The sequence below is a fragment of the Streptomyces globisporus genome, from assembly GCF_003501885.1.
Taxonomy (GTDB): Bacteria; Actinomycetota; Actinomycetes; order Streptomycetales; family Streptomycetaceae; genus Streptomyces; species Streptomyces globisporus_D.
On record NZ_QWFA01000033.1, the window covers coordinates 1 to 50,357 of the forward strand.

37 protein-coding genes and 3 pseudogenes are annotated in these 50,357 nt (G+C 72.5%); 25 read left to right on the forward strand and 15 right to left on the reverse strand.

Going from position 1 to position 50,357, the window contains the following annotated elements; translation table 11 throughout:
- Positions 1-304 precede the first annotated feature (304 nt).
- Both D3105_RS08090 and D3105_RS08095 read right to left on the reverse strand, forming a co-directional pair.
- Positions 305-775, reverse strand: a complete 471-nt coding sequence (locus D3105_RS08090) for a PaaI family thioesterase (protein ID WP_118901508.1) — start codon at positions 773-775, stop codon at positions 305-307.
- A gap of 92 nt (positions 776-867) precedes the next feature.
- Positions 868-3,162, reverse strand: coding sequence for an FdhF/YdeP family oxidoreductase (locus D3105_RS08095; protein ID WP_118901593.1), 2,295 nt, complete (start codon positions 3,160-3,162; stop codon positions 868-870).
- Between the two features lie 133 nt (positions 3,163-3,295).
- Between D3105_RS08095 and polA the strand changes: the two genes are divergently transcribed.
- Positions 3,296-6,007: a DNA polymerase I gene (polA, locus tag D3105_RS08100; RefSeq protein ID WP_118901511.1), complete on the forward strand. Its 2,712-nt coding sequence runs from the start codon at positions 3,296-3,298 to the stop codon at positions 6,005-6,007.
- A gap of 71 nt (positions 6,008-6,078) precedes the next feature.
- Here the strand turns inward: polA and D3105_RS08105 are convergent, their stop codons facing one another.
- Positions 6,079-6,948, reverse strand: coding sequence for a DUF4184 family protein (locus D3105_RS08105; RefSeq protein WP_118901514.1), 870 nt, complete (start codon positions 6,946-6,948; stop codon positions 6,079-6,081).
- A gap of 188 nt (positions 6,949-7,136) precedes the next feature.
- Between D3105_RS08105 and D3105_RS08110 the strand changes: the two genes are divergently transcribed.
- From D3105_RS08110 to D3105_RS08120, 3 genes are all read left to right on the forward strand, one after another.
- Positions 7,137-8,912: a lytic murein transglycosylase gene (locus D3105_RS08110; RefSeq protein WP_118901517.1), complete on the forward strand. Its 1,776-nt coding sequence runs from the start codon at positions 7,137-7,139 to the stop codon at positions 8,910-8,912.
- 158 nt (positions 8,913-9,070) lie between these two features.
- Positions 9,071-9,208, forward strand: coding sequence for an SPW_0924 family protein (locus D3105_RS08115; RefSeq protein ID WP_118901520.1), 138 nt, complete (start codon positions 9,071-9,073; stop codon positions 9,206-9,208).
- 27 nt (positions 9,209-9,235) lie between these two features.
- Positions 9,236-10,201, forward strand: a complete 966-nt coding sequence (locus D3105_RS08120; RefSeq protein WP_118901522.1) for a DUF3068 domain-containing protein — start codon at positions 9,236-9,238, stop codon at positions 10,199-10,201.
- Here the strand turns inward: D3105_RS08120 and hrpB are convergent.
- Entirely contained in the window at positions 10,188-12,779 is a 2,592-nt protein-coding gene (gene hrpB / locus D3105_RS08125; RefSeq protein WP_118901605.1) for an ATP-dependent helicase HrpB, read from the reverse strand. The two genes, D3105_RS08120 and hrpB, sit on opposite strands and share 14 nt — an antisense overlap.
- A gap of 38 nt (positions 12,780-12,817) precedes the next feature.
- A complete protein-coding gene (locus D3105_RS08130; protein ID WP_118901525.1) occupies positions 12,818-13,666 on the reverse strand; it encodes a class I SAM-dependent methyltransferase in 849 nt (282 codons plus the stop codon).
- 408 nt (positions 13,667-14,074) lie between these two features.
- Here D3105_RS08130 and rpsA point away from each other — a divergent pair, with 408 nt between their 5' ends.
- A complete protein-coding gene (gene rpsA, locus D3105_RS08135; protein WP_003969826.1) occupies positions 14,075-15,592 on the forward strand; it encodes a 30S ribosomal protein S1 in 1,518 nt (505 codons plus the stop codon).
- 101 nt (positions 15,593-15,693) lie between these two features.
- Here rpsA and D3105_RS08140 read toward each other — a convergent pair whose 3' ends face one another.
- Positions 15,694-16,653: a right-handed parallel beta-helix repeat-containing protein gene (locus D3105_RS08140; protein ID WP_118901528.1), complete on the reverse strand. Its 960-nt coding sequence runs from the start codon at positions 16,651-16,653 to the stop codon at positions 15,694-15,696.
- Between the two features lie 277 nt (positions 16,654-16,930).
- Here D3105_RS08140 and D3105_RS08145 point away from each other — a divergent pair, with 277 nt between their 5' ends.
- The 3 genes from D3105_RS08145 (at position 16,931) to D3105_RS08155 (ending at position 19,008) form a co-directional block, all read left to right on the forward strand.
- A complete protein-coding gene (locus tag D3105_RS08145) occupies positions 16,931-17,869 on the forward strand; it encodes a PAC2 family protein (RefSeq protein WP_010061217.1) in 939 nt (312 codons plus the stop codon).
- Positions 17,870-17,900: 31 nt separating this feature from the next.
- Positions 17,901-18,506 carry a dephospho-CoA kinase gene (coaE, locus tag D3105_RS08150; protein WP_118901531.1) on the forward strand — a complete coding sequence of 202 codons (606 nt, stop codon included), beginning with the start codon at positions 17,901-17,903 and terminating at the stop codon, positions 18,504-18,506.
- 133 nt (positions 18,507-18,639) lie between these two features.
- Positions 18,640-19,008, forward strand: coding sequence for a tetratricopeptide repeat protein (locus D3105_RS08155; protein ID WP_006123722.1), 369 nt, complete (start codon positions 18,640-18,642; stop codon positions 19,006-19,008).
- A 52-nt stretch (positions 19,009-19,060) separates the two neighbouring features.
- Here D3105_RS08155 and D3105_RS08160 read toward each other — a convergent pair whose 3' ends face one another.
- A complete protein-coding gene (locus D3105_RS08160) occupies positions 19,061-20,248 on the reverse strand; it encodes a helix-turn-helix domain-containing protein (RefSeq protein ID WP_118901534.1) in 1,188 nt (395 codons plus the stop codon).
- A gap of 124 nt (positions 20,249-20,372) precedes the next feature.
- On the opposite strand from D3105_RS08160, the gene D3105_RS08165 reads away from it, so the two are divergent.
- The 4 genes from D3105_RS08165 to D3105_RS08180 all read left to right on the forward strand — a co-directional run bounded on the left by D3105_RS08165 (position 20,373) and on the right by D3105_RS08180 (position 27,531).
- The gene (locus D3105_RS08165; protein ID WP_118901537.1) at positions 20,373-20,969 is read left to right on the forward strand and encodes a toll/interleukin-1 receptor domain-containing protein; all 597 of its coding nucleotides are present in this window, start codon (positions 20,373-20,375) and stop codon (positions 20,967-20,969) included.
- A gap of 142 nt (positions 20,970-21,111) precedes the next feature.
- Entirely contained in the window at positions 21,112-23,190 is a 2,079-nt protein-coding gene (locus tag D3105_RS08170; protein ID WP_240646841.1) for a PQQ-binding-like beta-propeller repeat protein, read from the forward strand.
- A gap of 19 nt (positions 23,191-23,209) precedes the next feature.
- The gene (locus tag D3105_RS08175) at positions 23,210-23,641 is read left to right on the forward strand and encodes a hypothetical protein (RefSeq protein WP_118901544.1); all 432 of its coding nucleotides are present in this window, start codon (positions 23,210-23,212) and stop codon (positions 23,639-23,641) included.
- The gene (locus D3105_RS08180; protein ID WP_123947571.1) at positions 23,638-27,531 is read left to right on the forward strand and encodes a hypothetical protein; all 3,894 of its coding nucleotides are present in this window, start codon (positions 23,638-23,640) and stop codon (positions 27,529-27,531) included. The genes D3105_RS08175 and D3105_RS08180 overlap by 4 nt, the downstream gene beginning before the upstream one ends.
- Here the strand turns inward: D3105_RS08180 and D3105_RS08185 are convergent.
- On the reverse strand, positions 27,528-27,890 hold the full coding sequence (locus tag D3105_RS08185) for a DUF6343 family protein (RefSeq protein ID WP_107410972.1): 363 nt from the start codon (positions 27,888-27,890) through the stop codon (positions 27,528-27,530). The two genes, D3105_RS08180 and D3105_RS08185, sit on opposite strands and share 4 nt — an antisense overlap.
- 103 nt (positions 27,891-27,993) lie before the next feature.
- Between D3105_RS08185 and D3105_RS08190 the strand changes: the two genes are divergently transcribed.
- Positions 27,994-28,692 carry a class I SAM-dependent methyltransferase gene (locus D3105_RS08190; RefSeq protein WP_118901550.1) on the forward strand — a complete coding sequence of 233 codons (699 nt, stop codon included), beginning with the start codon at positions 27,994-27,996 and terminating at the stop codon, positions 28,690-28,692.
- 25 nt (positions 28,693-28,717) lie between these two features.
- Here D3105_RS08190 and D3105_RS08195 read toward each other — a convergent pair whose 3' ends face one another.
- Complete coding sequence (locus D3105_RS08195) at positions 28,718-29,074, reverse strand: hypothetical protein (RefSeq protein ID WP_118901553.1); 357 nt, start codon at positions 29,072-29,074, stop codon at positions 28,718-28,720.
- 387 nt (positions 29,075-29,461) lie between these two features.
- Between D3105_RS08195 and D3105_RS08200 the strand changes: the two genes are divergently transcribed.
- The 6 genes and pseudogenes from D3105_RS08200 to D3105_RS08220 all read left to right on the forward strand — a co-directional run bounded on the left by D3105_RS08200 (position 29,462) and on the right by D3105_RS08220 (position 37,908).
- A complete protein-coding gene (locus D3105_RS08200; protein ID WP_118901608.1) occupies positions 29,462-32,482 on the forward strand; it encodes a DEAD/DEAH box helicase in 3,021 nt (1,006 codons plus the stop codon).
- A gap of 8 nt (positions 32,483-32,490) precedes the next feature.
- Positions 32,491-33,846, forward strand: a complete 1,356-nt coding sequence (locus D3105_RS08205; protein WP_425315726.1) for an SWIM zinc finger family protein — start codon at positions 32,491-32,493, stop codon at positions 33,844-33,846.
- Between the two features lie 43 nt (positions 33,847-33,889).
- Complete coding sequence (locus D3105_RS08210) at positions 33,890-34,621, forward strand: hypothetical protein (protein ID WP_030814029.1); 732 nt, start codon at positions 33,890-33,892, stop codon at positions 34,619-34,621.
- A 34-nt stretch (positions 34,622-34,655) separates the two neighbouring features.
- Positions 34,656-34,741: pseudogene (locus tag D3105_RS34490) on the forward strand.
- A 303-nt stretch (positions 34,742-35,044) separates the two neighbouring features.
- Positions 35,045-36,271 (forward strand): AAA family ATPase, encoded by a 1,227-nt coding sequence (locus D3105_RS08215; protein ID WP_118901559.1) that lies wholly within the window; start codon positions 35,045-35,047, stop codon positions 36,269-36,271.
- 95 nt (positions 36,272-36,366) lie between these two features.
- The gene (locus D3105_RS08220; RefSeq protein WP_240646842.1) at positions 36,367-37,908 is read left to right on the forward strand and encodes a VWA domain-containing protein; all 1,542 of its coding nucleotides are present in this window, start codon (positions 36,367-36,369) and stop codon (positions 37,906-37,908) included.
- A gap of 29 nt (positions 37,909-37,937) precedes the next feature.
- Here the strand turns inward: D3105_RS08220 and D3105_RS08225 are convergent, their stop codons facing one another.
- Positions 37,938-39,149: a pyridoxal phosphate-dependent aminotransferase gene (locus D3105_RS08225; protein WP_118901565.1), complete on the reverse strand. Its 1,212-nt coding sequence runs from the start codon at positions 39,147-39,149 to the stop codon at positions 37,938-37,940.
- Between the two features lie 85 nt (positions 39,150-39,234).
- On the opposite strand from D3105_RS08225, the gene D3105_RS08230 reads away from it, so the two are divergent.
- The gene (locus D3105_RS08230) at positions 39,235-39,963 is read left to right on the forward strand and encodes a winged helix-turn-helix transcriptional regulator (protein WP_206272687.1); all 729 of its coding nucleotides are present in this window, start codon (positions 39,235-39,237) and stop codon (positions 39,961-39,963) included.
- A 73-nt stretch (positions 39,964-40,036) separates the two neighbouring features.
- Positions 40,037-40,684 (forward strand): uridine kinase, encoded by a 648-nt coding sequence (locus D3105_RS08235; protein ID WP_118901571.1) that lies wholly within the window; start codon positions 40,037-40,039, stop codon positions 40,682-40,684.
- Positions 40,685-40,743: 59 nt separating this feature from the next.
- Here the strand turns inward: D3105_RS08235 and D3105_RS08240 are convergent, their stop codons facing one another.
- The gene (locus tag D3105_RS08240) at positions 40,744-41,655 is read right to left on the reverse strand and encodes a carbohydrate kinase family protein (RefSeq protein ID WP_118901573.1); all 912 of its coding nucleotides are present in this window, start codon (positions 41,653-41,655) and stop codon (positions 40,744-40,746) included.
- A gap of 29 nt (positions 41,656-41,684) precedes the next feature.
- A pseudogene (locus D3105_RS08245) lies at positions 41,685-42,621 on the reverse strand (pseudouridine-5'-phosphate glycosidase).
- 104 nt (positions 42,622-42,725) lie between these two features.
- Here D3105_RS08245 and D3105_RS08250 point away from each other — a divergent pair.
- Positions 42,726-43,088: a cupin domain-containing protein gene (locus D3105_RS08250; RefSeq protein WP_118901576.1), complete on the forward strand. Its 363-nt coding sequence runs from the start codon at positions 42,726-42,728 to the stop codon at positions 43,086-43,088.
- Positions 43,089-43,168: 80 nt separating this feature from the next.
- On the opposite strand, the pseudogene D3105_RS08255 reads toward D3105_RS08250, so the two are convergent.
- The 3 genes and pseudogenes from D3105_RS08255 to D3105_RS08265 all read right to left on the reverse strand — a co-directional run bounded on the left by D3105_RS08255 (position 43,169) and on the right by D3105_RS08265 (position 45,835).
- Positions 43,169-44,217 (reverse strand): annotated as a pseudogene (locus tag D3105_RS08255) (MFS transporter).
- Between the two features lie 98 nt (positions 44,218-44,315).
- On the reverse strand, positions 44,316-44,873 hold the full coding sequence (locus D3105_RS08260; RefSeq protein ID WP_118901579.1) for a methylated-DNA--[protein]-cysteine S-methyltransferase: 558 nt from the start codon (positions 44,871-44,873) through the stop codon (positions 44,316-44,318).
- A gap of 74 nt (positions 44,874-44,947) precedes the next feature.
- Positions 44,948-45,835, reverse strand: coding sequence for a glycerophosphodiester phosphodiesterase family protein (locus D3105_RS08265; RefSeq protein ID WP_118901582.1), 888 nt, complete (start codon positions 45,833-45,835; stop codon positions 44,948-44,950).
- A 231-nt stretch (positions 45,836-46,066) separates the two neighbouring features.
- On the opposite strand from D3105_RS08265, the gene D3105_RS08270 reads away from it, so the two are divergent.
- The 3 genes from D3105_RS08270 to D3105_RS08280 form a co-directional block, all read left to right on the forward strand.
- The gene (locus D3105_RS08270) at positions 46,067-46,975 is read left to right on the forward strand and encodes an MHYT domain-containing protein (RefSeq protein ID WP_118901585.1); all 909 of its coding nucleotides are present in this window, start codon (positions 46,067-46,069) and stop codon (positions 46,973-46,975) included.
- Positions 46,976-47,014: 39 nt separating this feature from the next.
- The gene (gene uvrB / locus D3105_RS08275; RefSeq protein ID WP_118901588.1) at positions 47,015-49,156 is read left to right on the forward strand and encodes an excinuclease ABC subunit UvrB; all 2,142 of its coding nucleotides are present in this window, start codon (positions 47,015-47,017) and stop codon (positions 49,154-49,156) included.
- Positions 49,157-49,357: 201 nt separating this feature from the next.
- Positions 49,358-50,357: TerD family protein (locus D3105_RS08280; protein ID WP_206272688.1), on the forward strand; the 1,000-nt coding region annotated here is incomplete at its 3' end.

The following is a 50,357-nucleotide window of genomic DNA, read 5'->3' on the forward strand; positions in this document are numbered from 1 at the left end:
GGGGAGGCGGGCCGGGGGCGCGGAGGTGGGGTGCCGGGTTTTTCGTGTATTGCGCAAACGTTACGCAGTGTTACATGTGTGGGATATGTGTGCTGCGCCGACGGGCCGATGTCGCCGTTGAAGCAGGTCATGGAACGGGTGCGGCCGTCAAGGGTGTTGACCGTGCGTTTCCATCAACTTCCGGTAACCGCACCGGATATGCGGATGGCCGGTCCGGAATGCGGTGCGGTCGTGGACGGCGAAACGACCCGCCGGTGGAGGCCGGCGGGCCGTTCGCATGCTGTGACGGGGGTCGGTGGCGGGGTCAGCCCGCTTCGGGCCGGGGGACGTCGCGGAGCAGGCAGGTGAGGCGTGCGGTGCAGACCCGCTTGTCCTGTTCGTCGGTGATGACGATCTCGTACGTGGCGGTGGAGCGGCCCCGGTGTACGGGGGTGGCGACGCCGGTGACGAGGCCGTTGCGGACGCCCCGGTGGTGGGTGCAGTTGAGGTCGACGCCGACGGCGATCTTGTTCGCGCCGCCGTGGAGCATGGAGCCGATGGAGCCGAGGGTCTCGGCGAGGACGGCGGAGGCGCCGCCGTGCAGGAGGCCGTAGGGCTGGGTGTTGCCCTCGACGGGCATGGTGCCGACGACGCGGTCGGCGGCGGCCTCGACGATGGTCACGCCCATGCGCTCGCCGAGGTGGCCGGCGGAGAAGAGGGCGGGCAGGTCGATGCCGAGTGCCGCGTACTCGTCGATGACTTCCTGCGGGAAGAGGGGTGCGGTGTGCTCGCCCATGGATCCTGCTCCGTTCGTCTGCTGCGCTGGTTCGTTGCTGCCTGCACTGTTCTTATCAGACGGCTGAGCGTGCGCTTAGCCAGTGGCGGCTTTCAGTCGCCGCCGGGGGTGCTCCGGGACTCCTCGAAGCGGACGACGACCGACTTGCTGGCCGGGGTGTTGCTGGTGTCGGCCGTGGAGTCGAGGGGGACCAGGACGTTGGTCTCCGGGTAGTAGGCGGCGGCGCAGCCCCGGGCGGTGGGGTAGTGGACGATGCGGAACCCCTCCGCGCGGCGTTCCACGCCGTCCTTCCACTCGCCGACGAGGTCGGTGTACGCGCCGTCGGCGAGGCCGAGGGCGGCGGCGTCCTCGGGGTTGACCATGACGATACGGCGGCCGCCCTTGATGCCCCGGTAGCGGTCGTTCAGGCCGTAGATGGTGGTGTTGTACTGGTCGTGGGAGCGCAGGGTCTGCAACAGCAGTCGGCCGTCGGGGAGTTCGGGGTACTCGACGGGGGCGGCGGTGAAGTTGGCGCGCCCCGTGGCGGTGGGGAAGCGGCGCTCGTCGCGGGGGCCGTGAGGGAGGGCGAAGCCGCCGGGGTGGGCGGCGATGCGGGTGTTGAAGTCCTCGAAGCCGGCGACGACGCGGGAGATGCGGTCGCGGATGGTGGCGTAGTCCCGCTCGAACTCCTCCCACGGGGTACGGGAGCCGGCGCCGAGGACCGCGCGGGCGAGGCGGGCGACGATGGCGGGCTCGGAGAGCAGGTGGGCACTCGCGGGGGTGAGGTTGCCGCGGGAGGCGTGGACCATGCCCATGGAGTCCTCGACGGTGACGAACTGCTTGCCGCCCGCCTGGACGTCCTTGTCGGTGCGGCCCAGCGTCGGGAGGATCAGGGCGCGGGTCCCGGTGACGGCGTGCGACCGGTTGAGCTTGGTCGAGACGTGGACGGTGAGGCGGGCGCGGCGCATCGCGGCCTCGGTGACGGCGGTGTCGGGGGTGGCCGCGACGAAGTTGCCGCCCATCGCGAAGAAGACCTTCGCCTCGCCGTCGCGGAGCGCCTGGATGGAGCGCACCACGTCCATGCCGTGGTGGCGGGGCGAGGTGATGCCGAACTCCTTGTCGAGGGCGTCGAGGAAGGCCGGCGCGGGCCGTTCGAAGATGCCCATGGTGCGGTCGCCCTGGACGTTGGAGTGGCCGCGCACGGGGCAGACCCCGGCGCCCGGGCGGCCGATGTTGCCGCGCAGCAGAAGGAAGTTGACCACCTCGCGGATGGTCGGCACGGAGTGCTTGTGCTGCGTGAGGCCCATGGCCCAGCAGACGATGGTGCGCTCCGATGCGAGGACCAGGGCAAGCGCCTGCTCGATCTCCGCGCGGGTGAGGCCGGTGGCCTTCAGCGTCTCGTCCCAGTCGGCCGCTTCGGCGGCCTTGGCGAACTGCTCGTAACCGTGGGTGTGTTCGGCGACGAACGCGGTGTCGACAGCGCCCTCGGTGGCGAGGATCAGCTTGTTGAGGAGGCGGAAGAGGGCCTGGTCGCCGCCGATGCGGATCTGCAGGAAGAGGTCGTTGAGCGCGGTCCCCTTGAGCATGCCGTGCGGGGTCTGGGGGTTCTTGAACCGCTCCATCCCGGCCTCGGGCAGCGGATTGACCGAGATGATCTTCGCTCCGGACTGCTTGGCCCTCTCCAGGGCGGACAGCATCCGGGGGTGGTTGGTGCCGGGGTTCTGCCCGGCGACGATGATCAGGTCGGCCTGGTGGAGGTCCTCCAGGGAGACACTGCCCTTGCCGATGCCGATGGTCTCGGTGAGCGCCGAGCCGGACGACTCGTGGCACATGTTGGAGCAGTCGGGCAGATTGTTGGTGCCGAACTCGCGGGCGAAGAGCTGGAGGAGGAACGCGGCCTCGTTGCTGGTCCGGCCGGAGGTGTAGAAGAGGGCCTCGTCGGGGGAGCCGAGCGCGGTCAGCTCCTCGGCGATGATCGCGAACGCCCGGTCCCAGGTGATCGCTTCGTACCGGTCGGCGCCCTCGGGGAGGTACACCGGCTGGGTGATCCGGCCCTGCTGGCCCAGCCAGTAGCCGCTGCGCTCCGCGAGGTCGGCGACGGGGTGCGCGGCGAAGAAGCCGGGGGTGACGCGGCGCAGGGTCGCCTCCTCGGCCACCGCCTTGGCGCCGTTCTCGCAGAATTCGGCGGTGTGCCGCTTGTCGCCCTCGGGCCAGGCGCAGCCGGGGCAGTCGAAGCCGTTCTTCTGGTTGACCTTGAGGAGGGTCTGCGCCGTGCGGCGCACGCCCATCTGCTGCCTCGCGATGCGCAGGGAGTGGGCGACGGCGGGCAGCCCGGCGGCGGCGTGCGGGGCCGCTTCGACCTGCGGGGCGTCCTGGACCGGGTCACCGGTCGGCGGCTTGGTGGCCATGATGCTGCTCCCCTTCGAGCGCTCTTCCACGTGGCGGCGTACTCATGTTCATGTCCTCACCATCGATCCTGTCACGGCCCCGCGGAAGTCGTGCCGGTCCGGATTGTCAGTGGTCCGTGGCAGGATCGGGGGCGTGGCTGAGACGGCATCGAAGAAGACGGCAGACAACCGACCGCGCCTGCTCCTCATGGACGGGCACTCCCTGGCGTACCGGGCGTTCTTCGCCCTGCCCGCGGAGAATTTCACGACGGCGGTGGGGCAGCCGACGAACGCCGTGTACGGCTTCATGTCGATGCTGGCGAACACCCTGCGTGACGAGGCGCCGACGCACTTCGCGGTCGCGTTCGACGTGTCCCGCAAGACCTGGCGGGCGAAGGAGTTCCCGGAGTACAAGGCGAACCGCTCCAAGACCCCCGACGAGTTCAAGGGGCAGGTCGAGCTGATCGGCGAGCTGCTGGACGCGATGCACGCGGACCGGTTCGCGGTGGACGGGTTCGAGGCCGACGACGTCATCGCGACGCTGGCGACCCAGGCCGAGGCCGCCGGGTTCGAGGTGCTGATCGTCACCGGCGACCGGGATTCCTTCCAGCTGATCACGGACAACGTGACCGTGCTGTACCCCACCAAGGGGGTCTCCGAGCTGACCCGGTTCACCCCGGAGAAGATCGTCGAGAAGTACGGGCTCACACCGCAGCAGTATCCGGACTTCGCCGCCCTGCGCGGCGACCCGTCGGACAACCTTCCGAGCATTCCCGGTGTCGGCGAGAAGACGGCCGCGAAGTGGATCAACCAGTTCGGTTCGTTCGACGAGCTGATGGAGCGGGCGGAGGAGGTCAAGGGCAAGGCCGGGCAGAACCTCCGGGACCACCTGGACGCGGTGAAGATGAACCGGGTGCTGACCGAGATGGTCCGGGACGTGGAGCTGCCGAAGTCCGCGACCGACCTGGAGCGGGCCCCCTACGACCGTACGGCGGTCACCGGCATCCTTGACATACTGGAGATCCGCAACCCGAGCCTGCGCGAGCGCCTCCTCGCCGTCGACCCCGGCGCGGCCGAGGCAGAGCCGCCCGCGCCCGCCGCCGGGATCGAGCTGGACGGGGCCGTGCTCGGCTCCGGCGAGGTCGCCCCCTGGCTGGAGGCGCACGGCGCGCAGCCGCTCGGCGTCATGACCGTCGACACCTGGTCGCTCGGGGCCGGCACGGTCACCGAGATCGCGCTCGCCGCCGCCGACGGGGCCGCCGCCTGGCTGGACCCGACGCAGCTGGACGAGGCCGACGGGCGGGCGTTCGCCGCCTGGGTCGCGGACCCGGCGCGCCCCAAGGTCCTGCACAACGCGAAGAACGTCATGCGGGTCTTCCCGGAGATGGGCTGGCAGCTCGAAGGCGTCACCATGGACACCGCGCTCGCCGCGTATCTGGTGAAGCCGGGCCGCCGGTCCTTCGCCCTGGACGCGCTGGCCGTGGAGTATCTGGGCCGCGAGCTGGCCCCGGCCGCCGCCTCCGACGGACAGCTGGCCTTCGGCGCGGACGACCGGGCCGAGCAGGACGCCCTGATGGCCCAGGCCCGCGCCGTCCTCGACCTGGGCGACGCGTTCACCACCCGCCTCAAGGAGGTCGGCGCGGCGGAGCTGCTGCACGACATGGAGCTGCCGACCTCCATCCTCCTGGCCCGCCTGGAGCGCCACGGCATCGCCGCGGACCGGGCCCATCTCGAAGGCATGGAGCAGCAGTTCGCCGGGACCGTGCAGCAGGCGGTGAAGGAGGCGCACGCGGCGGTCGGCCGCGAGTTCAACCTCGGATCGCCCAAGCAGCTCCAGGAGATCCTTTTCAACGAGCTGGGTCTGCCGAAGACGAAGAAGACCAAGACGGGATACACGACGGACGCGGACGCGCTGGCGTGGCTGGCCGCGCAGACCGAGCACGAACTGCCGGTCCTGATGCTGCGCCACCGCGAGCAGGCCAAGCTGCGGGTCACCGTCGAGGGCCTGATCAAGACGATCGCCGCCGACGGCCGGATCCACACCACGTTCAACCAGACGGTCGCGGCTACGGGCCGGCTCTCCTCCACCGACCCGAACCTGCAGAACATCCCCGTCCGCACCGACGAGGGCCGCGCGATCCGTCGGGGCTTCGTCGTCGGTGAGGGCTTCGAGACGCTGATGACGGCGGACTACAGCCAGATCGAGCTGCGGGTCATGGCGCACCTCTCCGAGGACGCCGGTCTCATCGAGGCGTTCACCTCCGGCGAGGACCTGCACACCACGGTCGCCTCGCAGGTCTTCGGCGTCGAGAAGGACGCGGTCGACGCGGAGATGCGCCGCAAGATCAAGGCCATGTCCTACGGCCTCGCCTACGGTCTCTCCGCGTTCGGCCTCTCCCAGCAGCTGGGCATCGACCCCGCCGAGGCCCGGGTGCTGATGGACACCTACTTCGAGCGGTTCGGCGGGGTGCGGGACTATCTCCACCGGGTCGTCGAGGAGGCCAGGGCCACCGGCTACACCGAGACGATCCTCGGCCGCCGCCGCTATCTCCCCGACCTCAACAGCGACAACCGCCAGCGCCGCGAGGCCGCCGAGCGCATGGCGCTCAACGCCCCGATCCAGGGCACCGCGGCGGACATCGTGAAGGTCGCGATGCTGCGCGTGGACAAGGCGCTGACCGAAGCCGGGCTGACCTCGCGGATGCTGCTCCAGGTCCACGACGAAATCGTCCTGGAGATCGCGAAGGGCGAGCGGAAGCAGGTGGAGGAGATCCTGCGCCACGAGATGGCGAACGCGGTCGAACTGCGTGCCCCGCTCGACGTCTCGGTCGGCGTCGGCAAGGACTGGGAGTCCGCCGCACACTGAGCCACGGACACAAGGGGCGGGCCCGGAACCACGGTTCCGGGCCCGCCCCTCGTCTCGCGAACCGTCCGCCGCTACCCCCGCCCGGCCGGCGCCCCCGTCCGTGGCTCCTCCGGTACGGACACGGGGCGGCCGGGTCCCCGCGTCCTCCTCCGCACCAGCATCCACCCCCCGTACAGCAGCAGCCCGGCCGCCAGCCCCGCGCCCGCGCCGAAGCACGCCGTCGGGACGATGTCGAGCGGGCTCTCCACCCGGCCGAAGTAGGCGTACCAGCGGGCGCACCGGTGGACGACACCGGCCAGCACGCACACGGCCAGCAGACCGAGCGCACCCCACCGCTCCCGGCGGCCGAGCACCGGCACCTCCACGGGCGCGGGGACGGCCGGGGTCCGGCGCAGCCCGGTGGCGACGAACCAGCCGATGACCACGAGGGCCAGCGCCGAACTCCCGTACTGCACGAACTGGAACACCGGGAAGCCGCCGACGCTCCGGTTCAGGAACGGCAGCAGCTCCGTGCCCCACCGGCTGTGGTGGGTGAACGCGTCCCACACCACATGCGTGGCCGCGCCCAGCGCAGCCGAGGCGGCGAACCACAGCCAGGCGGACGGACCGAAGGAGGCCCGAGTCCACCGCTGCCCCCGGACGAACGCGTGGACGCGGCCCCGTACCCGTAGCGGCAACAGCGCCACCAGCGGCTCCCGCAGCAGCGCCCACACCGCGACCAGGACCGCGGCGATGGCCACGTTCACCGAGACGATCCCGGGGAGGGTGTGCGTGAATGAACCGAACTCCATCGCCCCGGGGACCACCGTGTCCGCGAAGTACGTGATGTCGGGCGCGAACGAACCGGCGACGAGGGCCGAGGGGAACAGCGGCCACCGGGCGGTTCCGTTCCGGCGGATCGCCGGGAGCACAGCGGCGGCATGACTGAGCGTGAACGGCATGGCGGCAAGTATGCGGGACCGCCGGGGCACCCTTTCGTGGCCCACCGGACAACGTGCGCCCGCGAACGTGAAAAAACAGTAAGAAGCGGTCAGTCCTCGGTGCCTGGGCGACACAAGGTGCCGTAGGGTCGCTGGAGTCGTTGCGCTGGGGAGCGCGAGCAGCCTTCGAGGGGGAGGGACCGGAACGTATGGCAGCGCACATTCGCCGACGTCTGCGCAAGGGAGCCACGACCACCGCCGTGGCGGCGGCCGCAGTGGCGGCGCTTGCGGCCTCGCAGGCGCCCGCGGCGACCCTGGCCGACGGATCCACGGGCAGCGGCGACCCGAAGGCGGCGGGCGAGGACACCGCGAGCGGCGAGACCGACGGCGCCGCCACCGGCAACTCGCCCTACTACACGGACCTTCCGCCCCTGGTTACGCCCGACAAGCCCGGTTCGTCCAGCAATCTTCCGGCGGCCGGCAGTGCCGAAGCGGGCATTCCGGCGTCGATCCTGGCCGCGTACAAGCAGGCCGAGCGGACCGTCGCGACCACCGACCCCTCCTGCCGGCTTCCCTGGCAACTCCTCGCGGCCATCGGCAAGGTCGAGTCCGGCCAGGCCCGCGGCGGCCGCGTCGACGCCAACGGCACCGCCAGCCCCCGCATCCTCGGCCCGGCCCTCAACGGGCAGGGCTTCGCGCTGATCAAGGACACCGACGGCGGGGCGTACGACAGCGACGCGGTCCACGACCGCGCGGTCGGCCCGATGCAGTTCATCCCCTCGACCTGGGCCTCCTGGGGCCAGGACGCCAACGGCGACGGCCGCAAGGACCCCAACAACATCTACGACGCGGCCCTCGCCGCCGGCCGCTACCTCTGCGCCAACGACCGCGACCTGGCCATCGCCGCCGACCTCGACAAGGCCGTGCTGAGCTACAACCGGTCGACGGAGTACCTGCGCACGGTCCGCTCCTGGTTCTCCTACTACCAGCGCGGTACGCACGAGATCCCCGACGGCACCGGCACGCTCCCCAGCATCCCGAGCACCCCCACCCCGAGTCCGCGTCCGGGCACCGGTTCCGGCCCGAGCGCGACGCCGAGCCCGAAGCCCTCCCCGTCCAAGCCCGGCGGCAAGCCGAGCCCGGGCCCCTCGAAGCCCGGTGGCGGAGGCTCCACCAGCCCGACGCCGAAGCCGCCGACCCCCAAGCCGACGCCGCCGGCCGAGACCTTCGGCTCCCTGGAGAACGCGGGCACCGGCCCGCTGCGCGCCACGGCGGGCCAGGAGTTCGACGAGCGGGTCTCGGTGCTGGCGCGCAACGCGGTCGGCGCCCCGCTCGCCAAGGTGCCCGTCACCTTCACCGTCACCGGCGACACCGGGACGCTCTTCGCCGGCGGCAAGAAGACCGTGTCGGTACGGACCGGGGCCGACGGCACCGCCACCGCACCGAAGCTCCAGGCCGGCGAGAAGGCCGGGGAGTTCACCGTGACCGCCGTCGCGGGCACCGGCCGGCCGCGCACCCTGACGTACGCGGCGACCGTCACCGCCCGCCAGGCCGACGCGATCGCCCGGACCGACGAGAAGGCGCTCGTCGCCGCCCCCGGCGAGAAGTTCGCGGACGCCGTCACGGTCAAGGCCACCTACAAGGACGCCGCCGCGGCCGGAGTGGCCGTCACCGCCACCATGGTCAAGGACCGCCTGGGCGTCATCGACAACGACAAGGGCCCGTACTTCAAGGACGCGGACGGCAAGCCGGTCCGCACCCTCACCACGCTGACGACGGACGCCGACGGGCAGCTGCGGCTCCCGGAGATCTTCGCCGACGACGACGAGGGCACGTATCTGCTGCGCCTCACCACCGAGGGCGGCGCCTCGGTCGTCATCGAACTCACCGTCAAGGCCCCGGAGGAGACGACCCCGGAGGAGCCGGCGCCGGGCGAGACGAACGCCCCGGAGCCGACTGAGACCCCCGCGGCCACCAAGCCCTGACCCCGCCGCCCCACCGCACCATCACCGCACAGCCCCTCGGCCACCCCGCCGAGGGGCTGTCCGCTCTGTTCTCATCTCGCGCCCCGGTTGCTACGGTTCCCCAGCCCTGACGGCCCATCAGGTCGCCGTCGCCGGACCACCGCCCCGGGAGGCCGAGCATGCGTGCCCTCGTCGCCGCCACCATCGGACTGGCCGCCGCCCTCGCGCTCGTGTTCACCGTCTCCGCCATCGGCTCCCCGGCCGGGGAGACCTCGCCGAAACCCCTGCTGACCACCGTCCCGGGACCGAAGAGATAGCCGCCGCAGAGGGAAGAGGTCACCACCATGCGCCGCCGAGCCGGTCTCCTACTCCTGGCCTTCGCCGTGTTCTTCGCCGCCCTGTCGCCGCTGCTGCGCTGGTACGCCTTCCCGCGCCTGGCCAAGATCCCGCCCAGCCAGTACCAGGAAGTCGTCCTGGAAGCGAAGCCCGCCGTCCTCCTCGACTACTCCACACTCAAGGCGAAGAAGGTCGACAAGGTCACCATCGTCCAGACCCTCAAGGGCAACGTGGAGGAGTCCGAGAAGATCGAACGCAGCGCCGGGCGCGACGTCGTCGTCTGGGACGCGCTCTCCTACATCCAGGGCCCCGACGGCAAGATGGTCTCCGCGATCCCCGAGCGCTACATCTTCGACGCCCACACCCAGGCCCCCGTCAACGCCACCGGCGAGATGGTCGACGGCGACCCGGTCCGCCGCGAGGGCATCGAGTTCAAGTGGCCCTTCCTCACCGAGAAACGGGACTACGAGTACTTCGACGCCCAGACCCGCACCACCGCCCCCATCCACTACCGGGGCACCCGCACCTTCCGCGGCCTGGAGGTCTACTACTTCGAGCAGACCATCCCGTGGACCAAGGTCCCCATGCCGAAGAAGATGCCCATCGAGGGCATCACCGCCGAGCAGATCGCGCAGACCGGCATGACCCGCTGGTACACCACCAAGCGCATGTTCTGGGTCGACCCGGTCACCGGCGCCCCCGTCAACGGCGAGGAGATCCACCGCGAAGAGCTGCGCGACGCCAAGAAGATGGGCATGTCCGAGGACACCGTGACCGCCTTCTCCGGCCATGTGAAGATGCGCGAGGACTACATCGTCGACACCGTCGACCTGGTGAAGTCCCAGCGCGTCCTGGTCCTCCTCCTCACCTCGTACCTGCCCTGGGGCTTCCTGGGACTCGGCATCGGACTGGCCGCGCTCGCCCTGTGGCTGGAGGCGCGCTCGCGGCGGCCGGAGAGCCCTACGAACGCTTGAGCCTCGCCGTGGTGTACCGCGTCGCCGGTACGGTCGCGGGGTCCTCCGGCCACGGATGCTTCGGGTAGCGGCCGCGCAGCTCCGCCCGCACCGCCTTGTAGCCCTCCCGCCAGAACGACGCCAGGTCCGCGGTGACGGCCGCAGGACGCCCGGCGGGGGAGAGCAGGTGCACCAGGACCGGCACCCCGGCCACCCGGGGCGTCTCGGCCAGGCCGAACAACTCCTGGAGCTTGACCGCCAGTACGGGCTGGTCCCCGCCGTACTCGACCCGGATCCGGGACCCGCTCGGCACCTCGATCCGCTCCGGCGCCAGCTCGTCCAGCCGGGCCGCCTCGCCGGTCGCCCAGGGCAGCAGCCGCCGCAGCGCCTGGCCCGCGTCGATCCTGCCCAGATCGGAGCGCCGCCGGGCCCGCGACAGCTCGGGCTCCAGCCACGCGTCCGGGTCCGCCAGCAGCGCCCCGTCCGACACGTCCGGCCACGGCGCCCCCAGCACCCCGTGCAGGAACGCCAGGCGCGACCGCAGCTGCTCGGTGTCCCGGTTCCAGCGCAGCAGCCCGAGCCCCTCGCGCCGCAGCCCGTCCACCAGGGCCCCGCGCACCAGCTCCGGATCGGGCTGCTTCAGCGGCCGTACCGCCAGCTCCACCGCCCCCAGCCGGTCCACGGACCGGGCGGCCACCTCGCCGTCCACCCAGCGGACCTCCTCGCCCCGCACCCGCAGATGCCCGGCGGCCGTCAGCGCGGTGTCCTCGTCGAGCACCGCCGCCAGCCGCACCCGCGCGGACGCCGCGTGGGAGGGCCGGTCCGCGACCGCCACGGCCAGCCAGGGCGAGCGGCGCAGCGGCGACCCCTCCCGCAGCTCCGCGCCCGTGCCCGACGCCATCAGGAACGCCCCGTCGCCCCGGGCTCGCGCCACCCGCTCGGGGAACGCCAGAGCGGCGACGAGCCCGACGACGGCGTCATCGGAGCGACCCGTGCCGGAGCCGGAGCGGTGGCCGGACCCGGTTCCGGAGCCCGTGCCGGTGCTGGTGCCCGGCGCGGCCCCGGAGCTCGCCGATTTCCCGGAGCCGGAGCCCGCGCCGTCCACCTGGCCCGACAGCCGCCGCACCTCCTGCTTCCAGCGCGCCGCGTACCCGTCCCGGCCCCGGCGGGCGGTCCGCAGCGCTGCCGCGAGATCGTCCCCGTACTCCCTGGGCGGCTCCTCGCTCAGCAGCGCCACGACCTCCGCAGCCCGCCGCGCCCCGACCTCCGCCGCCCCGTCCAGCAGGGCCCGCGCCAGCCGGGGGTGCAGCCCGAGCCGGGACATCCGTGCGCCGCGCCCGGTCACCCGGCCGCCGTCGTCCACCGCGCCGATCGCGCCCAGCACCTCCCGGGCCGCGCCCATCGCCCCGGCCGGCGGCGGGTCCAGCAGGGCGAGCGATGAGGCGTCCGGATCACCCCAGCACGCCGCCTGGAGCGCGAACGCCGCGAGGTCGGCCACCTTGATCTCCGGGGCCGGGAAGCGCGCGAGCCGCCCGTCCTCGGCCTGGTCCCAGCACCGGTACACCGCCCCCGGAGCCTCCCGCCCCGCCCGCCCGGCGCGCTGCCGCCCGGCCGCCTGGGAGGCCCGTACGGTCGTCAGCGCGCTCAGCCCCCGGGCATGGTCGGTCCGGGGTTCGCGCGCGAGGCCCGAATCCACGACGACCCGGACGCCCGGCACCGTCAGCGACGACTCCGCCACCGAGGTCGCCAGTACCACCCGGCGTACGCCGGACGACCCGGCCAGCACCGCGTCCTGCACGGCGGCCGGAGCCCGCCCGTGGACCTGGAGCACCTCCGCGTCCACCCCGGCGAGCTGCCCGGCCACGCGGCCGATCTCCCCGACGCCGGGCAGGAAGCAGAGCACGTCCCCCTCCCGCTCCGCCAGCGCCCGCCGCACGGTCGCCGCCACATGCGTCAGCAGCGCCGGATCGACCCTCATCCCGTGCGGCGGCTTCACCGGCCGTACGGGCGGCGCCCAGAGAACCTCCACCGGGTACGAGACGCCCTCGGCCTCGACGACCGTGGCGTCCCCCAGCAGCCGCGCCCAGCCCTCCGCGTCCGTCGTCGCGGACGCCGCCACCAGCCGCAGATCGGGCCGGATCGCCTCCCGTACGTCCAGGAGGAAGGCCGCGACCGTGTCCGCGTCCAGGTGCCGCTCATGGCACTCGTCGATGATCACGACGTCGACCCCGGGCAGCTCCTGGTCGCGCTGGAGCCGCTGGAGCAGCACCCCGGTGGTCACGACCTCCACCACCGTCTCCCGTCCCACCACACGCTCGCCGCGCACCGTGAAGCCGACCCGTTCGCCCGGCCGCTCGCCCAGCAGCCAGGCCATCCGCCGCGCCGCCGCCCGTGCGGCGATCCTGCGCGGCTCGGCGACCAGGACCCGGCGCACCGGCCCGTCCCCGGTCAGCCCGGCCAGCACCAGCGGAACGAGCGTCGTCTTGCCGGTGCCGGGCGGGGCGCACAGGACGGCGACGCCCCGATCGTCGAGCGCGCGCCGGAGGGCGGGCACGGCGGTGCGGACGGGCAGGCGGTCCAGGGCTTCGGTACGGATCACGCCCCCAGTGTCGTACGGGGCGGACGCGGTCCGGACGGTCAGTCCCGCTCGCACACGAAGATCGCCGTGCCCGGGATCAGGTTGCCCCGGAGAGGGGACCAGCCGCCCCACTCCTGGTCGTTCCAGGCGGGCCATTCCGGTTCGACCAGGTCGACCAGCCGGAAACCGCCCGCCACCACGTCCCGGACCCGGTCGCCGAGCGTGCGGTGGTGTTCCACATAGACGGCGTTACCGGCCTCGTCCTGCTCGACGTAGGGGACGCGGTCGAAGTAGGAGGCGGCGACGGAGAGCCCCTCGGGCCCGGGCTCGTCCGGGAACGCCCAGCGGATCGGGTGCGTCACGGAGAACACCCAGCGCCCGCCGGGCCGCAGCACCCGGTGGACCTCGCGGAAGACCCGCACGGGATCGGCGACGAACGGCACCGCCCCGTACGCGGAGCAGGCCAGGTCGAAGGCGGCGTCCCGGAAGGGCAGCCGGCCCGCGTCCGCCTCCACCAGGGGGATTCCCTCACCGATGCGCAGGGCGTGCTGGAGCTGGCGGTGGGAGAGGTCCAGGGCCACCGGGCGGGCGCCCTGGGCGGCCAGCCAGCGCGAGCACTGGGCGGCCCCGGCGCCGATCTCCAGGACGTCGAGGCCCTTGAGGGAGGAGGAGGGCCCCAGCAGGCCCGCCTCGGCCTCGTCGAGCCCCTCCGGGCCCCAGACGAAGCGGTCGTCCCCGAGGAAGCCGCCGTGGTCGTTCTGGTACTCGTCGGCGTTGCGGTCCCACCAGCCGCGGCTGGCCCGGCTGCTCTCGGCCTCGTCCGCCACCCGGCGGGTGGCTTCCGGCTCCGGGGACTCTGCGGGTTCTCCGGGTTCCGAGGAGTAGGTCCCGTGGATCTCTTGGCTCATCGTGCCCGTCGTTGTAGTTTGCCTTCACCCGCCGCGTGCGGTCCGTACCAGGGGCGTGCCCCGGGCGCACGGAGGCGTGCCCGCGGCGCCGTGCCGTAGTGTTCTCGGGCCGATGTGGCCTCGGAGAACACGAGTTGTGCCGGGTTTGGGGCGATGCGCCCCGGGTGTGCGCCTTCGCGCATTGACCCTGTCCGGCTGCCCCCGTATGCTACAAGTTGCGCTGCGAGCCTGCGCGCCTCAGACCTAGCAGGCCGCGCTCGCGTCTGTTGCATGTCCCCTCGGTTGTCGAGGCGTCTCTCCGGAAACGGATTGCGCGCTTTCCAGGCTGTCCGGCTTCTGCAGAGGCGATACGGGCTTTCGGCGTAGCAGTACCTACGACTCTCTGTCCGTACCGGAGCCCTTTCCCACATGACGAGCAGCACCGAGACCACCGCCACCACTCCGCAGGTTGCGGTCAACGACATCGGCGACGCGGACGCGTTCCTCGCGGCGATCGACGAGACGATCAAGTACTTCAACGACGGCGACATCGTTGACGGTGTCATCGTCAAGGTTGACCGGGACGAGGTTCTCCTCGACATCGGTTACAAGACCGAAGGTGTCATCCCGAGCCGCGAGCTCTCGATCAAGCACGACGTCGACCCGAACGAGGTCGTCAAGGTCGGCGACGAGATCGAGGCCCTGGTTCTCCAGAAGGAGGACAAGGAAGGCCGCCTGATCCTCTCGAAGAAGCGCGCTCAGTACGAGCGTGCCTGGGGCACCATCGAGAAGATCAAGGAAGAGGACGGCATCGTCACCGGTACCGTCATCGAGGTCGTCAAGGGTGGTCTCATCCTCGACATCGGCCTCCGCGGCTTCCTCCCGGCGTCGCTCGTCGAGATGCGTCGTGTCCGCGACCTCCAGCCCTACGTGGGCAAGGAGCTCGAGGCGAAGATCATCGAGCTGGACAAGAACCGCAACAACGTGGTCCTGTCCCGCCGTGCCTGGCTCGAGCAGACCCAGTCCGAGGTTCGCCAGACGTTCCTCACCACCCTGCAGAAGGGTCAGGTCCGCTCCGGCGTCGTCTCCTCGATCGTCAACTTCGGTGCCTTCGTGGACCTGGGTGGCGTCGACGGTCTCGTGCACGTCTCCGAGCTGTCCTGGAAGCACATCGACCACCCCTCCGAGGTTGTCGAGGTCGGCCAGGAAGTCACCGTCGAGGTCCTCGACGTCGACATGGACCGCGAGCGCGTCTCCCTGTCGCTCAAGGCGACGCAGGAAGACCCGTGGCAGCAGTTCGCCCGTACGCACCAGATCGGTCAGGTCGTCCCGGGTAAGGTCACCAAGCTCGTTCCGTTCGGTGCGTTCGTCCGCGTCGACGAGGGCATCGAGGGTCTGGTCCACATCTCCGAGCTGGCCGAGCGCCACGTGGAGATCCCGGAGCAGGTCGTCCAGGTCAACGACGAGATCTTCGTCAAGGTCATCGACATCGACCTCGAGCGTCGTCGCATCAGCCTCTCGCTGAAGCAGGCCAACGAGTCCTTCGGTGGCGACCCGGCCTCGGTCGAGTTCGACCCGACGCTGTACGGCATGGCCGCGTCGTACGACGACCAGGGCAACTACATCTACCCCGAGGGCTTCGACCCCGAGACCAACGACTGGCTCGAGGGCTTCGAGGCGCAGCGCGAGGTCTGGGAGACCCAGTACGCCGAGGCGCAGCAGCGCTTCGAGCAGCACCAGGCCCAGGTCATCAAGTCCCGCGAGGCCGACGAGGCCGCTGCGGCCGAGGGCGCTGCTGCCCCGGCCGGCGCTGCTCCGGCCGCCTCCGGCGGCAGCGGTGGCGGTGGCGGTTCGTACTCCTCGGAGTCGGCGGACAACTCCGGCGCCCTGGCGTCGGACGAGGCCCTGGCCGCGCTGCGCGAGAAGCTTGCGGGCGGCCAGAGCTGAGGCTCTGACCCCGGCGGGCTCATCGGCTGCGGTAGAGCTGTAGAGCGGTAGGTGAGGCCCGTCCCCTTCGGGGGGCGGGCCTCACTCGCGTATGCGGACGCCTAGGGGGTGACGGCGATGTTGGTCAGTCCCTTGCCGCCGGTGACGGTGTTGCTCGCGTAGACCGTGGTGCGGCAACTGGAGCTGTTGTTGGTGACGTTGACGGCGAGCTGCTTGTCGCCGGTGGCCCCGGTCAGGTTCGAGGAGTTGTTCCGGAAGACGGTGCCGCAGCCCCAGCCGCTCTGCTGGGTGTGGGTCTCGTAGCCGTTGTTGGTGGTGCGCGACCCCTTGTTGCCCTCGACCAGGACGTTGTTGCCCTTCACGTCGACCCAGGAGTCGTCGTAGTTGGCGCCGGTCAGGCCGTGGCCGTCGAAGGTGTTGCCGATGATCCGGGCGCCGGTCGTGCCTTCCTTGATGTCGACGGACTCGCCGCCGACGTCCGGCCCGATGGTGTTGTTCAGGATCTGCGCGTTGTCGCTGCGGTCGGACAGATCGCCGGCCGAACCGACGTACACGCCCTCACCCATGCCGCGCCCGTTCTGCCCGGTGTCGTGGATCCGGGAGTTCTTCAGGACGCCGTCCCTGCTGGACTTACGGAAGTGGACGCCCTCCATGTCGAGGTCGTGCACGGTCACCGAGTCGATCACGACGCCGTTCGCCGCGTCGGCCATGATGCCCTTCTGCCCGCCCTTGACCGTGACCCCGTGGACCGTCCAGTACGAGGCGCCGTTGAGGTGCAGCCCGTAACCGCCGCCCGCCGTCAGCGCGGCCCTGCTGGAGCCGGTGAGGGTGATCCGCGCGCCCGAGGTGCCGGGCCGGGTGGCCTTGAAGTTGCCGGTGTACGTGCCGTCGGCGAGCCGGATCGTGTCGCCGGGGGAGACCGTGGTGAGCGCCGACTTGAGCTGGGCCGCGGTGCTCACGTCGATGACCGCGGCGTTCGCGGGCCCGGCGCCGACCAGGGTGAGGCCCCCGGCGACCAGGGCGGCGGTGAGCAGGACGGTGAGGGGGGAGCGGGTGCGCATGGGGGGTGCCTTCCCGTCGGAGGAATCCAGATGTTCTCGTACATGAATCCGAGCCGAGTCTCTGAACGCGTTGTCCAGTGACGTTAGGGACGGCGGCGGGGCGCGTCAAGGTCTGGACCAGGATCGGCGGGAGCGACGCCGGACGCGATGAAGCGCTTTCACCCACACCGCAATTGACGTGCCGTGACCCGACCTCGACGGGGAAAGATCGGGGCGCGGGGAATGCGTGTGCGGCCGGTCGTGTTCTTGCCTAGGAACACGAGGAGGAGCGGTAACCGTGCCTGATCCGCAGAGTTTGTACGAATGGGAGCCGAAGGGCCTGGCCGTCGTCGACATGGCGTTGGCGCAGGAGTCGGCCGGCCTGGTCATGCTCTACCACTTCGACGGCTACATCGACGCGGGTGAGACCGGCGAGCAGATCGTCGAGGGCCTGCTGGAGACGCTGCCGCACCAGGTCGTCGCACGCTTCGACCACGACCGGCTCGTCGACTACCGCGCACGGCGCCCCCTGCTCACCTTCCGGCGCGACCGCTGGGCGTCCTTCGAGGCGCCCGCCCTGGAGGTCCGGGTGGTCCAGGACGCTACCGGAGCGCCCTTCCTGCTGCTGTCGGGCCCGGAGCCGGACGTGGAGTGGGAGCGGTTCGCCGCCGCCGTCGAGCAGATCGTCGAGCGCCTCGGCGTCCGGCTCGCGGTGAACTTCCACGGCATCCCCATGGGCGTCCCGCACACCCGTCCCGTCGGCATCACCCCGCACGGCAACCGCACCGACCTGATGCCCGGCCACCGCAGCCCCTTCGACGAGGCCCAGGTGCCCGGATCCGCCGAGGCCCTCGTGGAGTACCGGCTGATGGAGGCCGGCCACGACGTCCTCGGGGTCGCCACCCACGTACCGCACTACGTGGCCCGCTCCGCCTACCCGGACGCGGCGCTCACCGCGCTGGAGGCGATCACCGCGGCGACCGGTCTGGTGCTGCCCGCGCTCGCGCACTCCCTGCGCACCGAGGCCCACCGCACCCAGACCGAGATCGACCGGCAGATCGGCCAGGGCGACGAGGAGCTCGTCTCCCTCGTCGAGGGCCTTGAGCACCAGTACGACGCCGTCGCCGGCTCCGAGACGCGCGGCAATCTCGTAGCCGAGCCGGTCGACCTGCCGTCCGCCGACGAGATCGGCCGCGAGTTCGAGCGGTTCCTCGCCGAGCGGGAGGGCGAGGGCTGACCGCCCGGGACCGGCCCGTAGGCTGCGGCCCATGCTGAAAGTGGGCCTGACCGGCGGCATCGGCGCCGGCAAGAGCGAAGTGTCGCGGCTGCTCGTCTCGTACGGCGCCGTCCTCATCGATTCCGACCTGATCGCCCGCGAGGTAGTCGAGCCCGGAACGCCCGGACTCGCGGCCGTCGTCGAGGAGTTCGGGCCGGACGTCCTGACCGCCGAAGGCACCCTGGACCGCCCGGCGCTCGGTGCGCTCGTCTTCGCCGACGACGGGCGGCGGGCCGCCCTCAACGCGATCGTCCACCCCTTGGTGGGCGCCCGTGCGGCCGAACTGGAGCGGGCGGCTCCCGAGGACGCCGTCGTCGTCCACGACGTCCCCCTCCTCACCGAGAACGGGCTCGCCCCTCTCTACGACCTGGTCGTGGTCGTCGACGCCTCCGCCGAGACCCAGCTCGACCGGCTCGTGACGCTGCGCGGAATGACGGAGTCCGACGCCCGTGCCAGGATGACCGCCCAGGCCACCCGCGAGGAGCGCCGGGCCGTCGCCGACCTGATCGTGGACAACGACGGGCCCCGGGAGGCGCTGGAGGCCCGGGTCCGCGAGGTCTGGGACGAGCTGGCCCGCAGGGCTGCCGCCGCCGGCTGAACGCGGCCGGTGGTAACGCGACCGGCGGGAACGCTCCGGCCGGAATAGCGGAGCCGGGGCGGACGTTGGACACGCGCGAGGAAGCGACGGTGGACCCGCGCGAGGAGACCGCGAGAGAGGAAGGGACGCGACCGTGCCCGAGAGGAACCCGGAGACCGACGTCATCGACTTCCGCGCGGCCGAGCACCTGCTCGACGCCCGGGACCCCCGGGGCGCCGTCAAGCTCCTCGACTCGGTGATCGCCGCCCACCCGGAGAACACCGCCGCCCGGCTGCTCCGGGCCCGCGCCTTCTTCGCCGCCGCCCAACTGCGCCCCGCCGAGCTGGAGTTCGAGCTGGTCCTGGAGCGCGAGCCGGACAACGCGTTCGCCCACTTCGCCCTGGCCCGCACCTTCGAACGCTCCGGCAACCCGGAGCGGGCGACCCGGCACTTCCGCCTGGCCGCGGCGCTGGACCCGAAGCCGGAGTACCTGCGGGCGGCGAAGTTCGACGAGCGGGACTGACGGGGCGGCAGCCCGGAGCCTTCGGACAGCCGCGCGCCCCCACTCCGTACGGTCAGCCGGTCGCGAGGGCGGCTGATGCGTCGATCAGGGCGAGTTGGCCCGGGCCGGCCCTCCGGGACCGGGCCTCCGCCACGAACCGGGCCAGCTCGGCGCGGAGCGTGGCGGAGTCGATGAGCCTGATCGCGGGCAGTGTGGCGTCCATGATCAGGCAGGCGTCGTCGAGGCGGTCGAGGCCGGCCAGGGCTGTCGCCTGCCGCACCGCGAAGCGGGCCCTGGAGTTGCTGTCCGACGGAACGGCCGGTCCGCACGCGGATGCGAAGAGGTCGGCGGCCGGGCCGAAGCGACGGAGGCCGAGCAGGCAGGATGCTTCGAGCAGATGTGAGCTGCCGTTCCGGATGCGCGGGCCCCAGTGCGGTGGGCTGCCGCCGGTGTTCTCGGCGGCGTGGCTCCGGAACCGCTCCAACGCGCCCCGGCAGGCTCCGGCGTCACCGCGGCTTGCATGGCCCAGAGCCGCGCGCCGCGCGGCGTGGGCGCGGATCACCGGGTTGGCCGCCGGGTGCCGGGCCGCCTGATCCGCGAATCCGATCGCCGCGCCGGTGTCGCCGCGGTGCTGGGCGATGAACGCCTTGCGGGTCAGGGCATACGCGGCCACCGTTTCGTCCCCGCCGTCCGCACCCCAGCGGACCGCGAGATTCGTCCAGCGCAAGGCCTCCGCCGAATTTCCCGCCTCCTGCGCCATCCATCCCGTGTACTCGGCGAACTTCGACGCCAGCAACCAGATCTCGGCACGCTGCTCGCCGACGGCGCGCTGACCGGTGTCCGTCAGGATGCGGATGATCGATTTGATCGAAGCGGTGACGAACCTCGGTCCGGTCGATCTGCCGATGCCCTTCAGCTCCCCCAGGACCCGCTCGTACCCGGCGATCACCGGTCCGGAGTCGACGATGCCGTCGTCCCGGGTGTCGCGGCGCCCGGACCCGGCCAGCTCGATCAGTTCCCCGTCGGCACCGAAGGCCGCGTCGCAGGCCGCCGCCACGGCGGGTGAAGGGTTGCGCAGTCCGTTCTCCAGATTGCAGATCTGCCCCTCGGACACATTGGCCCGCCGGGCGACCTCACGCACACTCCAGCCGCGACGTGCCCGGAGCGTGGAGAGGACGACGCCGAAGTCGCCCGGCGGCAGAGGCGTGCTGCTGGAGTTCCCCGCCGAAGCCGTCCCTGCTGTGCGCTCTGCCGCGTCCATACCCGCCAGCGTACGGAGACGTACGGCAGCTATTCAATCCTCGGTGAATAGCTGCCGGGGGATTGCTCCGCCCCTAGGGTGAGCACGATCCTCGCAGTCAACTCCTGGTGAAGAGAGGGTAATTGTGCCGCGCGTCTTCCTCAGCTTTCGTAAACGGGATTCCCGGTGGATGCGGGAGAGCGTCTATCGCGCGCTGTCCGACCGCCTGGGGGCCGAGGAGATCTTCAAGTCGAGCGAGTCGATACCGCCCGGTGCCGATTTCGCCGAGGTACTGGTGAACCAGGCCGCCGCATGCAAGCTCATGTGCGTACTGATCGGACCGGGGTGGCTCGACGCGCGGAGCGAGGACGGTGTGCGGCTCCTGGACCGGGCTCATGACTGGGTCCGTCTGGAGATCGCGACGGCTCTGCGCGCGGGAAACCGCGTGGTCCCGGTGCTCCTGGGCGACGCGACCATGCTGCCCGACGTCTCGGAGCTTCCGGTCGAGATCGCGGAGCTGGGACGCCTGCAGTTCCTCCGGGTCCCGGAGGCCCATCTGCCGGACGGCCTGAAGCAGTTGGGCGACGAGCTGGCGGCTCTCCTGCCCGGTGCCGCAGCCGGCCCGGGGCCGGCTGCGGCACCGACCGCGGAACCCGGCCCGCCCGCGACCATGACGGCCCATGTGTCCGGTGGCGGCAGCGCCTACCAGGCGGCCCGTGACCAGACGATCAACCTGACGTGAGGGGCTGACGATGGACCTTCCAGGAGCCGGGCGGAATCGGCGGATCGGGCCGTACGGGTTGCTCGGAAGAGGGCGCACGGTCGGCGGAAGCGAACTCTTCGCAGCCCGCACGGACGAGGGATTGCTGGTCACGGTCACGGTCGTGGGGCCCGACCTGGCCGCGACCCCGGGGTTCCGGGACCGGTTACGAGCCTCCGTCGAGGCAGCACGGAGACTGACCGGAGCCTTCCTCGTACCCGTGGTGGATGCCGATGCCGACGCCCCGGTTCCCTGGGTGGCGACCCGGTTCACCGCCGGGCTGCCGCTCCGGCACGCGGTGGACCGGCACGGCGCCCTGGCGGAGCCGGCTCTGCGCGTGCTCGCCGACGGCCTCGCCCGAGCGCTGGCCGCCCTCCACGGGTCCGGAACGGTCCACGGTGAGGTGGATCCGGACTCGGTGCTGCTGACCATGGACGGCCCCCGCATCAGCGCCCTGGGGCTGGTGGGAGCCACCGCGAGTCCGCCACCGTCGGCCACGGACGACATGCTCGACCTCGGGTCGACCGTGCTGTACGCCGCTTCCGGAGGTGAGCAGGACACGGATGCCCTGCCCGCGTCGCTGCGCGAGGTCATCGGCGGCTGCCTGTACCCGGAGTCGTCGGACCGCCCCACGGCCGAGCAGCTCGTCGACTACCTGGAGCATCAGGGGCTGCCCGCGCCGGAAGGCGGTTGGCTGCCGCCGGCGGTGACCGCCGACATGGCAGCGGCGGCCGCGGCGGTCGGCTCCGCCCGTGCCGTCCAGGTCCCCGTTCCGCCACGGCCGGTCCGCGCCCCCGGAACAGGTGTCAGCCGCCGGAACGTGCTTCTTGGCATAGCCGGAGGCGCGGCGCTGCTCGGCGGAGGGGCGGCGGCACTCGCGTTCTCCGGCGACTCGGCCCCGCCCCCCGAGGGTCGGGCGGGCGGACTCGGGACCACCGCGCGGCCCACCCGTCCGTCGGGCGCGCGCACCACGTCCGCCCCCTCCCCGTCGCCGTCATCGGCGGACGGGCCGGAACCGGTCGTGCTGGCCGGACCCGACGCCGTCAAGGCCTGGTCACGGACCGGGAAGCGCGCCCCCACCTGTCTGGAAGCCTCCGACAAGGTGGTCATGGTGGTCACGGACAAGGCCACCTCGTTCATGGAGGCCGCGAGCGGGGACCGCGCGTTCGAAGCGCTCAACGCGAGGAAGACCTTCGGTGCGAACTCGAGCCACCACCCCACGGCCTACGCGGACGGAGTGTTCTACCTGTTCTGCGAGACACCGGGGCAGTTCGACCTGCTGGCGGCGTTCGACGCCGCCGACGGGAAGGTGAAGTGGGCGGTCAGCCTCGCCGCGAGCGATCCGGGCGGGGCCAAGATCGTGTCGAACTACGGCAGGCAGTACCTGGCGGCTTCGGGCGGCACCGTCTACGTATGCGGCTTGGTGCGCGACGGCAAGTTCTCGGTCGACGCCCCGAAGACCGGCTACATCAGGGCGTTGTCCGCCACCACCGGGAAGAAGCTGTGGCAGGTGCAGGGCACGGACATCAACAACGTGCTCGTGCCGCCCTCCGGTTCCCGTCTGCTGGCCGCCTCGGCCGTCCCGGCGAAGCAGCCCGGCCGGGTCCAGATGATCGACGCCGCCAGGAAGGGCGCCCGTGGCTGGAAGGTGCCCCTGCGCTATCCCTCGGGCTACTTCAGCAGCGGCTGGCCGTTGACCGGCTACGCGGACGGGAACTTCCTCTTCGCGGGCGGCAAGGGCGACACGCTCTCCGTCGTCGACGCGGCCACCGGAACCGAGAAGTGGCATCAACGCTTCGAGGCGAGGAACGGGGACCGGGTCAGCATGGGAACGCCGTTCTCCAGCCCGGACGGCGCGACCGTCTACGTACCGATCGGCAGCGATTTGGCGGCCCTGTCCATGGCCGATGGCACGCTCCGGTGGGTCGCGACGCTCGACGGCGCCAGTGACACGGGCGGTGCCAACCTCTTCACTGCGTCCCTCGGGCTGGGCGGCAGACACGCGCTCTGTTCGGCCGACACCGTCTTCGCCACGGACAGCGCCAAGACGTTGTGGGCCATCGACGCGGCCACCGGCAGGGCCAGGTGGAAGTACAGCGACCCGAGCCAGCCCGACGTGGGATTCCGGTGGACGGTGGGCGGCGACCGGGTGTTCATCGCCTCCCACCTGACCATGACCGCGATCGCTGCCTACGGGCGCTGAGGAACAGAGAGAAGAGGACATGGAGACGAGTGTGGAGCTCGCCGGGCTGGCAACGGCGGCCGCGGCTCGCCTGATCGACCTGCTGGCGACGGACGGCTGGGACGCGATCAAGGCGTCGGTCCTGTCGCTGTGGCGGACCGCGCACCCGGAGCGCGTCGAGGAGGAACTCGATGACGCCCGAGCCGAGTTGATCCAGGCGGAGCAGGCCGGTGGTGACGCGGAACTGCCCGGGCTGCTGGCCGCCGAATGGCGGGCCCGGATCATCCGCCTCCTGGCCACGCGGCCGGACACCGTGGACGAGCTGCGCGCGTTGCTCGCCGGGGACCTGCGTACCGTCGCGGCTCCGGAGCAGCGGATCACGGGCTCGCTGACGCTGGAAGCGCACGTCTCGGGTGGCGACGCGTTCCAGGCAGGACGGGACATGAACGTCACCAGGGGCGGACAGTCGTGACGGAGGACAGCACCGGCGCCCCGCCCCCCGGCAGGCCGCCCCGCTGGCAGCCGAGGAATCAGCAGGGGAGTGTGACCGGCGGAGGCAGCCTCTACCAGGCGGGCCGGGACCTCCACGTCCGCCACGGCGACGAAGGACGCAGAACCGTGCCCGGCCCGGGCGCCGACCGGGTGCGGTGCCCGTACCCGGGCTTGGCCCCGTTCAGCGCCGAGCACAGACAGTGGTTCCACGGCCGCGAGCGGATGGTCCACCTCGTGTGCGAGAGGATGGACGCCCGCATGCGTGAGGGCGGTCCTCTGGTGCTGATCGGCCCTTCGGGAGCCGGTAAGTCGTCCCTGCTCGCGGCCGGAGTGCTGCCGGCTCTCGACGAGGGCCGGCTTCCGGTGGCGGGATCCAGCACCTGGCCACGGCTGCTGCTCACCCCGACGGCCTCCCCGGCCCTGGCGGTGGCGGCCGCCGCCGGGCTCGACGCCGAGACCGCCCGGCGGACGGTGCCGGAGTGGCGGGCCGATCCCGCACAGTGTGTGGCCGAGCTGCGCGAGCTCACCGCAGCCGAAGAGGCGGTGTCCACCGACCGGACCCGCTCGACGGGGCTGGTCGTCGTGGTCGACCAGTTCGAGGAGGTCTTCACGGCCTGCGGGGACGAGACCGAACGGGAATGGCTCATCGACGTGCTCGACCGTCTCGCCCGGCCCGAAGGCGGTGCGGTCGTGGTTCTGGGGGTACGCGCGGACTTCTACGCCGCGTGTACGGCTCATCCGCAGCTCCGGGCGGCACTCCGGGCCGGACCGGTCCTGCTGGAGCCGATGACGCAGGCCGAACTCAAGGACGCGATCCGGCGCCCCGCCGCCGATGTCGGACTCGACGTCGAGGACGGCCTGGTCGAGGTACTGCTGGCGGACCTGGGCGCGGTGGACGGGCCGGCCGGTACGGGCAGCACGGGCCGGCTGCCCCTGCTCGCCCACGCGCTGCGCGCCACCTGGCAGCAGCGCCACGGACACACACTCACCGTGGACGGATACCGCGTGACCGGCGGCATCCAGGGTGCCATCGCCACCACGGCGAACAGGCTCTACGACACTCTGCCGCCGCCCTGCCACGACGCCGCACGGTGGGTGTTCCTGCGGCTCGTCATCGTCGGGCGGGACGCCGACGACAGCCGCCGCCGCGTCCGGAACGACGAACTGCTGCGTAACGCACCGGACCCGGAGGCCGCCGCCAGAGTCCTGGACGACTTCACCCGCGGCCGGTTGCTGACACGGGACCAGGACACGGTCGTGATGACCCATGAGGTGCTCATCCGTGCCTGGCCCCGGCTACGGGGCTGGATCGAGCATGACCGCAACGGGAACCTCGTACGACAAGAGGTGGAGGAGGCGGCCGCGGCCTGGGAACAGGCCGGCCGGGAGGCCGCCGCGCTGTATCGCGGAAACCGGCTGGCGGCCGCCCTGGCCTGGTCGGAGACGCGCGATACGGAACTCAGCGGCTCCGCACGGGCGTTCCTGGCGGCCGCCCACCGCCACCAGCGGCGTGGGCAGCACCTGCGGCGCGCGGCGGTCGCCACCATCACCGCCCTGGCCGTGGTCGCCTCGATGGCCGCCGTCTTCGCCTTCCGGCAGGAGTCCCAGGCCAGGCAGGCCACCGACGAGGCCGTGGCGGCACTCGACCGGGCGATCAACGCCGCGGTCACCTCCGCGTCCGTACAACTGGCGCCGACCGACCCCTCGCTGTCCGCCCAACTCGCGCTGACTTCCTACCGCATGGACCCGACGGCGGATGCGGCGTCCCGGCTCCTCACGACCGCGAACACGCCCCTGGCCACCCGGCTCCCCGGCCCACCGGACGGGGTACGAACCGTGGCCTACAGCCCCGACGGGCACATGCTGGCGGCCGGGAACCTCCACCAGAACCTCGTCCGGCTGTGGGACGTCTCCGATCCCGGACGCCCGGTCGTGCTGGGCCGGCCCGTTCCGGTGGACCGTTCCGTCACGTCGATCCGGTCGCTCGCGTTCAGCCCGGACGGCCGGGTGCTGGCCATCGGCGGCCACACCAGCGACCACGGCGACGGCGGTTCCGGAGGATTCACCGAACTGTGGAGCCTGAGGAGCCCCAGCCACCCCGTCCTGCTCGGACGGCTGAAGAGTCCCGGCGTCCAGGGCTTCGACGCCGCCACGGTCGTCGAGTCGCTGGCGTTCAGTCCCGACGGCCGGACGCTGGCGGCCGGATGGCATGCGGGCCTGGTCAGTCTGTGGGACGTCACCCGCCCCGACGCCGCCCGCCCCGTGGGGAAGCCGGTGAACCTCCACTGTCCCGATGTCTTCTCCCACCGGATCGCCTTCAGCCCCGCCGGACACACCTTGGCCGGGGCGTGCGACGACGAAGCCGGCACGATCGGCCTGTGGGACCTCACCGACCCGGACCGTCCCGACCGTGGCCGGACCGTGAAGGCCGGGAGCCCCGTGTACGCTCTCGCGTTCAGTCCCGACGGCCGGACCTTGGCTGCCGGGGCGAGGGACAGCGCGCTCCACGTGTGGAAGGGAGCCGACACCGACCGCCCGACCCGCCTGGGCAAGCCCTTGAAAGGCCCCACTCAGCCCTTCCTGTCGGTGGCGTTCAGCCCCGACGGGAGCACCCTCGCGGCGGGCAGCGCCGACCACAGCATCCACCTGTGGAACGTCACCCACCCCAAGACCATCACTCTCCTGGGCCGACCGCTGACCGGCCCCGGTTCCCAGGTCACCGATGTGGTGTTCAGCCCGGACAGCCGGACTCTCGCCGCCGGCAACAGCGACGGCAACGTCGATCTGTGGAGTCTGCCGCCGACCCGGATCATCGGAGCGGGAGGAAACGTGTCGTCCGTGGCGTTCAGCCCGGACGGACGCACCCTGGCCGCGGCGAACCAGAACGCGACCGTCTCCCTGTGGAACACCGCCGACCCCAACAATCCGGTTCCTCGCGGTGAGCCGCTCGCGGGTCGCAAGGAACCGGTCAACGCCGTGGCGTTCAGCCCGGACGGACGCACCCTGGCGGCAGGTGACAGCGGTGGCAACGTCACGCTGTGGAACACCGCCGACCCCAGTCGTCCCGTTCGGCTGTCCGAACCCCTCACCGGCGCGAACGGGCTCATCCTGGCTGTCGCGTTCAGCCCTGACGGCAAAACCCTGGCCGCGGCCGGGGACGACGAGTACGGCAAAATCGTCCTGTGGGACGTCAGCGACCCCGCAAACCCCGTCTCCGCGTCCGGTATTTCCGGCTCGGGCGGGAAGTCCGTCCTGTCGCTGGCCTTCAGCCCCGACGGATCGGTCCTGGCGGCCGGCGGCGACGGAAGCAACGGCACCGTCGGACTGTGGAGCACCGAGCAACCCGGAGCCCGCGTCGGGAAGAAGATCGACCAACCGGCCGCCACCAGCACCTGGGTGGCGTTCAGCCCGGACGGCCGTACCCTCGCCACCGGGAACAGCCGCGGCGTCGTCACCCTCTGGGACTCCACCGACCCCCACCACCTCAAGAAGCGCAGGGGCAAGCCGTTGATCGTCCCCGGCGGCAGCCTGTGGTCCGTGGAGTTCAGCCCGGACGGGAAGACGCTCGCGGCGGGCGGCCACACCGACAACGGCACCATCCACCGGTGGAACGTCACCGATCCGGACCGTCCCACCCCCATCGGACAGCCGCTGACCGTGGAGACCGGGTTCGTCGCCGTTCTGGCGTTCAGCCCCGACAGCCGCACCCTGGCGGCCACCACCGACGACGGCGTGGCCACCCTCTGGGACCTCGACGTCGAGTCCTCCATCAACCGTATCTGCGCCGCGAGTTCGGGTGCGCTGGGCGAGGAGGAATGGAAGCGGTACGTCGTCCAGCCGCCCTACGATCCGCCCTGCGAGAAGTCCTAGGGGGCCCCGGTGCCGGTTCGTCCCCCGCCCGGCCGTCCGCCGTCGGCGGCGCCGGGGTCCGGCCCGCGCGGACGGACGTCGCCGTGGTCCGGTTCGTACGGTGGGACATCACGGCCCGGCTGGTAGTGCGGGCCCTGGCGCATGCGGTAGGTGATCACGCCGAGGTCCACCACCGCGAGCAGCAGCACCACCGCGCAGGCCGCCGCCCAGCCCGGCCGCCCGTTCATCGAGAAGGCCACCAGGCCGAAGAGGGCCCAGACCGTTCCCCACAGGCTCAGCCAGAGCCGCATCCGGAGAGGACTGCGGGCGGTCACCGGCTCACTGCCCGTACGCATGGCGATCACCTCACTCTCCAGCATGGACCCACCCGGGGCGGAACGAAAAGAGCCCGGAACGAGAAGCGGCGGACGGAACGGTGAGGGAGGCGGGGAACCGCGCCCGGAGACGGCTCGTTCCTCCTCCATGGGCGAATCACTGGTACGTGAGGGGTACGCGGGGACGGGTCCCGGAGCCATCACGCCGGACGGATGCGCGGTGGAGCTGTATCGCCGGCTGGCCGTCGGCGAGGAGCCGGACGTGATCGCGGGTGTGGCCCCCGAGGGGGCGAGCATTCTCGAACTGGGCTGCGGGGCGGGCCGGGTGACCCATCCGCTGGTGCGGCGCGGGTTCCGGGTGACGGCGGTGGACGAGTCGCCGGAGATGCTGGCGGAGATCGACGGGGCGCGCACGGTGCGCAGCCCCATCGAGTCGCTCGACCTGGGCGACGCGCGGTTCGACGTGGTGCTGCTCGGCTCGTTCCTGGTCCACGCGGGCGAGCACCGGGTGCGCGACGGGATGCTGCGTGTCTGCCGTGCCCATGTGCGGGACGACGGGATCGTCCTCGTCCAGCGCGAGGGCGTGGCGCACCGCTCGGAGCTTCCGTGGGAGCGGACCGACCCGTCCGGGTGCCTGGTCCGGATCGTCTCGGCCGATCCGGTGGGCGACGGCGTGCGCTCGGTGCGCGCGGAGTATCACTTCGACGACGCGCGGTGGACGCAGACCTTCCTGTCGCGTGAACTGTCCGACGAGGACCTTGCCGGGCATCTCGCGGCGGCCGGGCTCACGGTGGAACGCACCCTCACCGACGACGGCACCTGGCTGCTGGCCCGCCCGGCGCTCTGACCGAGTGGGGCTCTGTGTCCGCAGGTCAGTGCACGAAGCTGTAGCTGCGCCACGGGCCGCTGCCCGGCGCTGTCACATCGCTGAACCGGGTCGGCACGTAGGTCGTGCCCCGGCCCGTGCAGTCCCGGGTGCGGTAGAGGATCACGTCGACCAGCGTCCCGTTCTCCACCTCGTGGGCCCCCGCCGGGGCGATCCGGTGGCAGCCGCGTACCGACGGGCTGTTCACCTGGATCACCGCTTCGCGCTCCGTCGTGTACGTCACCGGCCCCACGGCGGTGCGGCCGAGCCCGGAACAGCCCGTGGCGGCGAGGGCGAGGAGCGAGGCTCCGGCGGCGATGGCGAGACGGCGTCGGCGGCGGGGAACGGTAGCGTTCACGGACATGGGCGGGTCCTCGTCTGCTCGTCCGGTGCTCGTCCGGCGAAGTCGGTACGTCGGAAAAGACGTGCTGGCGCTGGCCACCCTGCCCGGCCCGGCCGCCCCCGGCATCCCGGGCGCGGCCGACCGGGCGAGCCGCGGAGCGACGCGGGTTCACCGGCCGCGGCCCTTCCGCCCTCACTGAGCGTGGCGGCCCGCTCGCGGGGCCGGGGGTGCCCGGGACGTCCCCCTGACCGGTCGAGCAGCCGCTGAGCTGCGGTGATGCGGTGGGCGTCCGCAGTGTCAGACCTCCCGCCTAGACTCGCGGAGTCAGCACATTCCGTGCGGACGGAGACCGAAGACCCGGATTTCGGAGACCCGGAGACCGGGGATCGAGGGGGAGGGGGAGTGGACATGACGGAACAGACCCGTGAGGGCGAGGCGCGGACCGCCGACGTCGCCCGTCTGCTGCGCCACCCCGCGGTCTTCCTGCCCGGACCCGTTCCCAGGGAAGGCCGCATCGCCTTCTGGGACCCCCACGCCGACGGCGGCTCCCGCCCCGACGGCGACCCGTGGCGGGCCGACCCCGCCCCGGAGCGGCCCGGGACGCCCTTCGCGTACGCGGACGCGACCGCGCGCCCCGACACCGTCCCGTACACCTCCGCCCGGATCACGGTCGTCCGGCCGGACGACCCCGCGGGCCCCGGGGACGTCCGCGCCGCAGAGGCGCCCGCTGCCCTGCTGTCCGTGGCCGACGCGCTGCCCCTGCTCGTCCGGGCCCGGCAGCAGGCGTCCGCCCACCCCGCCACGCGCTGCTGGGGCGCGGCCGCCCTGCACGCCCTCCACCTCGTCGCCCGCGGCCGGATCCTCCCCGGACTCACGGCGGACGGCCACGACGCCTGGCGGGCCGGCCCTTCGGACGCCGAGGACGTGGCGCATCTGCGGGCGGTCGCCGCCGCCCTGCCGCCCGAGGGGCACGCGGTGCCGGTCCCCGGCTCCGAGCCGCCCCGGCTGCCCGTCCCCGAGGCGCTGACCGGTGCGTTTTTGGACGCCGTCGCCGACACGCTGCCGCGCACGCCCGCCGCCGCGTTCGCGATGGGCGCGCCGTTCGCCGCCCGCGAGCCCCAGCATCTGCCCCAGGCCGCCGCCTGGGCCGTCGAGGTGGCCTCGGGCCTCGACGCGGGCGTGCGGATCTCGCTGCGCCTGGACCTCTCCGCGTACGAGCTGTTCGACACCGCAGACACCTACGCGGTCACCGCCGCCCGCGAGGAGGCGGAGACCGCCGACGGCCCCGCCCGGCCGGAGGGCGCGGACGATCCGGCGGTCCGTCCCGCCGCCGCGGCGATCGTGCAGGTGCACAGCCTCGCCGACCCGACGTACGTGGTGGACGCGGCGGCCCTGTGGAACGGCGGCGCGGGCGAGCCGTTCGGACCGCGCTCCCAGGTCGACGCGGTGCTGGCCCTGCGCCGCGCCGCCCGCGTCTGGGCCCCGCTGGAACGACTCCTGGGGCAGGCCGTCCCCGATGTGCTCGCGATCACCGAGGACGAGCTGTACGAGCTGCTGAGCGACGCCGGAGCCCGGCTGGCCGCCGCCGGGGTCGAGGTCCGCTGGCCGCGCGAGCTGGCCCGTTCGCTGACCGCGGCCGCCGTCGTGCGGCCCGCTCCCGGATCGGCCACCGACGGCACGTCCTTCTTCGACGCCGAGCACCTCTTCGCCTTCGACTGGCAGCTGTCCCTGGGCGACGAGCGGCTGACCGAGGCCGAGATGGACCTCCTGGCCGAGGCGCACCGCCCGGTGGTGCGGCTGCGCGACCAGTGGGTGGTCGTCGATCCCGCGCTCGTACGCAAGGCGCGCAAACGGGAGTTGGGGCTCCTGGATCCGGTGGACGCGCTGGCCGTCGCGCTCACCGGCAGTGCCGAGGTGGACGGCGAGCGGGTCGACGCCGTCCCGGCCGGGTCCCTCGCCGCGCTCCGGACCCGCCTCCTCGCCGACGACACGACGATCGCACCGCCGCCCGGCCTCGACGCGACCCTGCGCGACTACCAACTGCGCGGTCTGGCCTGGCTGGACCGGATGACCTCGCTCGGGCTCGGCGGCTGCCTCGCCGACGACATGGGCCTCGGCAAGACGATCACCCTCATCGCCCTCCATCTGCACCGGGCGCACCCCTCGCCCACCCTCGTGGTCTGCCCCGCCTCCCTCCTCGGCAACTGGCACCGCGAGATCAACCGCTTCGCCCCCGGCGTGCCCGTGCGCCGCTTCCACGGCACGGACCGGAGCCTGAGCGATCCGGACGGCGGGTTCGTCCTCACCACCTACGGCACCATGCGATCCAGCGCCGCGCAGCTCGCCGAACAGAGCTGGGGCCTGGTCGTCGCCGACGAGGCGCAGCACGTCAAGAATCCGCACTCCTCCACCGCCAAGGCGCTGCGCACCATCCCCGCCCCGGCCAGGGTCGCCCTCACCGGCACCCCCGTCGAGAACAACCTCTCCGAGCTCTGGGCGCTCCTCGACTGGACGACCCCCGGGCTGCTCGGCCCGCTCAAGGCGTTCCGGGCCCGGCACGCCCGGATCGTGGAGAGCACGGACACGGCCGCCGGGCTCGGCAACGACGAGGCGGTCGAGCGGCTGTCCCGGCTGGTGCGCCCCTTCCTCCTGCGGCGCAAGAAGTCCGACCCCGGCATCGCCCCCGAGCTGCCGCCCAAGACCGAGACCGACCACCCCGTCTCCCTCACCCGTGAACAGGCCACGCTCTACGAGGCGGCCGTCCGCGAGACGATGGCGCGGATCGAGGCGGCCGAGGGCATCGCCCGCCGGGGGCTGATCATGAAGCTGCTGACCTCGCTCAAGCAGATCTGCAACCACCCCGCGCAGTATCTGAAGGAGGAGCCCACCCGGCTCACGGGCCGCTCCGGCAAGCTCGCCCTCCTCGACGAACTGCTCGACACGATCCTCTCCGAGGACGGTTCGGTCCTGATTTTCACTCAGTACGTGTCGATGGCGCGGCTCCTCTCGGCGCACCTCGCCTCCCGCGCGATCCCCTCCCAGCTCCTGCACGGCGGTACGCCGGTGCCCGAGCGGGAGCGGATGGTGGACCGCTTCCAGTCCGCCGAGGTCCCCGTTTTCCTGCTCTCCCTCAAGGCGGCCGGCACCGGGCTGAACCTCACCCGCGCCGCCCACGTCGTCCACTTCGACCGCTGGTGGAACCCGGCCGTGGAGGAGCAGGCCACCGACCGGGCGTACCGGATCGGCCAGACCCAGCCCGTCCAGGTCCACCGGATCGTCGCCGAGGGCACGGTGGAGGACCGGATCGCCGAGCTGCTGGAGTCCAAGCGGGCCCTGGCGGACGCGGTGCTCGGCAGCGGGGAGAGCGCCCTGACCGAGCTGAGCGACCGGGACCTCGCCGACCTCGTGTCCCTGCGGAGGCCCGCATGAGCCCGCGCCTGAGCCCCCGCCCGACCACCGGACCGGCCGCCCGCAGATCCGCCCCGCGCGCCCGGATCGGCCCGGACGACCTGCGCCGCACCTTCGAGGCGGTGCCCGCCCGCACCTCCGCCGAGGGCGAGCCCTTCGCCGACAGCTGGTGGGGCAGGGCCTGGGTGGACGCGCTGGAGTCCCTGTCGATGGACGAAGCCCGCCTCGCCCGCGGCCGGGCGTACGCCGACGACGGCCAGGTCGCCGCGATCACCGTCACCCCCGGGCGCGTCGTCGCCTATGTGCACGGCAGCCGGGCCCGCCCCTACCGCGCCGAGCTGCGGCTGCGAACCTTCGCCGACCCGGGCTGGGAGGCCCTGCTCGACGCGGTCGCCGAGCGGCCCGGCCATCTGTCCGCGCTGCTGGCCAAGGAGATGCCGCACTCCCTGGCCCGGACGGCCGAGGAGGCCGGGGTCCGGCTGCTGCCCGCCGCGGACGACCTCGACCCCAGCTGCACCTGCCCCGACCACGGGCGGCCCTGCAAGCACGTCGCCGCCCTCTGCTTCCAGACGGCGCTGCTGCTCGACAGCGACCCGTTCGTCCTGCTGCTGATGCGGGGCCGGGGTGAGCGCGAGCTGCTGGACGTGCTCGCCCGGCGCAACGCCGAACACTCCGCCCGCGAGCGCCCCGCAGCCCCGGCCATGCCCTCGGTCGCGGCGGACGAGGCCTTCGCCGCCCGCTTCCTGCCGCCGCTCCCGGCGCCCCGCCCCGTCCCGCCGCACCCGGGCCAGCCGCCGTCGTACCCGGACCTGCCCGGCGCCCGTGACCCGCTGGGCCTGGACGCCCTCGCCACCGACGCCGTCGCCCGCGCCCACGCCCTGCTGACCACCGGCCGCGATCCGCTGGCTGGGCTCACCGCCTGGCAGGACGCTGTCCGCCTCGCCGCCGCGCGTCCGACCGCCGGGCTCACCGCCACCACCCGCGCCCTCTACCGCGAGCTGGCGTACGCCACCGGCCGGACCACCACCGACCTGGCCCGTGCCGTCGCCGCCTGGCGCCAGGGCGAGGCGGAGGGCCTGGCCGCCCTGGAAACGCCCTGGGACCCGCCGGCCGGCCCCTTCGACCGGGCCAGGCCCGCGCTGGCCGCCGCCGGCTTCCCGCGCTTCACGCCCTGGCGCAACCACCTCACCCACCCGGCCGGTTCGCTCCAGCTCCGCTTCGGCCAGGACATGCGCTGGTACGGCTACGAGTCCGACCCCGGCGCCGACGACTGGTGGCCGCGCGCCGCCCCGGACCCCGACCCGGTCTCCGCCCTCGGAGCCCTGCTCGCCGGTGACTCCGTCCCGGAAACGGCCGGGGACGACGACCCCCACTACGTACGGTAAAACCCTTGGTCGGCAGGGCGTTGACCTTGCTAGCGTCCTCGACGTGGCGAAACTCAATCAGATCATCGCGGTGGAGAAGGGCGTCAAGTCCAAGGCGCACCAGGACCTGACGGCGGCCCATCACGGCCTCCAGAAGGCCGCGTTGCTGGCCGGGATCTCCCGTACCTACCAGCCCAAGGACGAGGAGGGCGAACAGCTTCCGCCCGAGTCGACGCTGGTCCAGGTCAAGGCCGAGGACGTGCTGCGGGACACCGCGACCACGCTGACCCGCCTCTTCGATGTGACCGCCACGAAGGACTGGGCGAACTGCTCGGCCCGCGCCGATGTCAAGGTCGAAGGCCGGGTGCTGGTGAGCGAGGTGCCGGTGGCGTATCTGCTCTTCCTGGAGAAGCAGCTGACCGACCTCAACACCTTCGTCCGCAAGCTGCCCGTCCTGGACGCGGCCGAGGCCTGGGTCCAGGACCCGTCGACCGACTCCTGGAAGACCGAGCCGGTCCGTACGCTCCGCACCAAGAAGGTCCCCCGCAACCATGTGAAGGCGGAGGCCACCGAGAAGCACCCGGCGCAGGTCGAGGTGTACTACGAGGACATCCCGGTCGGGTACTGGACGACCGTCAAGTTCTCCGGGGCGCTGCCCGCGCGGCGCGTCAACGAACTGCTGGACCGGATCGAGAAGCTCCAGCAGGCCGTGAAGTTCGCCCGCGAGGAGGCCAACGGCGCGGAGGTCACCGACCAGCGGGTGGGTGATGCGGTATTCGGTTACCTCTTCGGGTGACCGACCATGGATTCCCCGGCCGCCGTCTCAGGCGGCCGGGGTGCGCGAGGAGCGCAAGCTGAAACTGAAGCTTGTCGTGAAGGCGCGGTCCCAGTGGAGGTTCGACTCCTCCCTCCGGCACGGGCCGGAGTAGCCCAAGCAGGCAGAGGCAGACCGCCGTCAATCTCAGACTCTTGCTCCAGACTCAGCATTCGCCGCCGATCGCCGGATCGAACGGGCCCGGGCCCGCGCGCGTCGAGATGCCGGTTCAAGTCCGGCCCGCAGAGCTCCGATCTGCGGTGGTCCAAAGGCAGGACGCGACGACATCATGACTGACCCGGACTCTTAAACGTGCCGGCGTGCCAGATGGGCGGCGCTCACAGGGCCCGGAGGCCGGCTACGCCTCCGGGCCCGCTCCCGTTCCGCCGGGAGGCGCAGGGCACAATGCAGGGCGTGCAGGGGACGGATGTGCAGGGAACACAGGACACGCTGGACACGGCGGAGAAGCTGCGAGCCGTCCGCGACGAGCTGGCGGACCGGTTCTACGAGCGGGCCGAGGTGGTGCGCACCCTGCTGGTGGCCCTGCTGGCCGGACAGCACTCGCTGCTGCTCGGCCCTCCCGGTACGGCGAAGTCCGAGATCGCCCGGGAGCTCACCGGCAGGATCGACGGGGCGGCCTACTGGGAGATCCTCCTGTCGAAGTTCACCGCACCGACCCGGATGTTCGGCCCGGTCGATGTCGCCGCTCTGGCCCGGGGCGAGTACCGCCAGGTCTACGAGGGCCGGGCCACCACCGCGCATGTCGCCTTCATCGACGAGATCTTCAAGTGCTCCACCGCCGCACTGAACGAGACCCTGGGCTACCTCAACGAGCGGATCTACCACCCCGAGAGCGGCGGCCAACCGATCCACTGCCCCCTGATCGGCGCCATCACGGCGAGCAACGAACTGCCCGCCGGGGAGGACACCGCCGCCATCTACGACCGCCTGCTGGTACGGATCGAGGTCGGCTATCTGGCGGACCCCTCGAACTTCGCGGCGCTCATCCGGTCCGCCGTCAGCCGACCCGAGCCGGCGGTCCGGACCACGGTGGATCTGGCCGCGCTGCAGCACGCCGTGGCGGTGGAGGTCCCGGCCGTGGGCGTTCCCGACTCCGTCGTTGACGCGTTGTGCTCGCTGCGAGCCGCCCTGCGCCGCAAGGAACTCGTCGCCTCCGACCGCCGCTGGCGGCAGGCGGTGGGGCTGCTCCAGGCCTCCGCGTACCTGGACGGCCGTGCGACCGTCGCCGAGAGGGACCTCCTGGTGCTCACCCATGTGCTGTGGGACTCCCCGGCCCAGAGCCCCACCGTCGAGCGCGAGGTCCTGCACCTGATCAACCCCGACGCCAAGGAGGCGCTCGACCTGGCCGACACCCTCGACGAACTGGAGGCCCAACTCGACGCCCTGGCGGGGCAGTCCCGCGAGGTGCTGAGCGACTGGGTCATCAAGCAGGCCCACAACAGGCTCGCCATGGCGGGCAGGCGGCTGGAGAAGCTCCGTGAGGAGGCGACTGCGGCGGGCCGCTCGACCGCCACCGTCGACCGGGTCACCGGCCGCCAGCGCGCCGTCCGCGCCCGCGTGCTCACCGAGGCGCTGGGCATGGACGCCGCCACGGTCCAGGCGCAGCTCTGAACGCCGGGACGGGACCGGGCTCCTCCGCGGCCGACGGACACCCCGGGGCTGGACACCCCGCCGCCGGGCACTCCGAGGCCGGGGATACCGGGGCCGTGGTCGCGGACCGGTTCGAACGGGTCACCTGGCGCGACACCTACGAGCAGTCGGCCGGACTGCGTGAACTGGCCGAGGCCCTTGAGGCACACCACGACCACGCCACCGACCTGCTGACCGACGTGTTCCTCGCCGCGTACAAGGCCGGCCCGCGACTGCGTGAACCCGCGGAGATGCGGGCCTCCCGGCTGGTCAACCACCAGCTCCTCACCCAGGTGATGGCGTCACCGGACTTCGCCGAGCTGCGCCGGGAGACCGTCGGCGACCCGTACGCCGCCGCCATGGCCGTACTCGCCCAGTCCGCCGCACTCCGCCGGATGCTGGAGTGCTCCCGAGGCGCCCGGGAGCAGGCCGAGCGGGCGGAGGAGGCGCTGCGGGCCGCGCAGGACGCGGCGGCGGCCGTGGCCGAGGCGCTCCAGCGGGCCGCCGACCGAGCCGCACCGGCCGGGCCGACCGAGTCGTACGACGACATACCTGCCTCCGCCCTCGCCGACCCCGTCCGCCGGGCGGTCGAGGCCGCCGGGGCCGCCGGGACCACCGCGCGACAGGCCGCCCAGGACGCCGCGCAGGCGGCAGCCGGTGCCCCGGGCATCCGTGCCGCAGCGCACCACGGGGTGGCGAAGGCGGCCGGGGCCGTGCGGGAGGAGACCGCGCTGATGCGGGCCTGGGGCATCGGTCCCGGCGAGCTGGAGCGCATGCCGTTCGAGCGGCGCGCCCGGCTCGCCGAACGGCTGCGTACCGGCCGGCTCGCCGAATGGGCCGAACTGATCGGCCGTTTCCGGCAGATGGCCGACGGAGAGCGCGCCCGCAAGGTGGAGAACGCCCCCGGGGAACTGATCGGCGTCACCCTGGGCGACGACCTCTCCCGACTGATCCCCTCCGAGCTGGCCCACCTCGGCCTGCCCGCGACCCGTGCGGTCTTCGCCGCCCGCTACGCCGCCGGTGAGCTGATGCTCTACGACAGCCGGGGCGAGCAGTCAACGGGACGGGGGGCCGTCATCGCGTGCGTGGACACCTCCCACTCCATGTATGCGGCGGGGCCCGGCGGAGTCACCCGGGAGGCGTGGTCCAAGGCGTGTGCCCTGGCGCTGCTCGACCAGGCCCGCCACGCGGGCCGTGACTTCGTCGGCATCCTGTTCTCCGCCGCCGACAAGGTCCGGGTCTTCCGCTTCCCGGCCGGGCGGCCCACCGGCATCGACCAGGTGCTCGACTTCGCCGAGACCTTCCTCGGCGGCGGAACCAGCTACCAGACCCCGCTGACCGCGGCTCGCGAGCTGCTGGAGGAGGAGTTCGACGAGGCCGCCACCGTCCGCGGCGACATCGTGATGATCACCGACGACGAATGCGGCGTCACCGAGGAGTGGATGCGCGGCTGGAAGGACGCTCGGCGTCGACTGGGCTTCCGCGTCTTCGGCCTGGCCGTCGGGGCCCCGCGCGCGGCCGACGCGGGCTCCGTCCTGGACGCCCTCTGCGACAACCTCCGCTCCATCGAGGACCTCGCCGACGTCCACGCCGCCGCGGACCTATTCCGCGTCATCTGACCGGGGAGCCCGTTCGACCGGGGAGTCCGTCACTGCCGGTATCCGCTGAGGAAGCGGCCGATGCGGCTGATCGCCGCGTCGAGATCATCAGCGTACGGAAGGGTCAGGATGCGGAAGTGGTCCGGGCGCGGCCAGCTGAAGCCGGTGCCCTGCACCACCTGGATCTTCTCCCGCAGCAGCAGGTCCAGCACGAACTTCTCGTCGTCCACGATCGGATGGACCTTCGGATCGATGCGCGGGAAGGCGTACAGCGCGCCCTTCGGCTTCACGCACGAGACGCCGGGGATCTCGTTCAGCCGCTCCCAGGCCCGGTCGCGCTGCTCGTGCAGCCTCCCACCCGGGGCGACCAGCTCCTTGATGGACTGCCGTCCCCCGAGCGCGGCCTGAATGGCGTACTGCGCGGGCGCGTTGGGGCACAGCCGCATGGAGGCCAGCATCGTCAGGCCCTCCAGGTAGTTGCGGGCGTGCTGGTGCGGACCGGACACCACCATCCAGCCGGAGCGGAACCCGGCCACCCGGTACGTCTTCGACAGGCCGCTGAAGGTCAGACAGACCAGGTCCGGGGCGAGGACGGCCGCGCTGTGGTGCTCGGCGCCGTCGTACAGGATCTGGTCGTAGATCTCGTCGGCGAACACCATCAGCCCGTGCCGTCGGGCCAGATCGAGGATGCCTTCCAGGATCTCGCGCGGATAGACCGCGCCGGTGGGGTTGTTCGGGTTGATGATCACGACCGCCTTGGTCCGGTCGGTGATCTTCGACGCCATATCGGCGAGGTCCGGGTTCCAGTCGGACTCCTCGTCGCAGACGTAGTGCACGGCCTTGCCGCCCGCGAGCGTGGTCACCGCCGTCCACAGGGGGAAGTCCGGGGCCGGGATCAGCACCTCGTCGCCGTCCTCCAGCAACGCCTGCACGGCCATCGAGATCAGCTCGGAGACCCCGTTGCCGAGGAACACGTCGTCCACGCCGACGTCGGTCAGCCCCATCGACTGGTAGCGCTGGGCCACCGCCCGACGGGCCGAGAGGATGCCGCGCGAATCGGTGTAGCCATGGGCCTGGGGCAGCATCCGGATCATGTCCTGGACGATCTCCTCGGGGGCCTCGAAGCCGAAGAGCGCGGGATTGCCCGTGTTGAGCCGGAGCACGCTGTGGCCCGCCTCCTCCAGGGCGTTGGCGTGCTCGATGACCGGGCCCCGGATCTCGTAGCAGACCTCGTTGAGCTTGCTGGACTGCCGGAACTCCATGCGCTGCCTCCCGAGCCGAATTGCGATACTTGGTTTTACCAAGCTTGAGCTTGGAAAGTCCAACAACATGTCTAGACTGCGTCGCATGCCACGTCAGCAGCAGCCAGCAGCACGTCCAGCAGCACGCCCCGTCCGTCGCCGGAGCTACGACCAGTTCGACGCCACCGCCCGCGCCCTCGACTCCGTCGGCGACCGGTGGACGCTGCTGATCGTCCGTGAACTGCTGGGCGGGCCGCGCCGGTACACGGACCTGCACGCCGACCTGCCCGGTGTCAGCACGGACGTGCTGGCCTCCCGCCTGAAGGACATGGAGCAGTCCGGACTGGCGTTGCGCCGCAAGCTGCCGCCCCCGTCGGCCGCGTCGGTCTACGAGCTGACCGAGCGCGGCCACGGCCTGCTGCCGGTGCTCGCCGCCCTCGCCGAGTGGGGCGCGCCGGCCCTCGCCGAGCGCCGCCCGACCGACGCGGTGCGGGCCCACTGGTTCGCCCTGCCGCTGCTCGGCGCCCTCGCCGGGCTCACCCGGAAGGGCGTCCTCGAAGTCCGCCTCGACGAGGGAGAGTTCCACCTCCGTGTCGGGCTCCATGCCGGGCTCCATCTCGGTGGGGGAGCGCGGCTCGTGCTGCCGGGCGCGGAGGCGTACGGGGCGGTGTACGGCTACGGCCCCGCCGACCGCCCCGACGCCCGGATCGTCCTCGCCGCGGAGGTCTGCCTGGAGCTGGCGCAGGGCGCGGCGACCCTCGCCGAGGCGGTGAAGGACGGCCGCGTCGAGGTGCTGGGTGACGGCCCGCTCGCGGCGGAGCTGCGCGGGGAGTGAACGGTCCGGTGGGGTGCCCCTTCCGGCGCGCCCGCCCGGAGCGGCCTCCCGCCGGAGCGGTGATGATGGAGCCGTGCGACTCGAAGCGATCACCTGGGAACGGCTGGCGGGCGAACTCGCCCGGTACGGCGTCGGGCTGTCCGCCGCCGACGGCGGGCCCTGGCTGGCCCTCGGTATCGACGGCGCCCCCGCCGCCCGCACCGGCGAGACCGCCGAACGCCTCGCCGAGGAGCTGCGGCTGCGCGGCCGCTCGGTCCTGGTGGTGTCCACCGAGGGGTTCCTGCGCCCGGCGAGTCTGCGCTTCGAGTACGGGAAGCAGGACGCGGACGCGTATCTCGACGGCTGGTTCGACACCGGAGCGCTGTGGCGCGAGGTGTTCGGGCCGCTGGAGGCGGGCGGCTCCGGCCGGGTGCTGCCCGACCTCTGGGACCCCGTGACGGACCGGGCCACCCGCACCCCGTACCACCAGCTGCCCGAGGGCGGGGTGGTCGTCGTGCACGGCCCGTTCCTGCTGGGGCACTGGTTCCCCTTCGCGCTCACCGTCCATCTGCGGCTGTCGCCGGGGGCGTTGCGGCGGCGCACGGCGGAACCGGAACGCTGGACGCTGCCCGCCTTCGCCCGGTACGAGGACGAGATCGCGCCCACGGAACGGGCGGACGTCGTGGTCCGGGCGGACGATCCGGCGCACCCGGCCTGGTCGGGGCTGCCGGGGAGTGGGTGAACCGCGCGCGGTGCGGCCGGCGGCGGTCCTCGCTGTACGCGCGGGGCGGCCACCTGTGCTCAGCGAACCGGTGGCCGACCGCCCACCGTGGCCACGGCCGCCGCCCCCGCCCGACAGCCCTCGGCCGCGGCGGTCACCTCGTCCGCACCGGCCAGCAGGGCCGCCAGGAACCCGCCGGTGAACGCGTCGCCCGCGCCCGTCGAGTCGACCGGGTCGGGCACCGGCGGGGCGGGAACGCGGCCGATCACCTCACCCTCGGCGGCCACCACGGCACCCCGCGAGCCCAGGGTGACAACGACCCGCGGGAACCACCGGCTCAACTCGGCCGCAGCGGCACCGGGTTCGGGCAGTCCGGTGAGCAGCCTGGCCTCGTCCGCGTTCGGCAGGAGCAGCTCCGCCCCCTCCGCGAACTCCAGGAACCTCTTCGGCCCCAGCTCCCCGAGGAACCCGGCCGACGCCGGATCCACGCTCACCAAAATCCCCCGCTCCACGGCGGTGCGCAGGGCGAGGAGGGCGGCGGCCCGGCTCACCGCGGCGAAGAGAAGATAGCCGGAGAGGTGGAGGTGCCCGACGCCGTCCAGCATCGTGGGCGCGAAGTCCTCGACGCCGAGCCGCAGGACCGCCCCGCCGTCGGTCAGGAACGTACGCTCCGCCGCCGCGTCGACCAGGGCGATGACGGTCGCCGTCGGCACCTCGTCGTCCACGGAGAGGAACGCCCGCACCCCCGCCACCTCCAGCGCCTCCCGGTGCCAGCCGGCGGACTCCGCCCCCGCCCGGGCCAGTAGCCGCACGTCCGGACAGCCCGAACGCACGGCCCAGCAGGCGACGTTGGCGCCCGCGCCGCCCGGCAGGGTACGGATCCGGGCCTTCGTGTCCGTACCGTGCGCGAGCGCCGCCCCGTGCCGCGCCACCACATCGGTGACCACGTCCCCCACCACGAGGAGCCCACGGCCGGCCTCCGCACGGCTCACGGGGCGCCCGCGTCCGTCCCCGTGACCGCTCACCGGAGGCCCGTCGCCGTGACGGCGATCTTCGCCGCGAGCGTCACGTTCCCGCGTACGGCCGCGAGGTTCGCCTCCAGCGACGCGCCCCCGGTCCGCCGCATCAGCTGGTCCAGCAGGAACGGCGTGACGCCCTGCCCCGAGATGCCCCGCTCCCGGCATGCGTCCAGTGCCTCCGCCAGCACCCGGTCGTGCAGGGCCGGATCCAACTGATACGCCTCCGCCACGGGGTTGGCGACGATCAGCGCGGACGCCGGCCCGCCCAGCGCCTCCCTCGCCCGGATCACCTCCACCACCTCCCCGGGGCTGTGCACCGTCCAGTCGACGGGTTCGCCCGAGCTGCTCAGATAGAAGCCGGGGAAGTGCCCGGTGCCGTAGCCGACGACGGAGACCCCGAGGGTCTCCAGCCGCTGGAGGGTCGCCGGTACGTCGAGGATCGACTTCACCCCCGCGCAGACCACGGTGATCCCGGTGCGGGCGAGCAGCCGCAGATCGGCCGACTCGTCCTGGTCGGCGGCCCACTCCCGGTGTACGCCGCCGAGCCCGCCCGTGGCGAAGACGCCGACGCCCGCCCGCGCCGCCAGGAACGCCGTCCCGGACACCGTCGTCGCCCCGCTCGCCCCCGTGGCGAGCGCGGGGGCGAGATCGCGGTGTCCCAGCTTGCGTACCGCCGGGTCGCCGGCGACCCGCTCGCAACTGGTCCTCGCCGAGGCCCACATGGGCCCGGCCGTCGAGTACGGCGACGGTGGCCGGAACGGCGCCCGCGGACCGGACGAGCCCCTCCAGCTCCCGGGCCACGGTCAGGTTGCGGGGGCGCGGCAGGCCGTGCGCGATGATCGTCGACTCCAGCGCCACGACGGGCAGACCGGTACTCAGAGCCGCGCGCACCTCCGCCGAGAGCACCGGCTCGTAGGGTTCTGGTGAGTTCTGAGGCATGCCCCATCCCTGTCGCGGGTGGGAGGGGCGCAAACCACGGCCGGACGTTCTCCGGCGGGTCCTGGTCACCCGGTGGCCGGAAGTGGTCGCTAAGGTGACCGGCCATGACGACAAACGACCAGGTCCCCGCCTCCTTCGCCGTGCACATCCCCGACGCCGAGCTTGTACCGGAACCCCTCGATCCGGCGCAGATCGTCTCGGGCGACCCCGTGGTGACGGGCAAGGTGCTGTGGGAGTCACCCGACGGCAAGCAGATCCGGGGCATCTGGCAGATCACGCCCGGAGTGGTCACCGACACCGAGGCGAACGAGCTGTTCGTGGTCGTCAGCGGCCGGGCGACGGTCGCGGTCGAGGGCGGGGCGACGCTGGAGATCAGCCCGGGGGACGCCTGCGTCCTGCGCGAGGGCGACCGGACGACCTGGACCGTTCACGAGACGCTCCGCAAGGCGTACCACATCAGCCTCTGAGGGCCTGCGGGGTCTGCTGGGCCGGTGTGCTGGTCGGCCGCTCGGTCGGTCGGGTCGTTCGGCCGGCCCCGCGGCGCGGGTCAGCCGTCGGCTGTCCCCGGCCGCCGCAGGCTCCGGCGCAGGGCGAGCGTGGCGACCGGCAGCAGCAGCGCGGCGCCGACCGCGTTGAGGGGGCCGTACCCCCACTGGGCGACGATCACCCCGGCCGCCGCCCCGCCGACGCCCGCCGCCGCGCTCATGGTCAGGTCCGAAAGACCCTGCACCGCCGCCTGGGCGGACCGGGGCACCGCGTCGGTGAGCAGCGCCGAACCGGCGATCATCCCCGCCGACCAGCCGAGACCCAGCACGAAGAGGCCCGCCGCGGTCTGCCCGTGCCGGGGCCCGGCCGTGCCCGCGAGCAGCGCGGCGCAGCTCAGCAGTCCCACGGCCAGCCCGATCACGGTCAGCCGGCCGAACCGGTCGGCCAGCCACCCCATCACCGGCGAGAACGCGTACATGCCCGCGATGTGCCCGCTGATGACGAGCCCGATCAACTGGAGATCCGCGCCGTGCCGGCTCAGATCGACCGGGGTCATGACCATGATCGACACCATGGCGGTGTGCGACACGGTGACCGTCACCAGGGCGAGCCGCGCCATCGGGGACGCGCGTACGGCCTCGATCCCGGCGCTCAGGGAGCGCTTCGGCGGACCCGCCGGGCCCTCCGGGGCCAGGGCGCGGGCGGTGAGGAGCGGATCCGGGCGCAGCGCGAGCGCCACGACGAGTCCGGCGAGCAGGAAGACAGCAGCAGCGGGAAGCTCGGCAGCATCGTGGCCAGGACCACCAGGCCGCCGCCCACCGCACCGATCAGATAGGCGAGCATCAGCCCGGACCGGCGGCCCCGGGAGGTCATCAGGGCGGCCAGCGGCAGCGACAGCAGCGCCGTGCCGAGGACGGAGGCGGTCGGCGCAAGTCCGGACAGCGCCTCCGATCCGCTCACCTCGGCGGCGAGCATCGGGGCCAGGGCGATCCCGATGGCCACGCCGAGGCCCCCGAGTATCTGGCTGACGACGAGCACGGCCGACGTCCGGCGCTGCAGAGCGGGCAGGCCGACGGCCGGGACCGGGGGGAGGGAGACGGGTCGGGTCACCGGCGCAGTGTGCCACCGCTCGTCCACCGCCGTGCACCCGGACGGGTGAAACCGGCCCCCACGATGACCGACAACTGCGGCAGGACCAGGGGCTGTGCCTAGAACAGCGGCTGCGGCAGCACCCCCTCCAGCGCCAGCAGCTGCCGCTTGGTCTCCAGACCGCCGCCGAACCCGCCCAGGCCCCCGTCGCTCTCCACCACCCGGTGGCACGGCACCACCACCGGCAGCGGGTTGGCCCCCATGGCGGCGCCGACCGCCTGTGCTCCCTCCGGGCGGCCCACCCGCGCGGCCAGCTCGCCGTACCCGACGACCGTCCCGTAGGGCACGCCGGACGCCAGCTCGCGGAGCACCGCACGGTGGAAGCCGGAGGCCAGCGACCAGTCCAGAGCGAGGTCGAAGTCCCGCTGCTCGCCCGCGAAGTACGCCGCGAGCTCGCGTATCGGCGCGGCGAGCCGGGCCGAACCGGGCGCCGCCACCGGCTCCGTGCCGAACCGGGTCCGCAACCGGCCGAGAGCCGCGTCCCGGACGGCGGGGCGGGCGTGGAAGGCCACGTTCACCAGGCCGGTCGCGGTCGCCGCGAGCAGCAGCTGGCCGATACCGCTGTCCACGACGTCCCACTCGACGGTCGGCTCTCCACCGACCCCGTAGCTGTCCATGCCGACCACCGTACGACCCGCCACTGACAGCGACGGGCCCATCGGTCAGAAGCCCGGAAGGCCGCCCCGTCGCGTCAGCTCGTCGCGTCGCGCACCACGTCGGGGAAGTTGGTGATGATGCCGTCGACCCCGTAGTCACGGGCCTTCACCGCGTCCGCCGCCTTGTTGACCGTCCACGTGTTGACCCGCAGACGCTTGCCGTGCGGGCCCTTGAGCCGCTGGACGGCCGCCACGTAGTCGGCGCCGATCGTCGCGTACGACGGGTTGATCTGATCGGTGAACGCCGCGTACGAGGGCAGGTCAGCCACCGCCGGGGTGCCCAGGAAGCCGGTCGTGATGTCGGGGCGCAGGGCGTGCACCGTCTTCACGCTGTCGGCGCCGAAGCTCTGGATGACCAGCCGGTCCCGTACGTGGGAGCGGTCCAGCCACCCCGACCGGCCCAGCGTCCGGATGATGTCCCGCTCGATGCCCGGGTAGGTCGCCGGGCTCTTGATCTCCAGGAGCAGCTTCTGCCGGTTGCGCTCCAGACGGTGCAGGAACTGGGTGAGCGTCGGGATCCGGGCCCCCGTGAACTGTTCCCCGAACCAGCTGCCCGCGTCGAGCTTCGCCAGCTCCGCCGCGGTGAAGTCCTTGACCGCCCACGGCGCCCGGTCGGGGAAGATCTCCTCGGCGTCCGTCGTGCGCTTCAGGTCGGTGTCGTGCAGCACGACGAGTACCCCGTCACGGCTGCGGTGGACGTCGTTCTCGACCCAGTCGATGCCGAGCGCGTCCGCGGCGTCGACCGCGGCGAGGGTGTTCTCCGGCGCGTAGCCCGACGCCCCCCGGTGGGCCACGACGACCGGGTTCGCCCGCTGCGCGGCGACCTGGTCCGGGGCCTCGGGCCGGTCGGCGGGCAGCAGCAGGGCGCCGGCGCCGAGCAGGGCGGCGGCCGTGGTGGAGGCGGTTGCGGTACGGACGAACACGGGTACTCCTCACGTCGGGAGTGTGCGGACACGCAGAGAGTGACAGCGGCCCGCCAACGCCCGGCGGGGTGGCGATGGCCGCGAAATGAACGGAAGCTTCGGTCCGGGGGACCACCGCCGGAGCACGGCGTGCGGCCGTGCCGATAAAATGCGCCTTCTTTTGTCTGCCTGCCGGGACTCGCCCCTTGGGGACCCTCCTCGACCCCGGGCATTCTCGAAGGGCGTACGCGCATGCAAGGAACAGTCGACGGATTCACCTACGGCCTGGTGACACCGGTCGCGGCGTTCCTCATGGCCGCCCTGGGAGCCGCCCTCGGACTCCGCTGCACCACCCGGTCGCTCCACGCCACACGCTCCTGTCGGGTCGGCTGGCTGGCGCTGGGCTCGCTGTCCATCGGCTCCGGGGTGTGGACCATGCACTTCGTCGCGATGACGGGCTTCACCGTCCAGGAGACGCCGATCTCCTACGACAAGCCCCTCACCTTCGCCGGCCTGGCCGTGGCCGTGGTGATGATCGGCATCGGCATCTTCATTGTCGGGTACCGGGGCGCGACCCGCATGGCGTTGATCACGGGTGGCACCATCACCGGTCTCGGCATCGCCTCGATGCACTATCTCGGCATGGCGGGCATGCGCATGGCCGCACAGTTCGCTTACGACACGCCCCTCGTCGTCCTCTCGGTGCTGATCGCCGGGTGCGCCGCCACGGGCGCGCTGTGGGCGGCCGTGACCCTGCGGGGGGCCCTCTCCGGCCTCGGCGCGAGCGTCCTGATGGCCGTAGCGGTGACCGGGATGCACTACACCGGCATGGCGGCGCTCGACGTGCACCTGCATCTGCCGCCCACCCTGCCGGCCGACCTGTCCGCCGTGCTGCCCGGCGACCGGCCCGCCGAGATGATCGGCCCCATGCTGGTGGGCCCCGGCTGCTTCCTGCTCCTCGCCGCCGTGGTGCTCCTGTTCGACCCCGGGGCCGTGACGGGCGAGTTCGGCCCGGGCCCCCGCCCCGGCCGCCGCCCGGGGGACCTGCGGGACCACCTGGTCCCGCAGGCGCGACGGCGCCCGAGGAACGATCCGCACACGCGAGGCCGACGCCCGCGGAGCACCGCCCGGGAGGGCGCGGGAAGGGCCCGGTACCGCTGATCCGAGGCCGTTGTCAGTGGGGAGCCGTACGGTGGTTGCATGCGGCCCGTTTCCCAGATCGAACGTTCCACGCGGCCTTTCGAGGTCGTCAGCCCCTACCAGCCCAGCGGTGACCAGCCGACGGCCATCGCCGAGCTGGAGCGGCGTATCCGCGCCGACGAGAAGGACGTCGTCCTGCTCGGCGCGACCGGCACCGGCAAGTCGGCGACCACCGCCTGGATGATCGAGAAGCTGCAGCGCCCCACCCTGGTGATGGCGCCGAACAAGACGCTCGCCGCCCAGCTGGCCAACGAGTTCCGCGAGCTCCTCCCGAACAACGCGGTGGAGTATTTCGTCTCGTACTACGACTACTACCAGCCCGAGGCGTACGTCCCGCAGTCGGACACGTACATCGAGAAGGACTCCTCCATCAACGAGGAAGTCGAGCGGCTGCGCCACTCCGCGACGAATTCGCTGCTCACCCGGCGCGACGTCGTCGTGGTCGCCTCCGTCTCCTGCATCTACGGCCTCGGGACGCCCCAGGAGTACGTGGACCGCATGGTCCAGCTCAAGGTCGGCGAGGAGATCGACCGCGACCAGCTGCTGCGCCGCTTCGTCGAGATGCAGTACGCCCGCAACGACCTGGCGTTCACCCGCGGCACCTTCCGGGTCCGGGGCGACACCATCGAGATCTTCCCGGTCTACGAGGAGCTCGCCGTCCGCATCGAGATGTTCGGCGACGAGATCGAGAACCTGTCCACGCTGCACCCGCTCACCGGCGAGATCATCAGCGAGGACCCCACGGTCCACGTCTTCCCCGCCAGCCACTACGTCGCGGGGCCCGAGCGCATGGAGCGGGCCGTCAGCGGCATCGAGCAGGAGCTGGAGCAGCGCCTGGCCGAGCTGGAGAAGCAGGGCAAGATGCTGGAGGCCCAGCGCCTGCGCATGCGCACCACGTACGACATCGAGATGCTCCGCCAGATCGGCACCTGCTCCGGCGTCGAGAACTACTCGATGCACTTCGACGACCGCGCGCCCGGCACCGCCCCCAACACCCTCCTCGACTACTTCCCGGACGACTTCCTGCTCGTCCTCGACGAGTCCCACGTCACCGTCCCGCAGATCGGCGCGATGTACGAGGGGGACGCCTCCCGCAAGCGGACCCTCGTCGACCACGGCTTCCGGCTGCCCTCGGCCATGGACAACCGGCCGCTGAAGTGGGAGGAGTTCCTGAAGCGGATCGACCAGACGGTGTACCTCTCCGCCACCCCGGGGAAGTACGAGCTCTCGCGCGGCGACGGGTTCGTCGAGCAGATCATCCGCCCCACCGGTCTCGTCGACCCCCAGGTCGTGGTCAAGCCCACCGAGGGCCAGATCGACGACCTGGTCCACGAGATCCGCGAGCGCACCGAGCGCGACGAGCGGGTCCTGGTCACCACGCTCACCAAGAAGATGGCCGAGGACCTCACCGACTACTTCCTGGAGCTCGGCATCCAGGTCCGCTATCTGCACAGCGACGTCGACACTCTGCGGCGTATCGAGCTGCTGCGCGAGCTGCGCTCCGGTGAGTACGACGTGCTCGTCGGCATCAACCTGCTGCGCGAGGGCCTCGACCTTCCCGAGGTGTCCCTCGTGGCCATTCTCGACGCCGACAAGCAGGGCTTCCTGCGCTCCGGCACCTCGCTCATCCAGACCATCGGCCGAGCCGCCCGTAACGTCTCCGGCCAGGTCCACATGTACGCCGACAAGGTCACCCCGGCCATGGAGCAGGCGATCGACGAGACGAACCGCCGCCGCGAGAAGCAGATCGCCTACAACACCGAGCGGGGCATCGACCCGCAGCCGCTGCGCAAGAAGATCAACGACATCGTCGCGACCATCGCCCGCGAGGAGATCGACACCGAACAGCTCCTCGGCACCGGCTACCGGCAGGGCAAGGAGACCAAGGCCCCGGTCCCCGCGCTCGGCGGCAAGGCCGCCAAGGGCGGGGCGAAGGGCGCGGCCAAGGGCAAGGCCGCCAAGGCCGGCGCGGTGGTCAGCGACCGGCCCGCGACCGAACTGGCCGGGATCATCGAGGAGATGACCGACCGGATGCGGGCCGCCGCCGCGGATCTGCAGTTCGAGGTGGCCGCCCGGCTGCGCGACGAGGTCGGCGAACTGAAGAAGGAACTGCGGCAGATGAAGGAAGCGGGCATGGCCTGATTCCGCCGTCGACCGCCGGTGCCGGGCCGCTCCCGGCACCGGCGGCCGACACCTTTCCACCGCACCGGGCGGGCCGCGCCGGGTGTGTTGCAAGACCGACACAAAAACGGACCGAAGCTGCTGCCACCCCGGGTGGAATGCGTAGGGTGCGGGGAAACCGCACACGGATGGCTGCGGGGCAATGCCGAGAGGGGACAGCGCGTGACGGTCAATATGACCAAGGGCCAGGCCATCAACCTGCAGAAGAGCGACGGGGGGACCCTGACCGCGGTACGGATGGGGCTCGGCTGGCAGGCGGCTCCGCGCCGTGGCCTGTTCGGTTCGCGCACCCGCGAGGTCGACCTGGACGCCTCGGCGGTGCTCTTCGCCCGGGCGGGTCCGGGTCCCGACCCGGCGGCGAAACAGGCGGGGGCGGCTCCCGGCGGCACAGGCCGCCGGGAGCCGCCCCACGCACAGCACGGCAGTACGCAGCAGGAACACGGCATCGCACGGCCCGGCGCCCACAGCGGCGCGCGGCCGTCGTCGAGGGGGACAGGGCACATGACGGCCGAACTGGTCCGGGGGCAGAACCACACCTTGCCCCAGACCCGTCTGGAGATCCGGGTGTCGGCGGGCACGCCCGTCGTGGCCGGGGCCACCCTCGGCGACGAGCGGGGCACGGTGCGCGGCATCGAGTGGATCGCCCACCCCGGCTCGCCCCAGCTCCCCGGGCTCGAAGTCTCCCAGCAGGCGGCGGCCGACCACCGGCTCGCCGTCGACCTGGAGGCCCTGCCCGCCGGCGTCCACCGGGTCACCGTGCTGCTCGCGCTGCCCGTCGGAGTCGGCGGCCCGGTGCGGTTCGGAGCCGTCCCCGCCCCCTTCGTCGCCGTCACCGGGCTCGACGGCAGCGAGATCGCCACCTTCACGCTCACCGACCTGGACGCCGAGTCCGCGGTCAGCGCCCTGGAGCTCTACCGCCGCCAGGACGCCTGGAAGGTCCGGGCCGTCGGACAGGGGTATGCGGGCGGGCTCGCCGAGATGCTCGCCGACCAGGGCGTGACCGACCCCGACGTCCTGGCCGGATCGATCCAGGAAGCCGTCACCCGGGGCCTGGCCCGCTCGGTGGCCCCGCCGCCGCCCCGCACCCCGGAAGGCGACCGCGTACGGCACGCGACGGGCTCCGCCGACCACCGGCCGACCGCGCCGCCCCCGGCCCCGGAAC

What these genes read in the sequence shown, in the direction of transcription:
- D3105_RS08200 (WP_118901608.1), top strand. Translation starts at nt 29,462, where the DNA reads ATGACGGAACAGACCCGTGAGGGCGAGGCGCGGACCGCCGACGTCGCC.
- coaE (WP_118901531.1), top strand. Translation starts at nt 17,901, where the DNA reads ATGCTGAAAGTGGGCCTGACCGGCGGCATCGGCGCCGGCAAGAGCGAA.
- uvrB (WP_118901588.1), top strand. Translation starts at nt 47,015, where the DNA reads ATGCGGCCCGTTTCCCAGATCGAACGTTCCACGCGGCCTTTCGAGGTC.
- D3105_RS08230 (WP_206272687.1), top strand. Translation starts at nt 39,235, where the DNA reads ATGCCACGTCAGCAGCAGCCAGCAGCACGTCCAGCAGCACGCCCCGTC.
- D3105_RS08110 (WP_118901517.1), top strand. Translation starts at nt 7,137, where the DNA reads ATGGCAGCGCACATTCGCCGACGTCTGCGCAAGGGAGCCACGACCACC.
- rpsA (WP_003969826.1), top strand. Translation starts at nt 14,075, where the DNA reads ATGACGAGCAGCACCGAGACCACCGCCACCACTCCGCAGGTTGCGGTC.
- D3105_RS08115 (WP_118901520.1), top strand. Translation starts at nt 9,071, where the DNA reads ATGCGTGCCCTCGTCGCCGCCACCATCGGACTGGCCGCCGCCCTCGCG.
- D3105_RS08175 (WP_118901544.1), top strand. Translation starts at nt 23,210, where the DNA reads ATGGAGACGAGTGTGGAGCTCGCCGGGCTGGCAACGGCGGCCGCGGCT.
- D3105_RS08195 (WP_118901553.1), bottom strand. Translation starts at nt 29,074, where the DNA reads ATGTCCGTGAACGCTACCGTTCCCCGCCGCCGACGCCGTCTCGCCATC.
- D3105_RS08105 (WP_118901514.1), bottom strand. Translation starts at nt 6,948, where the DNA reads ATGCCGTTCACGCTCAGTCATGCCGCCGCTGTGCTCCCGGCGATCCGC.
- D3105_RS08095 (WP_118901593.1), bottom strand. Translation starts at nt 3,162, where the DNA reads ATGGCCACCAAGCCGCCGACCGGTGACCCGGTCCAGGACGCCCCGCAG.
- D3105_RS08130 (WP_118901525.1), bottom strand. Translation starts at nt 13,666, where the DNA reads ATGAGCCAAGAGATCCACGGGACCTACTCCTCGGAACCCGGAGAACCC.
- D3105_RS08140 (WP_118901528.1), bottom strand. Translation starts at nt 16,653, where the DNA reads ATGCGCACCCGCTCCCCCCTCACCGTCCTGCTCACCGCCGCCCTGGTC.
- D3105_RS08160 (WP_118901534.1), bottom strand. Translation starts at nt 20,248, where the DNA reads ATGGACGCGGCAGAGCGCACAGCAGGGACGGCTTCGGCGGGGAACTCC.
- D3105_RS08090 (WP_118901508.1), bottom strand. Translation starts at nt 775, where the DNA reads ATGGGCGAGCACACCGCACCCCTCTTCCCGCAGGAAGTCATCGACGAG.
- D3105_RS08225 (WP_118901565.1), bottom strand. Translation starts at nt 39,149, where the DNA reads ATGGAGTTCCGGCAGTCCAGCAAGCTCAACGAGGTCTGCTACGAGATC.
- D3105_RS08215 (WP_118901559.1), top strand. Translation starts at nt 35,045, where the DNA reads ATGCAGGGCGTGCAGGGGACGGATGTGCAGGGAACACAGGACACGCTG.
- D3105_RS08190 (WP_118901550.1), top strand. Translation starts at nt 27,994, where the DNA reads ATGGGCGAATCACTGGTACGTGAGGGGTACGCGGGGACGGGTCCCGGA.
- D3105_RS08250 (WP_118901576.1), top strand. Translation starts at nt 42,726, where the DNA reads ATGACGACAAACGACCAGGTCCCCGCCTCCTTCGCCGTGCACATCCCC.
- D3105_RS08185 (WP_107410972.1), bottom strand. Translation starts at nt 27,890, where the DNA reads ATGCTGGAGAGTGAGGTGATCGCCATGCGTACGGGCAGTGAGCCGGTG.
- D3105_RS08120 (WP_118901522.1), top strand. Translation starts at nt 9,236, where the DNA reads ATGCGCCGCCGAGCCGGTCTCCTACTCCTGGCCTTCGCCGTGTTCTTC.
- D3105_RS08260 (WP_118901579.1), bottom strand. Translation starts at nt 44,873, where the DNA reads ATGGACAGCTACGGGGTCGGTGGAGAGCCGACCGTCGAGTGGGACGTC.
- D3105_RS08270 (WP_118901585.1), top strand. Translation starts at nt 46,067, where the DNA reads ATGCAAGGAACAGTCGACGGATTCACCTACGGCCTGGTGACACCGGTC.